The sequence below is a fragment of the Bradyrhizobium sp. 159 genome, assembly GCF_023073795.1.
In the GTDB taxonomy this organism is placed as follows: Bacteria; Pseudomonadota; Alphaproteobacteria; order Rhizobiales; family Xanthobacteraceae; genus Bradyrhizobium.
Map to the genome: position 1 here is coordinate 56,420 of NZ_JADPKE010000055.1, position 56,146 is coordinate 112,565.

The 56,146-nt window shown below is 65.3% G+C and carries 50 protein-coding genes and 2 pseudogenes (1 of these 52 only partly in view); 28 read left to right on the plus strand and 24 right to left on the minus strand.

Annotation, left to right across the window (positions count from 1 at the left end):
- Together IVA96_RS14955 and IVA96_RS14960 are read right to left on the minus strand one after the other, a co-directional pair.
- Positions 1-206, minus strand: the 5' end (the start) of a protein-coding gene (locus tag IVA96_RS14955; protein WP_247418009.1) for an acetate/propionate family kinase. The gene continues 991 nt to the left of window position 1, outside the view; only the first 206 of its 1,197 coding nucleotides appear in the window; the start codon lies at positions 204-206; the stop codon falls past the left edge of the window.
- Between the two features lie 4 nt (positions 207-210).
- Positions 211-2,625, minus strand: coding sequence for a phosphoketolase family protein (locus tag IVA96_RS14960; RefSeq protein ID WP_247418011.1), 2,415 nt, complete (start codon positions 2,623-2,625; stop codon positions 211-213).
- A 209-nt stretch (positions 2,626-2,834) separates the two neighbouring features.
- Here IVA96_RS14960 and IVA96_RS14965 point away from each other — a divergent pair, with 209 nt between their 5' ends.
- From IVA96_RS14965 to IVA96_RS14980, 4 genes are all read left to right on the plus strand, one after another.
- The gene (locus IVA96_RS14965) at positions 2,835-4,010 is read left to right on the plus strand and encodes a PA0069 family radical SAM protein (protein ID WP_247418018.1); all 1,176 of its coding nucleotides are present in this window, start codon (positions 2,835-2,837) and stop codon (positions 4,008-4,010) included.
- A 23-nt stretch (positions 4,011-4,033) separates the two neighbouring features.
- Positions 4,034-4,489 (plus strand): VOC family protein, encoded by a 456-nt coding sequence (locus IVA96_RS14970; RefSeq protein ID WP_247279652.1) that lies wholly within the window; start codon positions 4,034-4,036, stop codon positions 4,487-4,489.
- Positions 4,490-4,566: 77 nt separating this feature from the next.
- Positions 4,567-5,463, plus strand: a complete 897-nt coding sequence (locus IVA96_RS14975; protein WP_247279653.1) for a ribonuclease HII — start codon at positions 4,567-4,569, stop codon at positions 5,461-5,463.
- A gap of 143 nt (positions 5,464-5,606) precedes the next feature.
- Positions 5,607-7,115, plus strand: a complete 1,509-nt coding sequence (locus tag IVA96_RS14980) for a glycosyltransferase family 39 protein (RefSeq protein ID WP_247418020.1) — start codon at positions 5,607-5,609, stop codon at positions 7,113-7,115.
- A 41-nt stretch (positions 7,116-7,156) separates the two neighbouring features.
- Here IVA96_RS14980 and IVA96_RS14985 read toward each other — a convergent pair whose 3' ends face one another.
- On the minus strand, positions 7,157-7,966 hold the full coding sequence (locus tag IVA96_RS14985; RefSeq protein WP_247279655.1) for a uracil-DNA glycosylase: 810 nt from the start codon (positions 7,964-7,966) through the stop codon (positions 7,157-7,159).
- 135 nt (positions 7,967-8,101) lie between these two features.
- On the opposite strand from IVA96_RS14985, the gene IVA96_RS14990 reads away from it, so the two are divergent.
- The 3 genes from IVA96_RS14990 to IVA96_RS15000 all read left to right on the plus strand — a co-directional run bounded on the left by IVA96_RS14990 (position 8,102) and on the right by IVA96_RS15000 (position 12,855).
- Entirely contained in the window at positions 8,102-9,763 is a 1,662-nt protein-coding gene (locus IVA96_RS14990) for an electron transfer flavoprotein-ubiquinone oxidoreductase (RefSeq protein ID WP_247279656.1), read from the plus strand.
- 324 nt (positions 9,764-10,087) lie between these two features.
- Positions 10,088-11,884, plus strand: coding sequence for a tetratricopeptide repeat protein (locus IVA96_RS14995; protein WP_247279657.1), 1,797 nt, complete (start codon positions 10,088-10,090; stop codon positions 11,882-11,884).
- Between the two features lie 86 nt (positions 11,885-11,970).
- Entirely contained in the window at positions 11,971-12,855 is an 885-nt protein-coding gene (locus IVA96_RS15000; protein WP_247279658.1) for a 4-(cytidine 5'-diphospho)-2-C-methyl-D-erythritol kinase, read from the plus strand.
- 103 nt (positions 12,856-12,958) lie between these two features.
- Here IVA96_RS15000 and IVA96_RS15005 read toward each other — a convergent pair whose 3' ends face one another.
- From IVA96_RS15005 to IVA96_RS15025, 5 genes are all read right to left on the minus strand, one after another.
- Complete coding sequence (locus IVA96_RS15005; protein ID WP_247418023.1) at positions 12,959-13,837, minus strand: alpha/beta hydrolase; 879 nt, start codon at positions 13,835-13,837, stop codon at positions 12,959-12,961.
- Positions 13,830-14,462, minus strand: coding sequence for a LysE family translocator (locus IVA96_RS15010; protein WP_247279660.1), 633 nt, complete (start codon positions 14,460-14,462; stop codon positions 13,830-13,832). The genes IVA96_RS15005 and IVA96_RS15010 overlap by 8 nt, the downstream gene beginning before the upstream one ends.
- Positions 14,463-14,506: 44 nt before the next feature.
- A complete protein-coding gene (gene fabF, locus IVA96_RS15015) occupies positions 14,507-15,769 on the minus strand; it encodes a beta-ketoacyl-ACP synthase II (RefSeq protein ID WP_247279661.1) in 1,263 nt (420 codons plus the stop codon).
- 1 nt (position 15,770) lies between these two features.
- Complete coding sequence (locus tag IVA96_RS15020) at positions 15,771-16,286, minus strand: helix-turn-helix domain-containing protein (RefSeq protein WP_247279662.1); 516 nt, start codon at positions 16,284-16,286, stop codon at positions 15,771-15,773.
- 411 nt (positions 16,287-16,697) lie between these two features.
- Positions 16,698-17,705: a polyprenyl synthetase family protein gene (locus IVA96_RS15025; RefSeq protein ID WP_247279663.1), complete on the minus strand. Its 1,008-nt coding sequence runs from the start codon at positions 17,703-17,705 to the stop codon at positions 16,698-16,700.
- A 132-nt stretch (positions 17,706-17,837) separates the two neighbouring features.
- On the opposite strand from IVA96_RS15025, the gene IVA96_RS15030 reads away from it, so the two are divergent.
- From IVA96_RS15030 to glyS, 6 genes are all read left to right on the plus strand, one after another.
- Complete coding sequence (locus tag IVA96_RS15030; protein WP_247279664.1) at positions 17,838-18,065, plus strand: DUF2007 domain-containing protein; 228 nt, start codon at positions 17,838-17,840, stop codon at positions 18,063-18,065.
- Positions 18,058-18,825, plus strand: coding sequence for a methyltransferase (locus tag IVA96_RS15035; RefSeq protein ID WP_247279665.1), 768 nt, complete (start codon positions 18,058-18,060; stop codon positions 18,823-18,825). Before IVA96_RS15030 ends, IVA96_RS15035 begins: the two co-directional genes overlap by 8 nt.
- Before the next feature lie 214 nt (positions 18,826-19,039).
- Positions 19,040-19,948, plus strand: coding sequence for a S49 family peptidase (locus IVA96_RS15040; RefSeq protein WP_247279666.1), 909 nt, complete (start codon positions 19,040-19,042; stop codon positions 19,946-19,948).
- A gap of 105 nt (positions 19,949-20,053) precedes the next feature.
- Complete coding sequence (locus IVA96_RS15045; protein WP_247279667.1) at positions 20,054-20,245, plus strand: hypothetical protein; 192 nt, start codon at positions 20,054-20,056, stop codon at positions 20,243-20,245.
- 199 nt (positions 20,246-20,444) lie between these two features.
- Positions 20,445-21,383: a glycine--tRNA ligase subunit alpha gene (locus IVA96_RS15050; protein ID WP_247279668.1), complete on the plus strand. Its 939-nt coding sequence runs from the start codon at positions 20,445-20,447 to the stop codon at positions 21,381-21,383.
- Entirely contained in the window at positions 21,383-23,482 is a 2,100-nt protein-coding gene (gene glyS / locus IVA96_RS15055; RefSeq protein WP_247279669.1) for a glycine--tRNA ligase subunit beta, read from the plus strand. Before IVA96_RS15050 ends, glyS begins: the two co-directional genes overlap by 1 nt.
- Positions 23,483-23,749: 267 nt before the next feature.
- On the opposite strand, the gene IVA96_RS15060 is transcribed toward glyS, so the two are convergent.
- Positions 23,750-24,103 (minus strand): DUF1236 domain-containing protein, encoded by a 354-nt coding sequence (locus IVA96_RS15060; RefSeq protein WP_247279670.1) that lies wholly within the window; start codon positions 24,101-24,103, stop codon positions 23,750-23,752.
- Between the two features lie 223 nt (positions 24,104-24,326).
- Between IVA96_RS15060 and IVA96_RS15065 the strand changes: the two genes are divergently transcribed.
- From IVA96_RS15065 to IVA96_RS15075, 3 genes are all read left to right on the plus strand, one after another.
- Positions 24,327-24,482 carry a DUF3096 domain-containing protein gene (locus tag IVA96_RS15065; protein ID WP_008562090.1) on the plus strand — a complete coding sequence of 52 codons (156 nt, stop codon included), beginning with the start codon at positions 24,327-24,329 and terminating at the stop codon, positions 24,480-24,482.
- A 96-nt stretch (positions 24,483-24,578) separates the two neighbouring features.
- Positions 24,579-27,518 (plus strand): pyruvate, phosphate dikinase, encoded by a 2,940-nt coding sequence (gene ppdK / locus IVA96_RS15070; RefSeq protein WP_247279671.1) that lies wholly within the window; start codon positions 24,579-24,581, stop codon positions 27,516-27,518.
- Between the two features lie 591 nt (positions 27,519-28,109).
- Positions 28,110-29,558: a cell wall hydrolase gene (locus IVA96_RS15075; protein WP_247280298.1), complete on the plus strand. Its 1,449-nt coding sequence runs from the start codon at positions 28,110-28,112 to the stop codon at positions 29,556-29,558.
- A 40-nt stretch (positions 29,559-29,598) separates the two neighbouring features.
- On the opposite strand, the gene nadC is transcribed toward IVA96_RS15075, so the two are convergent.
- The 3 genes and pseudogenes from nadC to nadA form a co-directional block, all read right to left on the minus strand.
- Positions 29,599-30,477: a carboxylating nicotinate-nucleotide diphosphorylase gene (gene nadC / locus IVA96_RS15080; protein ID WP_247418026.1), complete on the minus strand. Its 879-nt coding sequence runs from the start codon at positions 30,475-30,477 to the stop codon at positions 29,599-29,601.
- 10 nt (positions 30,478-30,487) lie between these two features.
- A pseudogene (locus IVA96_RS15085) lies at positions 30,488-32,100 on the minus strand (L-aspartate oxidase).
- A 153-nt stretch (positions 32,101-32,253) separates the two neighbouring features.
- A complete protein-coding gene (gene nadA, locus IVA96_RS15090) occupies positions 32,254-33,399 on the minus strand; it encodes a quinolinate synthase NadA (RefSeq protein ID WP_247418035.1) in 1,146 nt (381 codons plus the stop codon).
- A gap of 330 nt (positions 33,400-33,729) precedes the next feature.
- Between nadA and IVA96_RS15095 the strand changes: the two genes are divergently transcribed.
- The 6 genes and pseudogenes from IVA96_RS15095 (at position 33,730) to IVA96_RS15120 (ending at position 39,712) form a co-directional block, all read left to right on the plus strand.
- Positions 33,730-34,983 (plus strand): MFS transporter, encoded by a 1,254-nt coding sequence (locus tag IVA96_RS15095; RefSeq protein ID WP_247418045.1) that lies wholly within the window; start codon positions 33,730-33,732, stop codon positions 34,981-34,983.
- A 41-nt stretch (positions 34,984-35,024) separates the two neighbouring features.
- The gene (locus IVA96_RS15100) at positions 35,025-36,011 is read left to right on the plus strand and encodes an MDR family oxidoreductase (RefSeq protein WP_247280303.1); all 987 of its coding nucleotides are present in this window, start codon (positions 35,025-35,027) and stop codon (positions 36,009-36,011) included.
- Positions 36,012-36,126: 115 nt separating this feature from the next.
- A complete protein-coding gene (locus IVA96_RS15105; protein WP_247280304.1) occupies positions 36,127-36,726 on the plus strand; it encodes a hypothetical protein in 600 nt (199 codons plus the stop codon).
- 161 nt (positions 36,727-36,887) lie between these two features.
- Positions 36,888-37,133, plus strand: a complete 246-nt coding sequence (locus IVA96_RS15110) for a hypothetical protein (RefSeq protein ID WP_247280305.1) — start codon at positions 36,888-36,890, stop codon at positions 37,131-37,133.
- Positions 37,134-37,176: 43 nt separating this feature from the next.
- A pseudogene (locus IVA96_RS15115) lies at positions 37,177-37,677 on the plus strand (methyl-accepting chemotaxis protein); the annotation flags it as partial.
- 346 nt (positions 37,678-38,023) lie between these two features.
- A complete protein-coding gene (locus IVA96_RS15120) occupies positions 38,024-39,712 on the plus strand; it encodes a methyl-accepting chemotaxis protein (RefSeq protein ID WP_247280306.1) in 1,689 nt (562 codons plus the stop codon).
- Positions 39,713-39,803: 91 nt separating this feature from the next.
- Here the strand turns inward: IVA96_RS15120 and IVA96_RS15125 are convergent, their stop codons facing one another.
- The 6 genes from IVA96_RS15125 to IVA96_RS15150 all read right to left on the minus strand — a co-directional run bounded on the left by IVA96_RS15125 (position 39,804) and on the right by IVA96_RS15150 (position 46,540).
- Entirely contained in the window at positions 39,804-42,497 is a 2,694-nt protein-coding gene (locus IVA96_RS15125) for a DUF2339 domain-containing protein (protein WP_247418048.1), read from the minus strand.
- Positions 42,498-42,544: 47 nt separating this feature from the next.
- Positions 42,545-43,513: an NAD regulator gene (locus IVA96_RS15130; protein WP_247418049.1), complete on the minus strand. Its 969-nt coding sequence runs from the start codon at positions 43,511-43,513 to the stop codon at positions 42,545-42,547.
- Positions 43,514-43,741: 228 nt separating this feature from the next.
- A complete protein-coding gene (locus IVA96_RS15135; protein WP_247280309.1) occupies positions 43,742-44,248 on the minus strand; it encodes a protein tyrosine phosphatase in 507 nt (168 codons plus the stop codon).
- A gap of 176 nt (positions 44,249-44,424) precedes the next feature.
- Entirely contained in the window at positions 44,425-45,039 is a 615-nt protein-coding gene (locus IVA96_RS15140; RefSeq protein WP_247280310.1) for an HD family hydrolase, read from the minus strand.
- On the minus strand, positions 45,036-45,662 hold the full coding sequence (locus IVA96_RS15145) for a DNA-3-methyladenine glycosylase I (RefSeq protein ID WP_247280311.1): 627 nt from the start codon (positions 45,660-45,662) through the stop codon (positions 45,036-45,038). The genes IVA96_RS15140 and IVA96_RS15145 overlap by 4 nt, the downstream gene beginning before the upstream one ends.
- Positions 45,659-46,540, minus strand: coding sequence for a folate-binding protein (locus tag IVA96_RS15150; protein WP_247280312.1), 882 nt, complete (start codon positions 46,538-46,540; stop codon positions 45,659-45,661). The genes IVA96_RS15145 and IVA96_RS15150 overlap by 4 nt, the downstream gene beginning before the upstream one ends.
- Positions 46,541-46,641: 101 nt before the next feature.
- Between IVA96_RS15150 and IVA96_RS15155 the strand changes: the two genes are divergently transcribed.
- The 5 genes from IVA96_RS15155 (at position 46,642) to IVA96_RS15175 (ending at position 50,771) form a co-directional block, all read left to right on the plus strand.
- The gene (locus IVA96_RS15155) at positions 46,642-47,976 is read left to right on the plus strand and encodes a dihydroorotase (RefSeq protein WP_247280313.1); all 1,335 of its coding nucleotides are present in this window, start codon (positions 46,642-46,644) and stop codon (positions 47,974-47,976) included.
- A 170-nt stretch (positions 47,977-48,146) separates the two neighbouring features.
- Entirely contained in the window at positions 48,147-49,016 is an 870-nt protein-coding gene (locus IVA96_RS15160; protein ID WP_247280314.1) for a sulfurtransferase, read from the plus strand.
- Between the two features lie 107 nt (positions 49,017-49,123).
- Complete coding sequence (locus tag IVA96_RS15165; RefSeq protein WP_247280315.1) at positions 49,124-49,816, plus strand: RNA polymerase sigma factor; 693 nt, start codon at positions 49,124-49,126, stop codon at positions 49,814-49,816.
- Between the two features lie 91 nt (positions 49,817-49,907).
- Positions 49,908-50,441 (plus strand): DUF4142 domain-containing protein, encoded by a 534-nt coding sequence (locus tag IVA96_RS15170; RefSeq protein WP_247280316.1) that lies wholly within the window; start codon positions 49,908-49,910, stop codon positions 50,439-50,441.
- 9 nt (positions 50,442-50,450) lie between these two features.
- The gene (locus tag IVA96_RS15175) at positions 50,451-50,771 is read left to right on the plus strand and encodes a cupredoxin family copper-binding protein (RefSeq protein WP_247280317.1); all 321 of its coding nucleotides are present in this window, start codon (positions 50,451-50,453) and stop codon (positions 50,769-50,771) included.
- A 177-nt stretch (positions 50,772-50,948) separates the two neighbouring features.
- Here the strand turns inward: IVA96_RS15175 and IVA96_RS15180 are convergent, their stop codons facing one another.
- The 4 genes from IVA96_RS15180 to IVA96_RS15195 form a co-directional block, all read right to left on the minus strand.
- The gene (locus IVA96_RS15180; RefSeq protein WP_024341552.1) at positions 50,949-51,215 is read right to left on the minus strand and encodes a hypothetical protein; all 267 of its coding nucleotides are present in this window, start codon (positions 51,213-51,215) and stop codon (positions 50,949-50,951) included.
- A 179-nt stretch (positions 51,216-51,394) separates the two neighbouring features.
- Positions 51,395-51,772, minus strand: coding sequence for a TIGR02301 family protein (locus IVA96_RS15185; RefSeq protein ID WP_247280318.1), 378 nt, complete (start codon positions 51,770-51,772; stop codon positions 51,395-51,397).
- A 46-nt stretch (positions 51,773-51,818) separates the two neighbouring features.
- Complete coding sequence (locus IVA96_RS15190) at positions 51,819-52,253, minus strand: NUDIX hydrolase (RefSeq protein WP_247280319.1); 435 nt, start codon at positions 52,251-52,253, stop codon at positions 51,819-51,821.
- 3 nt (positions 52,254-52,256) lie between these two features.
- Positions 52,257-52,757: a hypothetical protein gene (locus tag IVA96_RS15195; RefSeq protein ID WP_247280320.1), complete on the minus strand. Its 501-nt coding sequence runs from the start codon at positions 52,755-52,757 to the stop codon at positions 52,257-52,259.
- A 63-nt stretch (positions 52,758-52,820) separates the two neighbouring features.
- On the opposite strand from IVA96_RS15195, the gene IVA96_RS15200 reads away from it, so the two are divergent.
- Positions 52,821-53,579: an SOS response-associated peptidase gene (locus IVA96_RS15200; RefSeq protein WP_247280321.1), complete on the plus strand. Its 759-nt coding sequence runs from the start codon at positions 52,821-52,823 to the stop codon at positions 53,577-53,579.
- 125 nt (positions 53,580-53,704) lie between these two features.
- Here the strand turns inward: IVA96_RS15200 and IVA96_RS15205 are convergent, their stop codons facing one another.
- Together IVA96_RS15205 and IVA96_RS15210 are read right to left on the minus strand one after the other, a co-directional pair.
- Complete coding sequence (locus IVA96_RS15205; RefSeq protein ID WP_247280322.1) at positions 53,705-54,895, minus strand: CoA transferase; 1,191 nt, start codon at positions 54,893-54,895, stop codon at positions 53,705-53,707.
- Between the two features lie 39 nt (positions 54,896-54,934).
- The gene (locus tag IVA96_RS15210) at positions 54,935-55,864 is read right to left on the minus strand and encodes a glycine reductase (RefSeq protein ID WP_247418068.1); all 930 of its coding nucleotides are present in this window, start codon (positions 55,862-55,864) and stop codon (positions 54,935-54,937) included.
- Positions 55,865-56,146: the final 282 nt, after the last annotated feature.

The window sequence follows — 56,146 nt, forward strand, 5'->3', positions numbered from 1 at the left end:
AGATGACCGCTGTCCGTATCCGACGCGTCCCTTCGCGTCTCGAACAGCTTCTCGCCCGCCGGGCGCTTCACCACGAGGCGGGGCGTTGCTTCGTGCTCGCCGAGCAAGCCGTTGCAGAGCAGGCCGGGGCCGGACGCCGCCAACTCGAACAGCCCGAACTTGATGCTCGACGATCCGGAGTTGAGCACAAGGACAGTGTCCGACATGGCTTCAGTCGCCGGCTTCGGCTGGCGTGTTGCCGCCGGCGCTGTTCGGCCAGACCCACTCGCGGACCTCAGGCATGTCCTCGCCATGCTCGCGGACGTAGCGGGAATGTTCGATCAGCTTGTCGCGGAACTGTTGCTTGACCTGCGCAGCCCTGGTCGCAAGCCCCGGCACGCGCTCGATCGCCTCGATCGCGAGATGGTAGCGGTCGAGCCCGTTGAGCACGACCATGTCGAACGGCGTCGTCGTGGTGCCTTCCTCGGCAAATCCGCGCACATGCATGCCGGTATGATTGGTGCGGTTATAAGTCAGCCGGTGAATGAGATAAGGATAGCCGTGATAGGCGAAGATCACCGGCTTGTCCGATGTGAACAGGCTGTCGAAGTCGCGGTCGGAGAGGCCGTGCGGATGCTGCGCCCGAGGTTGCAGCGTCATGAGGTCGACGACGTTGACGACGCGGATCTTCAATTCGGGCAGCGCCTTGCGCAGCAGGTCGACGGCGGCGAGCGTCTCCAGTGTCGGCACGTCGCCGGCGCAGGCCATCACGACGTCGGGCTCTGCGTTTGCCTCCTCCGTGCCCGCCCAGGTCCAGATGCCGATGCCGGCGTCGCAATGCGTAGCCGCCTCCTGCATCGACAGCCATTGCGGCGCCGGCTGCTTGCCCGCGACGATGACGTTGATGCGGTTGTAGGTGCGCAGGCAATGATCGACGATCCACAACAGCGTGTTGGTATCAGGCGGGAAATAGATGCGGACGATGTCAGCCTTCTTGTTGGCGACGAGATCGACGAAACCAGGATCCTGATGGCTGAAGCCGTTGTGGTCCTGGCGCCAGACATGCGAGGTCAAGAGATAGTTGAGCGAGGCGATCGGGCGGCGCCATGGCAGATCGCGCGTCACCTTCAGCCATTTGGCGTGCTGGTTGAACATGGAATCGACGATGTGGATGAAGGCCTCGTAGCAGGAGAAGAAGCCGTGCCTGCCGGTGAGCAGATAGCCTTCGAGCCAGCCTTGACAGAGATGCTCGCTCAGGACCTCCATGACGCGGCCGTCCTGCGCGAGATGCACGTCGTAAGATTCGGTTGGCTCCATCCAGACGCGTTCGGTTGCCTCGAACACCGCGTCTAACCGGTTTGATGCCGTCTCGTCCGGGCCCATGATGCGGAAATTGCGCGCCTCGGCGTTGAGGCGAACGACGTCGCGCAGGAATTTGCCGAGCTCGCGTGTGGCTTCCGCCACGACACCGCCGGGCTGCGGTACCTCGACAGCGAAGCTGCGGAAGTCCGGCAGCTTCAGCTCCTTCTTCAACAGTCCGCCATTGGCATGCGGATTGGTCCCCATTCGCCGCTGGCCTTCGGGCGCGAGCGCCTGAAGCTCGGGAATCAGCGCCCCGCTGGGGTCGAACAACTTGTCCGGCTCATAGCTGCGCATCCAGTCTTCGAGCACCTTCAGATGCGCCGGATTCTCGCGGCAACTCGCAACGGGCACCTGATGCGCGCGCCAAAAACCTTCGACCTTCTTGCCGTCAACCTCCTTCGGGCCGGTCCAGCCCTTGGGGCTGCGCAGCACGATCATCGGCCAGCGCGGTCGCTCGACGCTTTTGCGCCCATCGCGGGCGTGCTGCTGGATCGAGCGGATGCTGACGAGCGCGACGTCGAGCGCATCCGCCATGGCCTGGTGCATCAATTTGGGATCGTCGCCTTCGACGAACAGCGGCTCATGGCCGAGCCCGCGGAAGAGGTCGCGGATCTCTTCGTTGCGCATCCGCCCGAGCACGGTGGGGTTGGCGATCTTGTAGCCGTTGAGGTGCAGGATCGGCAGCACCGCGCCGTCATGGGCCGGGTTCAAGAACTTGTTCGAGTGCCACGACGCCGCCAGCGGGCCAGTTTCGGCCTCGCCGTCGCCGACGACGCAGGCGACGATGAGGTCGGGATTGTCGAATGCCGCGCCATAGGCGTGCACCAGCGCATAGCCGAGCTCGCCGCCCTCGTGGATCGAGCCCGGCGTTTCCGGCGCCGCGTGGCTCGGAATGCCGCCGGGGAAGGAGAACTGCCTGAACAGCTTGCGCAATCCCTCAGTATCGCGCGCGATGTCGGGATAGATCTCGCTGTAGCTGCCTTCCAGATAGGTGTTGGCAACCATGCCCGGGCCGCCATGGCCGGGACCGCAGACGTAGATCACGTTGAGGTCGAGCGCACGGATGACGCGGTTGAGGTGAGCATAGATGAAGTTCAGGCCGGGCGTCGTGCCCCAATGGCCGAGCAGGCGCGGCTTGATGTGCTCGGGCCGTAGCGGTTCGCGCAACAGCGGATTGTCGAGGAGATAGATTTGCCCGACCGAGAGATAGTTGGCGGCACGCCAGTAGCGATCGAGGAGATCGAGTTCGCTGCTCGCGGCGCGCAATTGTCGTTGATTTGTCATGTTCTTGCCGACCTTCACCCAGCGATCGTCATCAACATTGTTCCGGCGCGATTGATCCCTTCGCCATGAAACGGGATCGCCGCCCCGCCGGTGTTTCGTGAGGTCAAGGGCGCGCGCCCGAAGTTTGGGCAGCGCTACTGTGCATGGGGTTGTTTTCGCGTTTTTGCTCTTGTTCTTGATTTGTTCTGGGCGCGTGCTATGTTGGGTTCATGAGTCGAGCATCTTCTCGTGCCCTCAAGCACCCGCCGGTTACGGCGCCCTCCGAGCCGGCGGGTGCGCCTTCTGATTTTCCTGTCGATTTTCCCGAGCTTGGCGTCGCCATCGATCGCGCACGCAGGCGAGGGCGGGGCGCCCAGTCCAACGCCAGCGGCCGTTACGAGGCCGAGGCCCGCGTCGCCTTCGACGATGGCTGGCAGAGCCTGGAGGAACTGCCGCCGTTCAAGACCACGGTCGGGATCGACACCTCACGCAAGGTGATCACCCGCAACGATTCCCCCGACATCGGTTTCGACCGCTCGATCAACCCCTATCGCGGCTGCGAGCACGGCTGCGTCTATTGCTTCGCGCGGCCGACGCACGCCTATCTCGGCCTGTCTCCCGGGCTCGACTTCGAGTCCAAACTGTTTGCCAAGCCCGAGGCGGCGGCGCTGCTCGAGAAGGAACTCGCTGCCAGCGGCTACGAGCCGCGGATGATCGCGATCGGCACCAACACCGATCCCTATCAGCCGATCGAGCGCGAGCGAAAGATCATGCGAGGCATCCTAGAGGTGCTGGAGCGCGCCGGGCATCCCGTCGGCATCGTCACCAAATCGGTCCTGGTGGTGCGCGATATCGACATTCTCGCGCGGATGGCCAAGCGCAACCTCGCCAAGGTCGCGATCTCCGTCACCTCGCTCGATCCGAGGCTCGCGCGCACCATGGAGCCGCGGGCGGCGACGCCGCCGAAGCGACTGGAAGCGCTCAAGCAGCTCTCGGAGGCGGGCATTCCGACCACTGTGATGGTCGCGCCCGTGATCCCCGCGCTGAACGATTCCGAGATCGAGCGCATTCTTGATGCCGCAGCCCATGCCGGCGTCAAGGAAGCCTCCTACGTGCTGCTGCGGCTGCCGCTCGAGGTCCGCGATCTGTTTCGCGAATGGCTGATGGCGAACTATCCAGACCGCTACCGCCACGTCTTCACGCTGATCCGCGACATGCGCGGCGGCCGCGACTACGATGCGAAATGGGGCGAGCGGATGAAGGGGACCGGCCCGATGGCCTGGACCATCGGCCGTCGCTTCGAGATCGCCTGCGACAGGCTCGGCCTCAACAAGCGGCGCTCCAAGCTGACCACCGATCACTTCGCGCGGCCGAAGCGGAACGGCGATCAGCTCAGCCTGTTCTGATCGCGAAGTGGACGAGGCGTAACATGAGTGAGGAAACCACCGTGCCGGTGCCGCGGCTGACCGTAGTCACGCTCGGTGTCAGCAACATCCGCGCCAGCATTGCCTTTTACGAGGCGCTCGGTTTCTCGCGCCTGCTCAAGGCGACCGGTGAGGCGGTCGCATTCTACGACACCGGTGGTCCGGTGCTCGCCTTGTATCCCTGGGATCAGCTCGCCGCCGACGCCGGGTTGCCGGACAATCCAAGACCGCCGGCATTTCGCGGGATGACGCTCGCCTGGAACTGCCGGACGCGCGAGGAGGTCGATACGGTGCTGGCTTTCGCTGTCGACAAGGGTGCAGCGCTGCTGAAAGCGGCGCACGAGACTGATTACGGCGGCTATTCCGGCTATTTCACCGATCCCGATGGCCATCCTTGGGAGGTCGTGGTCGCACCCGGGATCGAGGTGGGCGAGGACCGACGGGTGCATTTGGCGGAATAGGGCGGCTCACCTGAATAACGGGAATTGTCTCGGGTTCCAGGTTGCGCTGGCGAAGCCGCTTGCGCACGATCCCCACCATGATTCGGGACAAGTCCGCCAAGAAGCTGGCCAAAGACACGCCAAAAAAAGACGGTGCGAAGAAGGCTGCGCCTGCCAACACGTTGGAAGGCAAGCCGCCGCAAGCCAAGTCGTCGGAAACTAAGGCGTCGGAGGTTCAGGCTTTAACCGGCAAAAGCGCCGGCCGGAAAGGCATCATTGCCGTGGCCCCGCCGAGCTTCCGTCGTGAGCGCGCGCTGATCAAGCGCGGCGTCTGGCCGGTCGCAGGCTGCGACGAGGCCGGTCGCGGACCGCTCGCCGGCCCCGTGGTGGCGGCGGCCGTGATCCTCGATCCCGACCGCATTCCCCGTGGCATCGATGATTCCAAGCGCCTGACCGCCGAAGAGCGCGAAAAACTGTTCGACAAGATCTGCGCCACCGCGCAGGTCTCGGTCGCCGTGGCTTCGCCCGCGCGGATCGACCGCGACAACATCCTGCGTGCTTCGCTATGGGCGCTGAAGCGCGCGGTGGTGGCGCTGCCCGAGGCGCCGCGCCACGTCTTCGTCGACGGCCGCGACCGGCTCGATACGGAATGCGACTGCGAGGCCGTGATCGGCGGTGACGGCATCGTGCTGTCAATCGCGGCCGCCTCCATCGTTGCCAAGGTGACGCGGGACCGGCTGATGTGCGCGCTGGCGCAGGACTGCCCCGGCTACGGCTTCGAGCAGCACAAGGGCTACGCTGTCCCCGAGCATCTCGACGCCCTGGATCGCCTCGGCCCCTCCATCCACCACCGCAGCTTCTTCGCCCCCGTCGCCGCCGCCCGCGCCAAGCACATGCCCTGGACCGTCGAGCCGGCGCAGGATCTGTTCTCTGTCGCGGAGGTCGAGGTGCAGGTGGAAGCCCAAATCGAGATCGACGCGTCTGCGAATCTCTAGGTGTTTCCTCCGCAGCCTCCCCCATCCGTCAAGCCCGGCATGACGACTTGCGGCGGTTGCCACGACGCGCAGCGCCCTTTATCAAAACAGGTGTGAGCGAACAGGGCCGGCTGGACGGGTTGGCTGCATCTTTCGGACGTTGCATGCGGTTTACCTCGCTGGTCATCGAGCTCATTCGCGCCCGGCCGCGGCTGATCGTGTGGATCGCCGTGCTGCTCCAGGCGGCGATGTGGCTGTTCGTGGCGCTGGTGTTCTACCGCAGCCCGCCCGGCAGTCTGGCGACGCTGCTGGCCTTCGGCCGCGAGTACCAGGTCGGCACCGATCTCGGCCCGCCGCTGCCTGTCTGGCTCGCCGACATGGCCTATCGCGCCGCCGGCGGTCACATGTTCGGCGTGTATGTCCTCGCTGAGCTCTGCGAGATCGCGACCTTCATCGCGCTCTTTCATCTGTCTCGTGCCGTCGTCGGCTCACAGCAGGCGGTGCTCGCCGTGCTGCTGACCATGACCGTGCTAGCCTTCTCCTCGTCCGCGCTCGACTTCGGACCCTTGGTGCTGGCACGGCCGCTCTGGGCGCTGCTGCTGCTGCACTCCTGGCAGATCATCGGCCAGCGCCGCGGCAATGCCTGGTTCGTCTGGTCGATCGAGGCCGGCCTGTTGTTGCTCACGACGCCCGCCGCGATCTTCCTCCTCCTCCTGATCGTCGTCTTCGCGATCTCGACGGCGGGAGGCCGCAGGACGCTGCGCGGGCTCGATCCGCTATTCGCGCTGATCGTCGTCGCCGTGCTGGCGCTGCCCTATGCGATTTGGCTGATGCGCGCCGAGACATTGACGATGCCGGTCTTGCCGCAAGTTTCGGAGCTCAACGCCCGCGTCCTGCACGCAGCCTGGCTGCTCGGCGGGCTCGCGCTTGGGGCGGCGGCGATTCCGGCGCTGACCTTCCTGAATACCGGGATGTTCGCCGGCAAGGGCGAGGAGCCGCCGATCATCTATCGCCCGCCGGTCGAGCCGCTCGCGAGCAACTTCGTCTATTTCTTCGCGCTGGCGCCGCCACTCGGCGCGGTGCTGATCTCCGGCCTGCTCGGGCTCGAATCCGTCGTCGGCGGCGCCGCCGTCATGCTGGTCATGTCCGGGCTTGCCGTGGTGGCCGCCGCAGGGGATCTCATCGCGATGCGCCGCGCGCGGATGCTGCGCATGGTCTGGGCCGCCGCAATCATCGCGCCCGCCATCGGCGTCGTGCTCGCCGTCCTGATCACGCCTTGGACCGGCACCGGCGAGATCGCGACCTCGATGCCGGCGCGCGCGATCTCGGATTTCTTCGACGAGAGCTTCGCCCGCCGCACCAATCATCGCCTGCGCGCGGTCGCCGGCGAGACCCAGCTTGCGAGCCTGATCGCGCTGCATTCCGGCCGGCCGCATCTCTTCATCGATGCCGATCCTGCGCGCACGCCGTGGATGAATCAGGCCAAGTTCAGCGAGACCGGCGGCGTCGTGGTCTGGCGCGCCTCCGACACCGCCGGCACCCCGCCGCCGGAGATCCTCAAACGATTTCCCAACATCGTCCCGGAAGTCCCGCGCGCCTTCGAATGGCTGGTAACCGGCCGCCAGCAGCTTTTGCGCATCGGCTGGGCCATCGTGCGGCCGAAGGGGACGTAGCGCTCTCTCCGTTGCAATGACGAAGGAGAGTGTCCCGTCCCTCACGACCCCGCCAGCACCTTCGCAACCGCGCGCAGATCCTGCCAAGCCAGCCGCTTGTAGGACGGCGAGCGCAGCAGGTACGCCGGGTGAAATGTCGGCAGCGCGCGGATGGTGCGCTGGCCGGTGTCGTAGTCGAACCAGCGGCCGCGGGTGCGCATGATGCCTTCGCGCGTTCCGAGCAGCGTCTGCGTCGAGGGATTGCCGAGCGTCACCAGCACATCCGGATTGACCAGTTCGATCTGACGCTGGATGAAGGGCAGGCAGATCTGCGTCTCCTGCGGCGTCGGCGTCCGATTGCCGGGCGGCCGCCAGGGAATGACGTTGGCGATATAGGCGGTGGTGCGGTTGAGCCCGATCGCGCCGATCATGAGATCGAGCAGCTTGCCGCTGCGCCCGACGAAGGGCAGTCCCTCGATGTCCTCGTCGCGCCCGGGCGCCTCACCGACGAACATGATGCGCGCCTTAGGATTGCCGTCGGCGAACACCAGCCGCGTCGCGGTGTGCTTCAGCGCGCAGCCCTCGAAGCTCTGCATCAGTTCGCGCAGTGCATCCAGCGTCGGCGCCGTGCGCGCGGCCTCGCGTGCCGAAGCAATCGCGACGTCGGGGGCAAGGGCTGCCTCGCCGCGCATTAGCGTCGGCGCGGCGACCGGCCGCGATGGCTCGACCGGCGGTGCCACGGGCGGAGCCGGTGGCGGGGCTTCTAATTCCGCCAGGCGGTCGATCGGTTCCTCGGCGAGCGCGCAGTCGACACCGGCCTCCAGATAGAAGGCGAGAAGCTCGCGGATGGTGGGTGCGGGTTCGGGGATCATGGGAAAGTCTGACTTTTATATCAGCTTGGGCGGTCTTGCACCCCGGCGAAACGTATTTCCGAGGTTGTCCTACCCGGAAAAATCGGAAACAAGAGGGCGCAATCGACCAAGGACCGTCTCAAGGGCTGAGATCAGATGAGCACCGAAGAACTCCCTCCTCGCGAATCCATGGAATTCGACGTCGTCATCGTCGGCGCCGGCCCCTCGGGCCTGTCGGCTGCGATCCGGCTGAAGCAGCTCAACGCCGATCTCAACGTCGTCGTGGTGGAGAAGGGCTCCGAGGTCGGCGCGCACATTCTCTCCGGCGCCGTGATCGACCCGGCCGGGCTCGACAAGCTCGTTCCGGACTGGCGCGAGGATTCCGACTGCCCGCTGAAAACCCAGGTGAAGGACGACCGCTTCTACTGGATGACGGCCGGCGGCGCGATCAAGCTGCCGAACTTCATGATGCCGCCGCTGATGGACAATCATCATTGCTACATCGGCTCGCTCGGCAATGTCTGCCGCTGGCTGGCGCGCAAGGCCGAGGCGCTCGGCGTCGAAATCTATCCGGGCTTTGCGGCGGCCGAAGTGCTCTATGACGAGGAGGCCAAGGTTAAGGGCATCGCCACCGGCGACATGGGCATCGGCCGGGACGGCAAGCCGAAGGACTCCTTCACCCGCGGCATGGAATTGCTCGGCAAGTACACGCTGTTCGCCGAAGGCGCGCGCGGCAGCCTGACCAAGCAGCTCATCAACAAATTCGCACTCGACGCCAAGGCCGAACCGCCCAAGTTCGGCATCGGGCTCAAGGAGGTCTGGCAGATCGATCCCGCCAAGCACCAGAAGGGCTTGATCCAGCATTCCTTCGGCTGGCCGCTCGATATGAAGACCGGCGGTGGCTCATTCCTCTATCATTACGACGACAATCTCGTCGCCGTCGGCTTCGTCGTACATTTGAATTACGACGATCCCTATCTGTCCCCATTCGACGAATTCCAGCGCTTCAAGACCCATCCCTCGATCCGCGGCACTTTCGAAGGCGCCAAGCGGCTCGCTTACGGGGCGCGCGCCATCACCGAGGGCGGCTACCAGTCGGTGCCGAAGCTGAGCTTCCCCGGCGGCGCGCTGATCGGCTGCGCGGCCGGTTTCGTCAACGTGCCGCGCATCAAGGGTGTGCACAATGCGATGGGCACCGGCATGCTCGCCGCCGAGCACGTCGCTGCGGCGATCGCCGCCGAGCGCGCCAATGACGAGCTCGTGGAATACGAGAACGCCTGGCGTTCCTCGTCGGTCGGCAAGGATTTGTTCCTGGTCCGCAACGTCAAGCCGCTGTGGTCGAAGTTCGGCACCGTGCTCGGCGTCGCGCTGGGCGGCTTCGACATGTGGTGCAACACGCTGTTCGGGGCCTCGCTGTTCGGCACGCAATCGCATCTCAAGCATGACCGCGCCACGCTCGATCCGGCCAAGCAGCATGCACCGAAGAACTATCCGAAGCCGGATGGCAAGATCACCTTCGACAAGCTGTCCTCGGTGTTCTTGTCCAACACCAATCACGAGGAGGACCAGCCGGTCCATCTCAAGGTCGCTGACATGAACCTCCAGAAGACCTCGGAGCACGACGTGTTCGCCGGTCCCTCGAGCCGCTATTGCCCGGCCGGCGTCTATGAGTGGATTGAGGAGGGGTCTGGCCCGCGTTTCCAGATCAATGCCCAGAATTGCGTCCACTGCAAAACCTGCGACGTGAAGGACCCCAACGGCAACATTACCTGGGTTCCCCCGGAAGGCGGTGGCGGCCCGAATTACGAGGCAATGTAAGCCGGGATCACGTATCCAGGCCCGATGTGGCCGGGGTTACGCCACCCCGGCAATGTGACGCACGTTCGCGTGAGACCGGGGGCCGCCGGAGCGGCTGGCGGCCACGATAAGGCCATAGTAGCGGCGTCTTGGGGCGCTGTTGGCGGATTCACTTGGCCGCGTTGGGACGTGCGGCGGGGATCGCCGGTCCGAATCCTTGCGGCGAGGCGCCAAAAGCGGCATTGTCTGGCCTGACGGTTCCGGGTCCCGATGCCACCGGCCGCGTTCGCATGCGATACGGCCTCTGCTGCAAACCCAGGCACTACCAACTCAAGGCGAGCCCTGATGTTTTCAAATCGTTTCAACCGCTGGACTGCTGCCGCCATCGCCTTCATGGGCACCGCGATCATGGCGGTCCCCGGCGCGGTCCTGGCGCAGACGCCGGATCACCCGGAGAACACGGCGGCGCAGTTTCCGACCCGGAACGATCTGAAGTCGCTCACCGGCGCCGGCAGCTATCTCGCCGCCCGCCACGCCAGCGTCGAGCGCGACGCGACCTCGGCCGCGGCGTTCTACCGCTCGGCCCTGCGCACCGATCCGAAGAACAACGAACTGCTCGACCGTGCCTTCATCTCCTCGGTCGCCGACGGCGACATCGACGAGGCGGTCAAACTCGCCGAGCGCATCCTCACCATCGACAAGACCAACCGCGTCGCGCGGCTCGTCGTCGGCGTTCACGATCTCAAGCTGAAGAAGTACGCGGCGGCGCAAACCAACATCAACCAGTCGATCCGAGGTCCGATCACTGATCTCGTCGCCACGCTGTTGTCGGGCTGGGCCGCCTATGGTGCGGGCGATGCCAAGGGCGGTGTCGCCACCATCGACAAGCTGGCCGGTCCGGAATGGTATCCGCTGTTCAAGGATCTGCACGCCGGCATGATCCTCGAGCTCTCCGGCAAGGAGAAGGACGCCGGCACCCGCTTCGAGCGCGCCTACAAGCTCGACGATTCCATGCTGCGCATCACCGAGGCCTATGCGCGCTGGCTGTCGCGCAACAAGGATTCCGCCGCGGCGACTACCGTCTACCAGGCTTTCGACAAGAAGCTCGCCCGTCATCCGCTGATCTTGGAAGGCCTGCGCGAGACCAAGGCGGGCAAGAAGATGCCGCCGCTCGTCGATTCCGCGCAAGCCGGCGCCGCCGAAGCGCTCTACGGCATCGGCGCCACGCTGACCCGCCGCGGCGGCGAGGATCTGGCGCTGGTCTATCTCCAGCTCTCGCTCTACCTCCAGCCCAGCCATCCGCTGGCGCTGCTCTCGCTCGCCGACCTCTATGAATCGGTGAAGCGGCCGCAGATGGCGATCAAGGTCTATGAGCGCGTGCCCTCGTCCTCGCCGCTCAAGCGCAACGCGCAGATCCAGCTCGCCATCGACCTTGATTCCGCCGACCGCACCGACGAGGCGATCAAGATCCTCAAGGGCGTCACGTCGGAGGATTCCAAGGACCTCGAAGCCATCATGGCGCTCGGCAATATCGAGCGTGGCCGCAAGCGGTTCGGCGACTGCGGCGCGACCTATTCGCAAGGGATCGAGGTGCTGCCGCCCGGCAACGACAAGGCCAACAGCGTCTGGTATTACTATCGCGGCATCTGCGAGGAGCGCTCCAAGCAGTGGGCCAAGGCCGAAGCCGACATGAAGAAGGCGCTAGAGCTCCAGCCCGACCAGCCGCACGTCCTCAACTATCTCGGCTATTCCTGGATTGACCAGGGCGTGAATCTCGACGAAGGCATGAAGATGATCAAGCGCGCCGTCGAGCAGCGTCCCGACGACGGCTATATCGTGGACTCCCTCGGCTGGGCCTATTACCGCATCGGCAATTACGAGGAGGCGGTGAAGAACCTCGAACGCGCGATCGATCTCAAGCCCGAGGATCCCACCATCAACGATCACCTCGGCGACGCCTACTGGCGCGTCGGCCGCACGCTGGAAGCAAAATTCCAGTGGTCGCATGCGCGCGATCTCAAGCCCGAGCCGGAAGAACTGCCGAAGATCGAGGCCAAGATCGCCAACGGTCTGCCGGACGACAATTCGAACTCTTCGGCGGCGCAGGCCGAGAAGAAGAAGGACGACGGCAAGGGCGGCTGAGCTGAGCGCGTGATCCGGAAATCGTGTAGCGCTTTTTCGGCAAGATCATGTGAAGGAAAGACGTAGGTTCTGGGGGCGTGTCGCCGATGTCGGCGTTGATTGAACTGGGGCGGGCGAAGGTCAATCTGAGCCTTCGCGTCGTCGGCCGTCGTGCCGACGGCTATCATGATCTCGAAAGCGTGGTTGCGTTTGCCGACTGCGCCGACCGGCTGACGCTGGAGCCCGGCGGCGAGTTGAAGCTCACAACCACCGGACCGCTGGCCACAGCCTGCGGCGATAACGCCGACAATCTCGTGCTCAAGGCCGCCAAGCTTCTGGCTGAGGCCGTACCGGGCCTGAAGCTGGGCGCCTTCGTGCTCGACAAGGTGCTCCCCGTCGCGGCCGGCATCGGCGGTGGCTCGGCGGATGCCGCGGCGGCGCTTCGGCTCTTGGCCCGTCTCAACGATTTGTCGCTCGATGATCCCCGTCTCCAGAACGTCGCGCTCGCAACTGGCGCCGACGTGCCGGTGTGCCTGCTCTCGCGGGCCTGCGACATGACCGGAGTCGGCGAGCAACTGCTGCCGCTCGCGCTGCCGAACATGCCCTGCGTCATGGTCAATCCGCGGGTGCCGGTCGCGACCAAGGACGTGTTCCAGGCGCTGGGCCTGCGCAATGGCGAGCTCCTGGTCGGCGTCACCGACGTCATCCGCGCTCCGGCCTGGCCGGAGGAGGGGGCCTCGATCGCTGACTGGGTCGACGTTCTCGAAACTGTCCCCAACGACCTCGAAGCGCCCGCAATGCGCATCGAGCCGGTGATCGGCAAGGTCCTGCAAGCCTTGCGTGCCTCTGCCGGCGTCAAGCTCGCCCGCATGTCCGGCTCCGGCGCGACGTGCTTTGCGATCTACGGCGCGCCCACCGACGCCCATGCCGCCGCCGAAAGGATCCGGCGCGATCATCCCGGCTGGTGGGTGCATGCGGGGACGTTGAGCTAGTATTTCCGCGGAGACGCTGCGCAGCCCGGATGAGCGATGCGATCCGGGATTCTTTCTTGCCGCGCCCTGCATGTCGTTGCGCTCATGAAGGCTACGTTGTGAGCTAATCCGCACTTTGCTTGTCGAGCCCGAGAAACCGCCGGATCTTAGCCAGCACCTCTTGCGGCTTGTCATGCTGCAGCCAGTGTCCCGCCCCGGCGATGGTCTCGACGCGCGCGTTCTGGAAATACCTCTCCAGGCCCGCTGCCTTTGCGCCGGCCAGAAAACTTTCGCCGGCATTGAGCAGCAGCGTCGGGCAGGCGATGCGCGCCCAGAGTTCGACGTGGTCGTCTGGCCAGAGCCGGTGCGGCGCACTGGCGCGCTGGTAGGGATCGAACTTCCAGCTATAGGTGCCGTCCTCGTTCTGCCGCGCGCCATGGGTGGCGAGATGCAGCGCGAGGTCGCGGGACAGCCGCTTGTTGTGAAGCATCATCTGCGCGGCTGCGGCCTCGAGCGTCGAATAGCGGCGCGGCGTGCGGTCGTGCAGCTTGTCGAGCTGCGCCACCCATTTGCCGATGCGCTCATGCACCGGCGGCTTCGGCGTGTCCGGCAACATGGTCACGCCGTCAAGGACGACGAGCTTGGAGACCAGCTCGGGGAATGAGCCCGAAAAGATCAGACTGACCATGCCGCCCATCGAATGGCCGATGAGCGTCACCTGCGGCGCAGCAATGATGCGGACAAGCTGGGCAAGATCGTAGACATATTCCGTCAGCGCGTAGCTGCCGCCTCGGGTCCAATCGGAATCGCCGTGTCCGCGCAGGTCGGGTGCGAGCACGTGGAAATGCGGCTGCAGCGATCGAGCGATGACGTCCCAGCTCCGGCAATGATCGCGGCCGCCGTGAACCAGGACGGCGGTGGGCGCGTTTTCGTTGCCCCAATCGGCAAAATGTAGCCGGAGGCCGTGCGATTCATAGAACCGGCTTTGCGGGGCGCTAGCCATTTGCCGGCCGCCGGGCCAGCGCGAGCGACAGGCCGAGGCCGGCGATGAAGACGCCCGAGCCCTGCGTGAGGCGCCGCATCAGATGCGGCCGTCCGATCAGCTGCTTGCGCGTCGCTGCTGCCATCAGCACCACCACCGCATCGGCGAGCGTGTTCAGCGTCACCGAGATTGCGCCGAGGAGGACGAATTGCAGCGCGGGGTTCGATCCCGCGGGATCGAGGAACTGCGGAATGAAGGTGAGGAAGAACGCGGCGGTCTTCGGGTTCAGCGCCTCCACCAGCACGCCGTCGCGAAAGGCGCGATTGTCGCCGATGGGCTCGCTCTCGAGAGACGGTGCCCGGCCGGCGCTGCGAAAAGTCTTGATACCGAGCCAGACCAGATAGAGCGCGCCGATAAATTTCACTGCGGCGAACAGTTCGGCGCTGGCCAGGATGATCGCGGAGATGCCGAGGCTGCCCGCCACCACATGAACCAGTCCGCCCAGCGCCGTGCCCGCAGTCGATGCGAAACCGCTGACGCGTCCCTCCGATAATGTCCGTGCCGCGACATAGAAGATGCCGGGGCCGGGAACGGCGGCAATGAGACAAGCTGCCACCAGGAACAGCCAGAAATTCGTCGTGATCATTGTGTTTTGGTAGCGAAGCCTGACGCGATTGCAAGGCCCCTCGTTTAGCCCATCCGGCGGAAGATCACGCTGGCATTGACCCCGCCAAATCCGAAGCCGTTCGAGATGGCGCTCTGGATCGGCATCGGCCGCGCTGCGCCGGCGACGATGTCGATGCCGTCAGCGCCAGGATCCGGGTTTTCGAGATTAAGCGTCGGCGGCGCGATCTGGTCGCGTAAAGCCAGCACGGTGAAGATCGCCTCCAACCCGCCGGCGGCGCCGAGCAGATGGCCGGTGGCCGATTTGGTCGCGCTCACGGCAATGCCGCGGTCACGGCCGAACAGCGCGGCGATGGCGCCAAGCTCGCTCTCGTCGCCGGCGGGCGTCGATGTCGCATGGGCGTTGAGGTGCTGCACATCCGAGGGCGCAAGGTTCGCCTGCCGAAGCGCGATCTCCATGGCGCGGCGGGCGCCATCACCGTCGGGCGGCCCTGAGGTCATGTGATAGGCATCCGCCGTCGTGCCATAGCCGACGATCTCCGCGATCGGCGCCGCGCCGCGCGCCAGCGCATGCTCCAGTTCCTCGATCACTAGGATGCCGGCGCCTTCGCCCATCACAAAACCGTCGCGGTCGCGATCGAACGGGCGCGAGGCGCGTGCAGGCTCATCGTTGAAGCCGCTCGACAGCGCACGTGCCGCAGCAAAGCCACCGAGGCTGACGATATCGATACAGGCCTCCGCACCGCCGCAGATTGCGACGTCGATCTCGTCGGCGCGAATCATGCGCGCGGCATCGCCGATCGCCTGGACCCCGGCCGCGCAGGCGGTGACGGGCGTGCCCAGCGGTCCCTTGTAGCCGTATCTGATCGAGACGTGGCCAGCGGCGAGATTGGCGAGGAACGAGGGGATCGTGAAGGGCGAGAGCCGGCGCGCGCCGCGCTGCTCCGTGATGCGCACCGCCTCTGCGATCGCCGGAAAGCCGCCGACGCCGGAAGCGATGATCGTCGCAGTCCGCGCCAGCGCCGCGGCGTCCTGCGGCATCCATTTGGCTTGCGACACTGCTTCTGCGGTGGCGAGCAGCGCGAACAGGATGAAGCGGTCCATCTTGCGCTGGTCTTTTGGCGCAGCCGCCTGTGCGGGATCGAAGCCGGCTTCGGCGTCATCGCCCTTGTCGGGCACGAGTCCGGCGATGTGCGCCGGCAGTACCTGCGCCCATTCGGGCAGAGGGCGCAGCCCGCTTTGACTGGCCAGCAGCCGGCGCCAAGACCGCTCGACACCGCAGCCAAGCGGCGACACCGCGCCCATTCCCGTCACGACGATACGACGCATGTCAGTCTCCAGACGGCGCGACGGCCGGGTTCATGGCCTTGAGTGAAGCGAGTCGTTTGCGCATCCCGCGGCTGGCGCGTGGACCTGCGATGACGACTGCATTGGTGAGCGTGATCGGACGCAGGTCGGCGGCATCGACGACGACAGGATCGAACGGGCGGATCTCGTCGCGGCTCGCCAGCCGGATGGCTTCGCCCTCTGGAGCGAGATGCTTGTTGCCCCAGGCGAGCAGCGCCACGATCACGGGAAAGAAATCCCGCGCCTTGTCCGTCAGCGCATATTCGTAGCGCGGCGGCCGCTCATGATAGCGGCGGCGAACAAACATGCCGTTCTCGGTGAGATGGGCGAGCCGCCGCGACAGGATGTTCGGCGCGATCCCGAGGCTTTGCGAAAACTCGTCGAATTTCGTCGCGCCCTGAAAGGCATCGCGCAGGATCAAAATGCTCCACCATTCGCCAACCGTCTGCACGGCGCGGCCGACAGGGCATTCCAGGATGGAGGAAGATTTGGGCTGCATGGCAGGAAGGTAAGTGAGTGACTTGCAAAAAGCAAGTGACTGGAGCGGGCAGCAGCAGGCGCGAGCAGCGTAAGTGATATGATGGTTCGGTGGGGGAGACAGCGCGTCTGGTAGGAATGTGCGGTGGGCACTTGCCGGACCGCGCTCGTGCTTCGGACGCAGCGCAGCGCCTCTTGGCGGTGCGCTGCGGAGCCGGGACCCATCTAGCTGCGCGTGCCGCGTGAGTCCCGGCTCTGCGCGGCGCCGCGAAGAGCGTTGCAGCGCGTCCGGGACACGGGAGGGAGTGCGATGCTGCCTAACGCTCCGTCATTGGGAGCGGAGCGAAGCAATCCAGATCGCCACCGCGGAAGGATTTCGGATTGCTTCGCTGAGTTCGCAATGACGAGTGGAAAGCGCGTCAGGCTGTCACGCTTAATGTGATCGCGCCAGACAGAACGCCACGACCTGTTCCAGCGCGCTCTTCATCGGCGAGGACGGGAACAGTGCCAGCGCGTCCACGGCCATGGCGCCGTAGTGCTGGGCGCGGCTCAGCGTGTCCTCCAGCGCGCGGTGCTTGTTCATCAGGCCGATGGCGTGGTCGAGATCGGAATCGCCGATGTCGCCGCGCTCCAGTGCCCGAATCCAGAAGGCGCGCTCGGTGTCGTTGCCGCGGCGGAAGGCGAGCACCACCGGCAGCGTGATCTTGCCTTCGCGGAAATCGTCGCCGGTGTTCTTGCCGAGCTTGGCGCTCTTGCCGCCATAGTCGAGCACGTCGTCGACGAGCTGGAAGGCGATGCCGAGATTCATGCCGACCGAGCGGCAGGCGGTCTGCTCCGCCTTCGGGCGGTTGGCGATCACGGGGCCGACCTCGCAGGCGGCGGCGAACAGCTCGGCCGTCTTGCCGCGGATCACGGCGAGATATTCGTCCTCGGTGGTCGCGGTGTTCTTGGCCGCGGCGAGCTGCATCACCTCGCCCTCGGCGATGGTCGCGGCGGCCGCAGAGAGGATGTCCAGCGCGCGCAGCGAGCCGACCTCGACCATCATGCGGAAGGCTTGGCCGAGCAGGAAGTCGCCGACCAGCACGCTCGCCTCGTTGCCCCAGAGCATGCGCGCCGACAGCTTGCCTCGGCGCATCTCGCTTTCGTCGACGACGTCGTCGTGGAGCAGGGTCGCGGTATGCATGAACTCGACGGAGGCGGCGAGCTTGATGTGGCCGTCGCCGGTGTAGCCGGCGAGGTTGGCCATGGCGAGCGTCAGCATCGGCCGCAGGCGTTTTCCCCCGGAGGAGATCAAATGATTGGCGACCTCCGGGATCATGGTCACATCCGAACCGGTCCGCGACAGAATCGTGGCGTTGACGCGCTCCATGTCACCGGCGACAAGGGCAACCAGCTCTTCGATCGACGCGCCGGGAGTTTCGAAAGGTACGATGACGGCCACGCCGGTCTCCAATATTTGCCCCGGAAGGGCTATTCTGATGGAAAGACAATAGAAACTGGTGGCGGATGCGGCAAGTGCCGCGGAACCATTGACATTTGCCGCTTCCCTCTTTTTCAGGCAGGAGACCTGCGTTTGCGTGAACTGGTTCGGACCAACGACATGGTGCTGGTGTCAGCGATCGGCGCGCTGCTCGACGGTGCCAATATCCATCATCTGGTGCTTGACCAGAACATGAGCATCATCGAGGGCTCGCTCGGCATTTTGCCGCGGCGGATCCTGGTCCATGAGGATGACGCCCTCGAGGCCCGCCAGCTTCTCACCGCGGCCGGGCTCAGCCACGAATTGCGCGGCGATGATTGAGGCCGCAGCTGATATCACCGAGGACACCTTTCTCGGCGGGCAGTTGCGCCTGAAGCAGAAGCGATCCGGCCATCGCGCCGGACACGACGCCATCCTGCTTGCGGCGGCGACCGCGGCCAAGGCGGGCGATCGCGTGATCGATCTCGGCGCCGGCATCGGTACGGCGGGCCTCGCGCTTGCCAGGCGCGTGGCTGGATTGCGGCTCGGCCTGGTCGAGATCGATCCGGTGCTGGCAGAGCTTGCGCGGTCCAATGCGGCGGCGAATGGAATTGCCGCCGAGACGATCGTGCTCGACGTCACTGCCGATGCACAGGCGTTTGCGGCAAATGGGCTCGTGCCCGACAGCGTCGACGTGGTGCTGATGAACCCGCCTTTCAACGATCCGGTTCGGCATCGCGGCTCGCCGGACCAGGCGCGTCACACCGCCCATGTCGCGAGGGACGAGACACTGAATGCATGGGTGTATGCGGCGCGGCGCATCCTCCGATCGAACGGCGTGCTGACGTTGATCTGGCGTGCAGATGGGATCGCCGACGTCCTGGCAGCGCTGTCACGGGGCTTCGGCAGTCTCTCGATCCTGCCGGTTCACGGCGAGGCGGGACGGCCCGCGATCCGGGTGCTGGTGCGCGCGGTGAAAGGCGGCCGGGCGCCGGCGCGAGTGCTGCCGGGGCTCATGCTCAACGACGAGTCGGGCGTGCCTGAAAAAGAGGTGAAGGAGATTCTGGAGGGGAGGGCGGTCTTGCCGCTGGCGGAGCCGTGATTGCTTATTGCGGAAGCGATTCCGACTGCTGTTCCTGCGGCGTCGTCAGGCGGATCGCCATGAACAGCGCACCGATCAGCAGCATCAGCAAATAGATTTTCATGGCGTTCTCCGCTGCCTCATTGCAGCCTCCCAACGGGAAATCTGCAAAACACGTTCCAGGCACTTCCAATGACAGTCGCGTGATAAAAAATGGTTAAACAGAGGTAACGGCATGGCCGAACATTTGAACGATCGTGAGAGTTCCGGCCTGGCCGACAAGCTCATGCAATATCTGCCGGCGCGTTTCCGGCCCGGCACGCCAATTGTGCCCGTGGTGCGGCTGTCCGGCGTGATCGGCGCAGTGACGCCGCTGCGCCCCGGCATGACGCTCGCGGGCGTAGCGCGCGTGCTGGAGCGGGCGTTTTCACATCGCAACGCCAAGGCGGTGGCCTTGGTGATCAATTCGCCTGGCGGCTCGCCGGTGCAGTCGCGCCAGATCTACCTGCGCATCAAGCAGCTCGCGGCGGAGAAGAAGCTGCCCGTGCTGGTCTTCGTCGAGGACGTCGCCGCCTCAGGCGGCTACATGATCGCCTGTGCCGGCGATGAGATCATCTGCGATCCCTCTTCGATCCTCGGTTCGATCGGCGTGGTCGGTGGCAGTTTTGGTTTCCAGGAGGCTATCAAGCGGCTCGGCGTCGAGCGGCGCCTCTACACCGCCGGGGCCCATAAGGCGATGCTCGATCCGTTCCTCCCGGAAAATCCTGATGACGTGGCGAAGCTGAAGGCGATCCAGCGTGAGATCCACCAGATCTTCATTGCCCTGGTAAAGGACAGCCGCGGCGGACGCCTGAGGGGCACCGACGACACCCTGTTCACGGGCGAATATTGGGCGGGCGAGAGCGCGGTCGCGCTAGGGCTCGCCGACAGCATCGGCGATCTCCGCTCAACTCTTCGTGCCCGCTACGGCGAGAAGGTTCTCACCCCTGTGATCGCGCAGCCGACCGGTCTGTTGTCCGGTCTTCTGGGCCGGAAATCGCCCGGGGCGGGTCAGCTTTCGGCGCTGGAAACAATGGCCGGTCTGCCTGATGAGCTGATCTCGGCGGTCGAGACGCGGGCGATTTGGGCGAAATTCGGGTTCTAGGGCTCGCACTCCCGCGCCATTTGGCCCCTCTGCCCTCCGATTGCGGCGCAGGTCCATCTGCGCAACAATGCGCGTGGGGGCTGAGCACTAGACAAGGATCGACCGATGCCGCCGTTCGTCGCTTTCGCGGGCGTGCTGGGCGGGCTTGCCGTGGTCCGCTGGGCCTACAAGACCGCTGTCCGGATCAACCAGGAGCTGGAGGAGATGCGCTTGTCGCGCGTCACCGAAGCCGCCCATATGGGGGACATCCAGACGCTGAAGCGTGACCCCGTGACCGGAGCTTACCGCCCGGGGTAGTTGCGCCATTCGTCATGCCCGGGCTTCTCCCGGGCATCCACGTTCTTCGTGCCGCGCCAAACATTCGTGGATGGCAGGGACAGCTCGGCTATGACGGAGAACTGGGCTGCTTTCCCGCCCCCTTCGCCTTGATTCCCATCCCCGCCGCCGATACGGTCCCGCGCGATTCAAAACCCCCCCGCGAGAGCCTGATCTGACGATGGACGCCTCCTTGCCCGCCCATATGCGCCCGGAACGCTCGTTCCAGGGCTTCATCCTCGCGCTCCAGCGGTTCTGGGCCGAGCAGGGCTGCGTGATCCTGCAGCCCTACGACATGGAGATGGGCGCGGGCACCTTTCATCCGGCGACCACCCTGCGCGCGCTCGGGCCAAAGCCGTGGAACGCGGCCTATGTGCAGCCCTCGCGCCGGCCCAAGGACGGTCGCTACGGCGAGAACCCGAACCGGATGCAGCACTACTACCAGTTCCAGGTGATCATGAAGCCGTCGCCGCCGAACCTTCAGGAGCTGTACCTGAAGTCGCTCGCCGCGATCGGCATCGATTCCGCCGTGCACGACATCCGCTTCGTCGAGGACGATTGGGAGAGCCCGACGCTGGGCGCCTGGGGCCTCGGGTGGGAATGCTGGTGCGACGGTATGGAAGTCAGCCAGTTCACCTATTTCCAGCAGGTCGCGGGCTTCGAATGCGCGCCGGTGGCGGGCGAGCTCACCTACGGGCTCGAGCGCCTCGCGATGTATGTGCAGGGCGTCGATCGCGTCTACGACCTCAACTTCAACGGCCGCGATGGCGACGCCAGGGTCACCTATGGCGACGTCTTCCTGCAAGCCGAGCAGGAATATTCGCGGCACAACTTTGAACATGCCGACACCGCGATGCTGTTCGAGCAGTTCAGGATGGCCGAAGCGGCCTGCAGGAAATATCTCGACGCCGGCTGGCGCGAAGGCGACAACAGCAGGCAGCATCTGATGGCGCTGCCGGCCTATGACCAGTGCATCAGGGCGAGCCACGTCTTCAATCTGCTCGATGCGCGCGGCGTGATCTCCGTGACCGAGCGGCAGAGCTACATTCTGCGCGTGCGCGAGCTGGCCAAGGCCTGTGGCGAAGCCTGGATCCATACTGAAGCGGGCGGAGCGGCCTGATGCCCGATCTTTTGCTTGAACTGTTCTCGGAAGAAATCCCCGCGCGCATGCAGGCCAAGGCGGCCGACGATCTGCGCCGCATGGTCACCGACAGGCTGGTCGCCGAAGGCCTCGTCTACGAGGGCGCAAGGGCTTTCGCGACGCCGCGCCGCCTCGCGCTCACCGTGCACGGCATCCCTGCGCGCCAGCCTGACCTCAAGACCGAACGCCGCGGACCGAAGATCGGCGCACCCGATGCGGCCGTGCAGGGCTTTCTGAAAGCGACCGGTTTGAATTCGCTCGACGAAGCCAAAATCCAACGGGATCCGAAGGGCGACTTCTATATTGCGCTGATCGAGAAGCCCGGCAGCGCCGCGATCGACGTGCTCGCGGAAATCCTGCCGGTGATCATCCGCACCTTCCCCTGGCCGAAAGCGATGCGCTGGGGCGCGCGCTCCGGCAAACCCGGATCGCTGAACTGGGTGCGTCCGCTGCACGCAATCACCGCGACTTTCGGGCTCGAGACGGAACAGCCCGACGTCGTGAAGTTCTCGGTGGACGGCATCGAGGCCGGCCAAACCACTTACGGCCATCGCTTCCTCGCACCTGCGGCGATTTCCGTGCGTCGTTTCGAGGACTACGAGGCTAAACTTCTCGCCGCAAAAGTCGTGCTCGACCCTGAGCGCCGCAAGGATGCGATCCTCACCGACGCCAAGCAGCTCGCCTTCGCGCAAGGGTTCGAGCTCGTCGAGGACCAGAACCTGCTCGACGAGGTCGCCGGCCTCGTCGAATGGCCGGTCGTGCTGATGGGCTCGTTCGAGCCGGAATTCTTGACGACGCCCGCGGAAGTCATCCGCGCCACGATCCGCAACAACCAGAAGTGCTTCGTGGTGCGCGATCCCAAGACGGGCGAGCTCGCCAATAAGTTCATCCTCGTTGCCAACATCGAGGCGACCGACGGCGGCAAGACCATCATCGCCGGCAACGAGCGGGTCATCCGCGCGCGGCTCAGTGATGCGAAGTTCTTCTATGAAACGGATCTGAAGACCAAGCTCGAGGAGCGGCTGCCGAAATTCGAGCAGATCGTGTTCCACGAGAAGCTCGGCACGCAGGCCGCGCGAATCAAGCGCATCGAGCGCCTGGCGGCCGAGATCGCGCCGCTGGTCGGCGCCGACGTTGGCAAGGCAACGCGCGCCGCGCATCTGGCCAAGGCGGATCTGCTGACCGAAGTCGTCGGCGAATTCCCCGAGGTGCAGGGATTGATGGGCAAGTATTATGCGTTGGCGCAGGGCGAGGACGCTTCGGTCGCGGCCGCCTGCGAGGAGCACTACAAGCCGCAAGGACCTGCCGATCGCGTACCGTCCGATCCGGTCAGCGTTGCTGTGGCGCTCGCCGATAAGCTCGATACGCTCGTTGGCTTTTGGGCCATCGACGAGAAGCCGACGGGGAGCAAGGATCCGTATGCGCTGCGGAGAGCTGCCCTCGGGGTGATCCGGTTGATTGCCGAGAACGCGCTGCGTTTGTCGGTCATGAAGGTGGCGGCGTCCGCACTCGCCGGTTTGTCGGTTAAGCCGGCCGATGCGCAAAAGCTTCCGATAGACCTGCTCGCCTTCTTCGCCGACCGCCTCAAGGTCCAGCTCCGCGAGCAGGGCGCGCGTCACGATCTCGTCGATGCCGTGTTCGCGCTCGGCGGCCAGGACGATCTTCTGATGATCGTGCGCCGAGTCGAGGCGCTGGGCAGGTTTCTCGACACTGACGACGGCAAGAACCTGCTGGCCGGCACCAAGCGCGCCAGCAACATCCTCTCGATCGAGGAGAAGAAGGACAAGCGTACGTTCGACGGCGCGCCGGATGCTGCGCTCTACAGCCTCGATGAAGAGAAGGCGCTGGCGAAAGCGATCGGCGAGGTCAAGGCGGAAGCGAGCGCCGCCGTCGCCAAGGAAGACTTTGCCGCGGCCATGAGCACTCTGGCGAAATTGCGTCCGCCTGTGGATTCGTTCTTCGACAAGGTTCGCGTCAATGACGACGATGCGAAGGTGCGCGAGAATCGGTTGAAGCTGCTGAACGAGATTCGCAGCGCCACACGGGCGGTGGCGGATTTCTCGAAGATTCAGGATTGAGGCTCGTGCCCGGACGCTGCGCAGCGCGCCGCCCTTCGCGGAGTGATGCGCTGCAGAGCCGGCCCCATGTCGCCGCGCGCTTGGGGCTTCCGGGTCCGGGTCGCGCTTCGCTTGCTCGGGACACGAGCGCAACAGGAGCCCGCAAAAAAGTGCCCCGCCCGGCGGGGGGAGGACCGGGCGGGGCCTGATGTCCGATTTAACACTGCTCGCGCCAGCCTGATGTGGCGCGCCGGACATCTAGTCGATCTCAGGTAGTCGATCTCAGTCTCAGTCCAGCACCTCGACGATGCGACGCGAGCGCGGTTCGACCAGCACGGTCTCGCCGTTCACGACGGTGTAGCGATAGGTGGTGGCGCCGAAACGCTGCGGCACGTCATAATACGTGACGCCGCTCTCGGGTAAGGTGGCGCCCACCACCACGCGATCCGGGATGCGGAAGGGCGGCACACGTTGTTCGACGACATAGTCGCGGAAGGCCGGCCGCTGGTCGACGGCAATGCTGGGGGCACTGTCGACCACGGTAGGCGCGCGTCCCACCGTGACATCGCTTTGCGCCTGTGCCGCAAGGGGCGAGCCGATCGCAACGCCCAGCGCTGCAAGGGCAAGAATCCTGTTCCGCATGGGCAACTCCTTCGATGTGATGTTTGGCAAGCGCCAGCGGCGCAACCGGTGGCCAATGCATGCGACTTCGCAATGTTCCGGGAAAAGGCCTGCCGTATCCGCGGCAATTTCGGGCAGTTTTCGAGAAGCCGGGAACTCGCATTGGCTTTCCGCGTCTCTACTCGCGGAACCGGGGCCGCTATGATCCGCCCGCGATTCGTCCACCTCCACAGAAAGATAATTCATGCACATCACCGTCGCCCACATTTCGCCGATCCTGTCGTTGATTGCGGGCGTGCTCATCCTGATCATGCCGCGACTCCTGAATCTTATCGTCGCGATCTTTCTCATCGTGAATGGCGCGATCGGGCTTGGGCTCCTGAAGTGGCTCCGCTTCTAGGCGTTCACTTTTCGGAACTCTCCGACTTGCGCGGGCCCGCCCAAAGTGGTGTAAGGCCCGCGATTTCCCATTCCTCTCGCAGGTTGTGTGCAAGCTATGGCCAAAGCCGCCTCGAAGCCCAAGAAAATGCCAGCGAAAATCCCAGCGAAATCAAAGTCCTCCACTGCCGCAAAGGCCGCGCCGCGGGCCCGCAAGGCGCTGGCCAAGAGCACGCCGAAGCCGGTCGCCAAGCCCGTTGCAAAGCCCGCTGCCAAGCCGGCGGCAAAGGCTGTGACCAAGGCGGCTCTGCCGAAGGTCGCTGCAAAGCCCGCACCCAAGAAGGCTACCTCCGCCAAGGCGGCGCCAGCAGCGGCCAAGGCCGGCAAATGGGTGTTCACATTCGGTGACGGCAAGGCCGAAGGCCGCTCGGAAATGCGTGACCTGCTCGGCGGCAAGGGCGCCAACCTTGCCGAGATGGCCAATCTGGGCCTGCCGGTACCTCCGGGCTTCACCATCCCGACCTCGGTCTGCACCTACTTCTACGCACACGACAAGACCTATCCGAAGGAACTGCAGTCGCAGGTTGAGAAGGCGCTGGAGCATGTCGGCAAGTTGACCGGCAAGGTGTTCGGCGACACCAAGAACCCGCTGCTCGTCTCCGTGCGTTCCGGCGCGCGCGCCTCGATGCCGGGCATGATGGACACCGTGCTCAATCTCGGCCTCAACGACCAGACCGTGGAAGCGCTGGCCGAGTTGTCGGGTGACCGCCGCTTTGCCTATGACAGCTATCGCCGCTTCATCACCATGTATTCGGACGTGGTGCTCGGCTTCGAGCATCATCATTTCGAGGAAATCCTCGACACCTTCAAGGACAGCCAGGGTTACACGCTCGATACCGATCTGTCCGCGGACGACTGGGTCGAGCTGGTCGGCAAGTACAAGGACGCGGTCGCGCGCGAGACTGGCAAGGAATTCCCGCAGGATCCGCACGACCAGCTCTGGGGCGCGATCGGTGCGGTGTTTTCCTCCTGGATGAACGCGCGCGCGGTGACCTACCGCAAGCTGCACGACATTCCGGAATCCTGGGGCACCGCGGTCAACGTGCAGGCCATGGTGTTCGGCAACATGGGCGATACCTCCGCGACCGGCGTTGCCTTCACGCGCAATCCCTCGACCGGCGAAAGCAAGCTCTACGGCGAATTCCTGATCAACGCGCAAGGCGAGGACGTGGTGGCGGGTATCCGCACGCCGCAGGACATCACCGAGGAGGCGCGGAAGGAATCGGGCTCCGACAGGGCGTCGATGGAATCGGCGATGCCGGAGGCCTTCAAGGAGCTGACGCGGATCTACACGCTGCTCGAGAAGCACTACCGCGACATGCAGGACATGGAGTTCACGGTCGAGCAGGGCAAGCTCTGGATGCTCCAGACCCGCAGCGGCAAGCGCACTGCGAAAGCGGCGCTGCGCATCGCGGTCGAGCTGGCCAATGAAGGCCTGATTTCGAAAAAGGAAGCGGTGACCCGGATCGATCCAGCCTCGCTCGATCAGCTGTTGCATCCGACCATCGATCCCAACGCCAAGCGCGACGTGATCGCGACCGGCCTGCCGGCCTCGCCGGGAGCAGCCTCCGGCGAGATCGTGTTCTCCTCGGACGAGGCGGCCAAGCTCCAGGCCGATGGACGCAAGGTGATCCTGGTCCGGATCGAGACCAGCCCGGAAGACATCCACGGCATGCACGCCGCCGAAGGCATCTTGACCACGCGCGGCGGCATGACCTCGCACGCGGCGGTGGTCGCGCGCGGCATGGGCAAGCCCTGCGTCTCCGGCTGCGGCACCATCCGCGTCGATTACGGCCGCGGTACCATGAGCATCGGCTCGCGCACCTTCAAGACCGGCGACGTCATCACCATTGATGGTTCGCTCGGCCAGGTGCTCGCCGGCCGCATGCCGATGATCGAGCCGGAGCTGTCCGGCGAGTTCGGCACGTTGATGAACTGGGCCGACCAGGTCCGCAAGATCGGCGTGCGCGTCAATGCCGATACGCCCGAGGATGCCCGCACCGCGATCAAGTTCGGCGCCGAGGGCATCGGCCTGTGCCGCACCGAGCACATGTTCTTCGAGGAGACGCGCATCCGCACGGTGCGCGAAATGATCCTCTCCGAAGACGAGCAGGCACGCCGTGCCGCGCTCGCCAAGCTGCTGCCGATGCAGCGCGCCGACTTCGTCGAGCTGTTCGAGATCATGAAGGGTCTTCCCGTCACGGTCCGCCTGCTTGATCCGCCGCTGCACGAGTTCCTGCCGCACACCCATGCCGAGGTCGAGGAAGTGGCGCGCGCCATGAACACTGATCCGCGGCGCCTGGCCGACCGCGCCCGCGAGCTCTCGGAGTTCAATCCGATGCTCGGCTTCCGCGGCTGCCGCATCGCGATCGCCTATCCTGAAATCGCCGAGATGCAGGCGCGCGCAATCTTCGAGGCCGCGGTCGAGGCGCAGAAGCGCACCGGCAAGGCCGTCGGTCTCGAGGTGATGGTCCCGCTGATTGCGACAAAGGCCGAGCTCGACCTCGTCAAGGCGCGGATCGATGCGACTGCGCAGGCGGTGATGCGCGAGACCAATACGAAGATCGCCTATCAAGTCGGCACCATGATCGAGCTGCCGCGCGCCTGTCTGCTCGCGGCCGAGATCGCGGAAAGCGCCGAGTTCTTCTCGTTCGGCACCAACGATCTCACGCAGACGACGTACGGCATCAGCCGCGACGACGCGGCGAGCTTCCTCGGTCCCTACGTGGCGAAGGGCATCCTCTCGGTCGATCCGTTCATCGCGCTTGATCAAGAGGGCGTCGGTGAGCTCGTCAAGATCGGCGTCGCGCGCGGCCGCAAGACGCGGGCCTCGCTCAAGGTCGGCATCTGCGGCGAGCACGGCGGCGATCCCGCCTCCGTCGCCTTCTGCCACACGATCGGCCTCGACTACGTCTCCTGCTCGCCCTACCGCGTGCCGATCGCCCGCCTGGCTGCGGCGCAAGCCGCGCTCGGCAAGGCAATCGCGAGCCAGGCGTAAGCAGCATCGATATGCTGGAATGAAAGAGGCGGGGGCCCCAACCCCGCCTCTTTGCGTGATGCTGTATCCCTACCGTCATTGCGAGCGCAGCGAAGCAATCCAGAATCTTTCCCCGGAGGCAGACTGGATTGCTTCGCTGCGCTCGCAATGACGAGCTTGCGGGACGCGTTCGCCGCACTCCCTGTCATCGCCCGGCTTGACCGGGCAATCCAATACGCCGAGACGGTCGTGATGAATCGAGACGACGCGGCGTACTGGATGCCCCGCTTTCGCGAAGCATGACACCCGTGATGGGGGAACGCTTTGCGCAAACGCCAAACAGCATAATGATCGCGCGTCCCGTATTGATACATGTGCGCAAGAGTTCCTTCACCATTCGCGTTGACCGGTTGTTTACCCCCTGACGTGACGACGCATTTACCACCGCGCGCGATCGCCCCGTGAAAACACCCGTGTTTGCTTGAGTGTGCCGTGCGCGCCACGTCGATTAACGCACCGGCAACCTAAATTGGATACTTACAATCAAGATCGAATTGCACGGATGTACTGACGTTCGATCGGAACTGGCGTAAGCGTAGCGTGAGCGTATCGATGTCACTGTTGCGTAACCATCCGAAGGGCGCGCGGTTCGCGTCCTTCGGCATCGGTCTCTGCATCTTCGCATTGATGCCGAGAGAGACCGGCTATCAGGACATTGCCTCGCTGCTGGCGCGCCAACCGGGCGTCGCCGAGCGTTGGCAGAAGCAGGTGTATTCCGCGGCGTCCTCGATCCAGCTCGCCACCTACAGTTTTTCCCGGCCGATCGGCACCTCGGTTCCGCAGAGCGCAATGGTTCGCCTCGCCAGCATCGATGGTCGCGACGTCACGGGTGCGATCAGCCGCAATCCGGCGCTGCAGACGCCGCCGCACTACCAGGCCGCCGATTTTCCAAAGGTCGATCGCTCGATGAAGGGTGATCGCCTCGCGATCATGACCCCGACGACACCTCCCGAGGCCGCTGCGCCGCCGGCAGTGCCCGCGCAGGAAAATCCCGCGACCTCGAACAGCTCGGTATTCGGTGCCAAGACCGCCGCGTTACCGCCGCCGATGTCGCCGGAGTCCGCGGCCGCGCTCGATCCCGAGCTCCAGGAAGCGCTCCGTGCACCGCCGCTGCCGCAATATACCAATGCGCCGCAGGCGAGCGATGCCGCGCGCGCGATCGCGGTGCAGCCGCTGGAAGCGCTGAAGCGGGCCACGGCGCCGGCCGCCCCGGCGCGCGATCCCTTCAGCGTCAAGACGTCGAACCTGTTCTTCGGCAGCTCCTCGCTCGGCGGTAGTCTCGAGAGCATCGAGAGCTGGCAGCCCGGGGCCGAGCCGCTGATCGTAATGCCTGATCCCGATATGAAGGTGACGGCCTCGCTGTCGCCGCCGACAGCCGAGATCGCCAAGGACATCGAGAGCGGCGAGAGCGTCGCCCCGAAGGGCGAGGTCAACGCCGACAACCAGCGCGCCAGATCGCCCGCGGAGCGGCTCGCGCTCGACGACAAGTCGCGCGCCAAGTCCGAGAAGTGTCTCGCCGAAGCGGTCTATTTCGAATCGCGCGGCGAGGCCGTGCGCGGCCAGATGGCGGTCGCGCAGGTCGTGATGAACCGCGTGTTCTCGGGAAAATATCCCGACACCGTGTGCGGCGTGGTCTATCAGAACAAGTACCGCCACCTCGCCTGCCAGTTCACCTTCGCCTGCGACAACAACGCCGACGTGATCCGCGAGCCCGAGATGTGGGAGCGCGCCAAGAAGATTTCGAAGGCGATGCTCGATGGCCAGATCTGGCTGCCCGAGGTCGGCAAGTCCACGCACTACCATGCCTATTGGGTGCGCCCGTCCTGGGTCGCCGAGATGAAGAAGATGTACAAGACCGGCGTGCACACCTTCTACCGTCCGCGCGCCTGGGGCGATGGCAGCGAGGAGCCAAGCTGGGGCACGCCCGCGCAGACCGCAGCGCTTTCCGCCGCGCTTGCGCAGGAAGCCAAGAGTTCCGCGGAGATGGGCGAGCGGCGGTAGTTTTCTTGCCTCGCCCGCTTGCGGGGAGAGGCAAGGACCATCACGCCTCGATATCCAGCGCACAGTCGAAATTCGGCGCCGAGTGCGTCAGCGCGCCGGCCGAGGCGTAGTCGACGCCGGTGGCGGCGATCGCCGCGATCGAGTCCAGTGTGACGCCGCCGGACGCTTCCAGCTTGAGGCGGCCCTCGTTGATCCGCGCCGCCTCGCGCAACGTCGCGGTATCCATGTTGTCGAGCAGCACCGCGTCGGCCATTCCGGTGGCCAGTACCTCGCGCAGTTGCGCAAGCGTGTCCACCTCGATCTCGATCTTGACGAGATGGCCGGCATGAGCGCGGGCGCGCTCCAGCACGGGGCGGATGCCGCCGGCGACCGCGATGTGATTGTCCTTGATCAGGATCGCATCGTCGAGGCCGAAGCGGTGATTGAAACCGCCGCCGCAGCGCACGGCGTACTTTTCCAGCGCCCGCAATCCCGGCGTGGTCTTTCGCGTGCAGCAGATGCGCATCCGCGTGCCTTCGGTGCGCGCGACATAGTCGGCCGTCAGCGTCGCGATACCCGACAGGCGGCCGACGAAGTTCAGTGCGGTCCGCTCCGACGTGAGAATGGCGCGCGCGGGCCCTGAGATCGTCAACACCTGCTGCCCCCGGGCAACCCGTGCCGCGTCGTGGACATGCGCACGCACGTCGATGTCGGGCGAGAGCTTTTGCAGCGTCGCCAGCGCCAGCGGCAATCCGGCGATCACGCCGGACTGGCGGGCGACCAGGATCGCCTGCGCCGTCGTTGCTTCCGGAATCGTTGCCAGCGAGGTGACGTCGCCGGCGCGACCGAGATCTTCGTCGAGTGCGCGCTGCACGGCCTCGTCAATTGCGAGGGGCGAGAGAAAGGCGTCGGGATAGAGCAGCGAGGTTGCGGTGATCATGAGAGCTCCGTCAGGCCATGATGGGTTGCGCGGTGGGTGGCATCGGGCGATCGGCGAGGCCGTCGGCCACTTCGCGCACAGCGTCGAGCGTGGTCATCGTTCGTTGCGCCAGGGCAGGGACATCCGCCGGATGGTCGGCGCGGAAATGCGCGCCGCGGCTCTCGCGCCGGCTCCAGGCAGCAGCGGCTACGAGCAGCGCGGAGGTCGCCATGTTATGTTGCGCAGCGCGATGTTGCCGGCCTCGCGTTCAAGCGCGGCGAAGCTGCGGACGGCCTCCGCCAATCCGTCGGCGTCGCGGATGACGCCGACGCGTGTGTTCATCATGGCTCGCAGCCGCTTCACGGCCGTAGCCTCCGGCGCGCCGCCGCGCGGCATCACCAATGCGTCCGGAAGCCGGGCGGGCGCGGGGACGGCGCAGCCGGCGATGTCCTCGGCGATGCGCGCGGCGTAGACCACGGCCTCCAGCAACGAATTGGAAGCGAGCCGGTTGGCGCCATGCGCGCCGGTGCAGGCCACTTCGCCGCCGGCCCAGAGCCCGTCGATCGAGCTGCGGCCGCGCGCGTCCACCGCGATGCCGCCCATGTGATAGTGCGCGGCCGGCGCGATCGGGATGGCCTCTGCCGCGGGATCAATTCCGGCGGCGAGGCAGCTTGCATGCACGGTCGGAAATTTGTCGGCGAAGGGCGCACCCAGCGCCTGCCGCGCATCGAGGAAGGCACCGCGTCCGGCCGCGATTTCGGCAAAGACGCCGCGGGCGACGATGTCGCGCGGTGCGAGCTCGGCGAGCGGATGGCGCGCCGCCATAAAACGCTCGCCATTGCCGTTGATGAGCGTCGCGCCTTCGCCGCGCAGCGCCTCGGTCGCAAGCGGCGCCGGATCGCGCCCGACCCTGATGGCGGTCGGATGGAATTGCACGAATTCCGGATCGGCGATCACCGCACCGGCGCGAGCGGCGATCGCAAGGCCCGAGCCGCTGGCCTCGAGCGGATTGGTGGTGACGGCATAGAGATGCCCAAGGCCGCCGGTGGCCAGCACGATCGCGCGCGAGGCGAGGGTGATCGGCCGTGCACAGGGATGGCCGGCCTCGCGCAATTGAATGCCCGTGACGGCACCGTGCTCGGTCAACAATGCTTCGGCGACCAGACCTTCGATGATACGGATCGACGGCGTGCGGCGCACAGCTTCGCTCAAGGCCGCGATGATCGCGGCACCGGCTCCGTCGCCGCGCACATGTACGATGCGCCGGGCCGAATGTGCGGCTTCGCGTCCGACGGCGAGCTTTCCTTCCAGGTCGCGATCGAATGGGACACCAAAGGCGAGAAGATCATGGATTCGCGGCGCCGCCTCCCGCGCCATCCCAAGTGCAACGGCTTTATCGACGAGACCGCCCCCGACGGCAATCGTATCCGCGGTATGCGCTTCCGGACTATCGGCTTCGGCCACTGCCGCCGCGATGCCGCCTTGTGCCCACGCGGAGGATGCGCCCTGTCCCAGCGGCGCAGCCGAGATCAGCGTCACGGGCCGCGGCGCGAGCTTCAGCGCGCAGAACAATCCGGCAAGACCGCCGCCGACGATGACCACGTCGTCGGTGGTGCGGGTGAGATTTTCGATTCTGTCTTGCATGGTTTCTTCATTGTCGTCCTGGCCAAAGCCAGAACCCATTGCTGTTGTTGTTGCAGCAGGCCGGGACCACCAGCGTGCCAATACTCGCGTCCTGTCGGTCCCGGATCTGCGCGCGCTTGTCTCAGACGACGGGTGTGTTGCTGCTTCTCGCTCTCAATTCTTCAAATTGATCATCCGCTCGACCGAGCGCCGTGCGCGCTCCGCGAGCGCGGGATCGATCGTCACTTCCTCGCGGAGCGTCAGCAGGCTCTCCAGGATATTGGCAAGCGTGATGCGCTTCATGTGCGGGCAGAGATTGCAGGGGCGCAGCATCTCCACGTCGGGCAGCTCGGCCCGCACATTGTCGGCCATCGAGCATTCCGTGATCATCACCAGCCGCCGCGGCCGCTTGTTGCGCACCCAGCTGATCATCTGCGCGGTCGAGCCGGTGAAGTCGGCCTCCGCCAACACGTCCGGCGGGCATTCGGGATGCGCGATGATCTGCACCGAGGGATCGTCATCGCGAAGACTGCGCAGCTCTTCACCCGTGAAGCGCTCGTGCACTTCGCAGGCGCCCTTCCAGGCAATAATCTTCACGTCGGTCTTCGAGGCCACGTAGGTGGCGAGATAGCGGTCGGGCAGGAAGATCACGCTAGGCGCATTCAGGCTCTCGACCACCTGCACCGCGTTCGACGAGGTGCAGCAAATGTCGACCTCGGCCTTCACCTCGGCCGAGGTGTTGACGTAGGCAACGACCGGCACGCCAGGGAATTTCTCGCGCAGCAGGCGAACGTCTGCGCCGGTGATGCTGGCGGCCAGTGAGCAGCCTGCGCGCGAGTCCGGAATCAGCACCGTCTTGTCCGGGTTGAGCAGTTTTGACGTCTCCGCCATGAAGTGCACGCCGCACTGGACGATGATGCCGGCCTTCACCTTGGTGGCTTCGACCGCGAGCTGGAGCGAATCGCCGCCGATGTCGGCGACGCAGTGAAAGATTTCCGGGGCCTGGTAGTTGTGCGCGAGGATCACCGCGCCCCGCGCCGCCTTCAGCTCGTTGATCGCCTTGATTGTCGGCGCCATCAGCGGCCATTCGATCGGCGGGATCACCTGCTTCACGCGCTCATACAGGGATGCCGTGGCGCGCTCGACCTCCGGCGTCCAGTCCAGCGAGGGCATCGGCAGCGCAAGCCCCGGCCGGCTCGGCGCGGCGGGAGGGGAGCTGACGACATGGTCATGGACTTGATGGCCATTGATTTGGCCATTGATTTGGCCGGGCGGCCGGTTGGCGAAATCGTCGGGGCCGTAAATTCCAATGATCGGCATCGAAGCCTCCCTCGCATTGTTTATACTCAATTTGAGTATATACAGGTCCTGAATAGTCCGGCCGAGTGGCCGGAGCGAATGTCACCCAGCTCTTATATGCTCAAACTGAGTAAATCAAGAATAGCATGCTTTACCGAAGACGCCTAGGCGCTGCCGCACACATTCCCGTCAAGTGCCCGTCAGGCGAGGCCGCGTGAATTGCAATGCTCCGGTGGCAGCTCCCCGTGGAATGCAATCGTTTTTGACTTGGGATTTTCATGCAGGTGCATTAAACCGGGCTCATTCGCGGCTGCCGATTTGCAGAACCGCCAACGACAGACGAGGACCACCATGTCGACACAGATCGGCGAGCTCGCTCCGGCCTCACGTTCCTCGAACTGGCGCACCCCGGCTGTGATCATTCTCTGCGGCTGCGCCATCGGCATGCTCGGCTTCGGTCCGCGCTCGGCGCTTGGCTTCTTCGTGCAGCCGATGAGCCATGAGTTCACCTGGGGCCGCGACGTGTTCGGCCTCGCGATCGCCGTGCAGAATCTGCTGTGGGGCTTGGGTCAGCCTCTCGCCGGGGCGGTGGCGGATCGCTTTGGCCTGTTCCGGGTGATGTGTGTCGGCGCTCTGCTCTATGCCGGCGGCCTGCTCCTGATGCGCTACTCCTCGACGCCGCTGTCACTCAACATCGGCGCCGGCGTGATGGTCGGCTTCGGTCTTGCCGGCTGCTCGTTCAACCTGGTGCTGTCGGCCTTCAGCAAGCTGCTGCCGGCCGAGAAGCGCGGCCTTGCGCTCGGCGCCGGCACCGCGGCGGGATCGTTCGGGCAATTCCTGTTCGCGCCGATCGGCGTCGCGCTGATCGACAATTTCGGCTGGCAGCAGGCGCTCTCCGTGTTCGGCTTCCTGATGCTGCTGATCATCCCGCTGTCGCTGGCGCTCTCGACGCCGCCGGTCGCAAGCACGGCAACCGCGGCGCCTGCGGATGAGCAGACCTTCACCAAGGCGCTGGCGGAAGCCTTCGGTCACCGCTCCTACGTGCTCTTGGTGCTCGGCTTCTTCACCTGCGGTTTCCAGCTCGCCTTCATCACCGTGCATCTGCCGGCCTTCCTGGTCGATCGTGGCATCTCGGCGCAAACCGGCGGCTGGGTCATCGCGGCGATCGGCCTGTTCAACATCGTGGGCTCGCTCAGCGTCGGCTACCTCCAGAACTATCTGCCCAAACGCTACATCCTCTCGACCATCTACTTCACTCGCGCGCTCGCGACCCTTGCCTTCATCTCGTTCCCGATCACGCCGTTCTCGGCGATCGCGTTCGGTGCGATCTCCGGCCTGACCTGGCTGTCGACGGTGCCGCCGACCTCGGCGCTGGTGGCGCTGATGTTCGGCACGCGCTGGCTCGCAACGCTCTATGGCTTTGCCTTCGTCAGCCATCAGGTCGGCGGCTTCCTCGGTGTCTGGCTCGGCGGCATCGTGTTCGAGCGCTTCGGTTCCTATACGCCGATCTGGTGGCTCTCGATCGTGTTCGGCGTGCTTTCTGCACTGATCAATCTTCCGATCGTGGAGAAACCGGTGACACGGGCGGTTGCGCAGCCGGCCTGATCGGCTAAACATCCTCGACAAACAAGTCAGGGAGTTTAGTCGTGGCCACGTTCAAGGCGATCCGGATCGACAAGGCGGACAAGGGCACCACCGCGCAGCTGACGCAGTTCGATGAAGCCGAGCTGATGGACGGCGACGTCACCGTGCGTGTGGAATGGTCGACGCTGAACTACAAGGACGGCCTCGCACTTACCGGCAAGGCGCCGGTGGTGCGGCGCTTCCCAATGATCGCCGGCATCGATTTCGCCGGCACGATCGAAGCGTCCTCGCATCCGCAGTGGAAGGCGGGCGACAAGGTGGTCTGCACCGGCTGGGGCATGGGCGAAACCCATCTCGGCGCCTATGCCGAGAAGGCGCGGGTGAAGGGCGACTGGCTGGTGGCGCTGCCGCAGGGCCTGTCGGCGCGCGACGCCATGGCGATCGGCACCGCCGGCTTCACAGCGATGCTGTCCGTGATCGCCCTGGAGAAACAGGGCCTCTCGCCAAAGAGTGGTCCGGTGGTGGTGACGGGCGCCGCCGGCGGCGTCGGCTCGGTTGCGACCGCCGTGCTGTCGAAGCTCGGCTATCACGTCATCGCCTCGACCGGTCGCGCCGCGGAAGCAGATTATCTGAAGCATCTGGGCGCAGCCGAAGTGATCGACCGCAACGAATTGTCGGCGCCGGCGAAGCCTCTGGCCAAGGAGCGCTGGGCGGGTGGCGTCGACAGCGTCGGCTCGACCACGCTCGCCAACCTCCTGTCGATGACGAAATACGGTGGAGCGATCGCGGCGTGCGGCCTGGCGGCCGGCATGGACCTGCCATCTTCTGTCGCGCCGTTCATTTTGCGCGGAGTGTGCCTTCTCGGCATCGATTCGGTGATGTGCCCGATCGAGCCGCGGAAAGCCGCTTGGCAGCGCCTGGCGTCCGATCTGGACCGGACAAAACTAGCTGAAATCACTCAGGAAATTCCCCTCGCCGAGGTGCCCGACTGGGGCGCGAAAATTCTGGCCGGCGCGGTTCGCGGCCGCATCGTGGTAAAAATTGTCTGACGGCGTTCAGACTTTACCAACCAAGCTGCTCCAATGTTGCCATGGTTGGTATGGTAAGCAGCGGGTAAAGAGAGATAAGGCATCGCCCGCTGCGGGGGTTGGTTCGGAGTTGAGCATGCTTGCGCGTATTGTGTTGGGGGCTGTCACGGCGGCAGCGACGTTTGCGCCGGCCATTGCCGGGAGCATGAATGCTGACGAGGCGCGCCGTTTCGTCGCCGGCAAGGTGTTCGCCTTCACCTGTTTCGACGGCACCCGCGGTGCGGGCCGCATCCTCGACGACCTCGGTGCCGCCGGCGCGGTGCAATTCTCGGGCGCGGGCCCGGTGAAGCATCTTCGTCTGCCCGGCAATACGCTCCAAATCCGCGGCCAGAACGTCTGCGCCTCGATCAAGGGGATTCCGTTCGAGCCCTGCTTCAACCTGGAAAAGACCGATGATCGCAGCTTCCGCGGCTCGGTGTCAGGCATGGGCTTCGCCTATTGCGACTTCCACCATCAGGGCGGCAATCAGATGCTAATGGCGCGCGCCGCCGCGCGTCCGCGCTCGTTGCGCAGCTCGGAGCGGACCGGTTCGATCGCTGCACCCAACACCGAAGTCGCCGCGCGGGTCGAGACGCCGCGTGTCGAGAGCGGTCGCCTCGAGCCGGTGAAGTCGGAAGCCAAGTCGGAACCCGCGAAGGCCGAGGCTCCGCTGGAGCTGCGCCGCTCGACGCAGTGAGTTGGCTGCACAGGACAGCCGCACAGTTTTTCGTTGAAGAATCGATCGAGCACGAAGCCGCCGCGCCGTAGTCATACGGACGGCGGCTTTCATGCCTTGGTAGCTGTTCGCGTCCCAGTTTGCGTACGGCCGGGGGACGCCCCGACGCAAGGGGTTCAACGATGTCGCTGTACTTCTTCCGCATCAGCACCGGTCGCTATTCCGGCGCCGCCGATCAGCCGTACGAGTTCGAGGACCGCGCAGCGGCCTGGACTGAGATGACTGAGGTTTGTGCCAATCTGCTCGGCGGCATCGCCCGCGGCCTGAAGCCGAATGCCGAGTGGCGCATGGAGCTGCTCGACGAGAACAAGCAGCCGGTCTTTCGCGTCAGCCTTGTTGGAGAGACCGTCGGATGCAAAGCTTCCTAGGCTCCGACTTCAGGTTGCAATTTACAACTATGACGAGACCTTCTTGGTCGAACTGATCAATACGATCGCGGGCCAGACCAATCTGCTCGCACTCAACGCCACGATCGAGGCGGCCCGCGCTGGCGAAGCCGGCAAGGGATTTGCAGTGGTTGCCTCCGAGGTCAAGGCGCTCGCCGAGCAGACTGCGAAGGCGACTGGCGAGATCGGGCAGCAGATAGCCAGCATCCAGTCCGCGACCGAACATTCGGTCGGTACCATCAAGGCCATCAGCGATACCATCGAGAAGCTGTCGGAAATCTCCTCGACGATTGCGGCCGCCGTGGAAGAGCAGGGCGCCGCGACGTAGGAAATTTCTCGCAACGTGCAGCAGGCGGCGGCAGGCACTCATCAGGTGTCGTCCAACATCACCGACGTGCAGCGCGCCGCAAGCGAGACCGGCTCGGTGTCTTCTCAGATCCTGTCTGCCGCGCAAATGCTGTCCGGCGACAGCAACCGTCTCAAGCTCGAAGTCGGCAAGTTTCTCGGCTCTGTGCGCGCCGGCTGACGACGTTCAATAGGCATCGCTTGCAGCCGCCGCGCGCGAACCTGCGGCGGTCGCGCGCGTGCGTATTTCGCCCTGCGACCGTTAGCCTTGGAGATGTTGCTCCATCAAGCGCGGTGCAGCGCGAGATCCGTGCAGGTGCAGCGGATGATTGCAGAAAACAACGAATGTCCGCCCGCCCGGTAGTTTTACGTAGGACGATGTTAACGCCTGCTTGCGAGGATAGAGCGCAATCTTACGGGATAAGAACCAGCCAGCATTGTTGAACTGACCTCGGCCCGGTCGTCCGTCGTGACGCCTGTGGCGCAGGTGATGTGCGCGTTGCCAGGCATCGTTGGGATTTGTTGTGATGTCGAAGTTGTCGATCGTCTTCAAGCTGCTGACCGTGTTGTCAGTCCTCGTGCTCTCGCTCGCCGGTGTCGGCGTGACGGCGATCGGCACGATGCAGAACATCAACGCCCACACCGTCGAGATTGCGCAGAGCTGGCTCCCCAGCGTGCGTGCGCTCGGCTCGATGCGCGCCGACATTAACGAGCTGCGCGTCGCACTTCGTTTGCACCTGATGCAGGATAGTGCTGAAGGCAAGGATGCCGCAGAGAAGCGCCTCGCCTCGCTCCGCGAACGCATCGAGAAGACCCGCAAGGTCTACGAGCCGCTGATCACTGCCGCCGAGGAGCGCGCGCTCTACGAACAATGGGCGAAGGCGTGGGCCGAGTATCTGAATGGCGTTCAGGAGGTGATGGCGCTGTCGCGCAAGAGCGTCGGCCGCTTCCCGACCGATGCCAACGAGCTGTTGCAGACCAAGGTCGCGAAAATGGCCCAGGCCGCCGATCCGCTGCTCCAGAAGGGTATCGAGTTGAACAATCAGGGCGCCGAGCTGGAGACCAAGCAGGCGTCCGACAGTTACGCCACGATCTTCCGCGTCCTGGTCGGCATCATTGTGTTTTCGGTCGTGATCGCGATCGGCGCCGCGTATTATCTCGTGCGCGACGTCTCTCGTGGCATTGCTTCGATCATCCGTCCGATGCAGTCGCTCGGCCAGGGCGACCTCTCGGCCGACGTGCCGCATCGCGGCGACAAGACCGAGATCGGCGCCATGGCCGATGCGCTCCAGATCTTCAAGGAGGCGCTGATCGCCAAGAAAGCCGCCGACCAGGCAGCGGCGCGCGATGCCGAAGCCAAGATCGAGCGCGGCCGCCGCGTCGATGCCATCACGCGCAATTTCGAGGCCATGATCGGCGAGGTGGTCGAGACCGTGTCATCAGCCTCGACCGAGCTCGAAGCATCGGCAGCGACGCTGACCGGCACCGCCCAGCGCGGCCAGGAGCTCGCGACCGTCGTCGCCGCCGCCTCGGAGGAAGCCTCCACCAACGTCCAGGCGGTTGCTTCCGCCTCGGAGGAGCTGTCCTCCTCCATCACCGAGATCAGCCGCCGCGTGCAGGACTCGGCGCGGATGGCCGCAGAAGCCGTCGAGCAGGCGGCGCGGACCAACGAGCGCGTCAACGCGCTGTCTCAGGCGGCCTCGCGCATCGGCGACGTCGTCGAGCTCATCAACACCATCGCGGGCCAGACCAACCTGTTGGCGCTGAACGCCACCATCGAGGCCGCACGCGCCGGCGAGGCCGGCCGCGGCTTCGCCGTCGTTGCCTCGGAAGTGAAGGCGCTCGCCGAGCAGACCGCGAAAGCCACCGGCGAGATCGGTGCGCAGGTCGCAGGGATTCAGGCCGCCACGCAGGAATCCGTCAGCGCCATCCAGGAGATCGGCGGCACCATCGAGCGTCTGTCCGAAGTCTCCGCTGCGATCGCCGCCGCGGTCGAAGAACAGGGCGCGGCCACGCAGGAGATATCGCGCAACGTCCAGCAGGCTTCGCTCGGCACCCAGGAAGTATCGTCGAACATCACCAACGTGCAGCGCGGGGCGATCGAAACCGGCTCGGCCTCGACTGAAGTGCTGTCGGCGGCGAAATCACTGGCGACCGACAGCACCCGTCTGAGGGTCGAAGTCGCGCAGTTCCTGGAGTCGGTCCGCGCGGCCTAAAAGCGGCGCAGGCTCTTGGCTCACCTCTCCCGAAGGGAGAGGTCGGATCGCATCGAAGATGCGATCCAGGTGAGGGGACCTCCACTGATCCCTACGCGCTCGTCTGCGGAGCCGGCGGCGTTTGCCGCCGGAATAGGATGCGCTGGTAGAGCCAGCCGATCGCGACCAGCACGACGCCGAGGCACATGAACGACAGCGCGCGGTAGACGCCTGTCAGCGTCGACATATCGATGACGAAGGCCTTCAGGATCGTCAGCGCGATGACGGCGGCAGAGGCGAGCCGCGCCCGCTCCGAATTGACCAGGATGCCGACGCCGAGCAGCACCACGCCGAAGGCGAGCCAGCCGATCGAATAGGTGTATTGCTCCGCGCCCGTGGTGCCGCCATAGAGCAGGACCGGGCCGTGATAGAAGCGGCGGATCTCCAGCGTCACGTAGGTGAGCGCGAACACAAGTGCCCCGCCCGCAATCGTATTGGCATAGGCGGCGGGGCGATGGCCCGCCACCGCATAGGACAACAGCAGCATCAGCACCGCGGGGAGCGCATAGCCGAGCAGCAGCAGGTTGAACACGAGGCCGCCGACATTGACGCTGGAGAGCAGCAGCGGGTTCTCCAGGATCAGCAGGCCGAACACGCTGATGAGCCCGGCGATCGCGGTGAGCGCGACCGCGCCGACATTGTGCACGATGCTGTGGCTGCGCAGCCGCAGGCGCTCCAGCCCGATCGCCATCGCGAGCGTGACGCAGACTTGCAGCGAGAATTCCAGCAGCGAAGGCGGCGAGGTCATGCGGCCGCCGGTCGCAAGGTGCCGGATTTCCATGAAGGCGAGCAGCGCGGTGAACAGGACGGCCGCAGCCTCGACCATGCGCAGCGGCGCATCGTCGGCACGGCGGCGCAGGAACATGCTCGCGCCCCAGAACGACAGCGCCGGCAGGCCATAGCCCCACAACAGCCAGTTCAGAATCGGCGTGGTGCCGACGGCATCGCCGACGATGCAGGGATCATAGACGATGCGTGCCGTGACGATGCCGGCGAAGACGGCGGCGAGCCAGCGCAGGAACGGGATCGACCGCTGCATCGAGATCCAGGCAGTGCCGAGCGACATCAGCGCGAGCGCGATGGTGAGCCAGCCCTTCTCGAGCGCGAAGGTCAGCGCCAGCGCGAGCGCGCCGAGCGTACCGGTCGCGAACAGCGCCGTCGAGATCATGGCGCCCGGCCGGGTCTCGCGCCGCGTCAGCGATTCGGTCGCAGCACCAAAGGCGGCAGCGAGCAGCACGGCGAGGATCGCAAACGGGATCGAGCGGTCGAGATGGGCGATGCGGGCGAAGAGCGCAACCAGGATCGCGATCGGCGTCGCGACCGCACTTGCCGACCACACCACCGGGATGATCGCCGAATTGGACCGGCCCTGCGCGAGGAAGCCTGCGATGCCGAAGCCCGCGGCGAAGATCGCGGCCGTGACCAGATGCAGTGTCACCGAACTATCGGTGGGGACAGGACCGATGCCGGCCATGGGGCCGCCCGGCAGCACCAGCATGTCGGGATTGGCCCGCACCGCCCATTCCGCGAACACGATGAAGACGGTCGCCGCAGCCGCGCCCAGTGCACCCGTTGCCGCCGGCGCGCGCCAGGCGACAAACAGCGTCCCTGCGACCAGCAGGGTGAAGGCAATGAGCGCCAGATCGGCATGCGCGCTCGACAGCACGATGATCATTGCCGCGAACAGATAGGCGCCGAGCGAGCTCGACGACACTGGCTCGATCTCGCCGTCCTCGATGGTCGGGCCGAACATGAAACCGCAGACGACGAGAAGCGCAGCGAGCGTGAAGCCCGCAATGACGTGGAAGGCGTGCGGGGCCACCTGCAGCTCGAGCTCGAGCCCCATGAAGGTCCAGAGCACCGCGAAGACGATCGTAGTCACCGCGAGCCAGCGCCATAGCCGGATGCGGGCAAGGCCGAAGCTCGCTGCGGTGACGATGGCAAGATAGATGTAGAGCGCCCAATAGTCCGGCTTGCCGCTGGAGACGAGGACCGGCGTCACGAACGCGCCGACGACGCCGAGGCCGGCGAGCGCGGGCCCGTGGAGCAGCGCGGCGGCCAGCGTGCCGAGCGCGACGAGGCCGAGCAGCACGAAGGCGGTGGCGGGCACCAGGAAGCCGTAGAGCGCGTAGGCTGCATAGATGGTCGCGAACGCCACCGCCGTGCCGGCCGCGGTGAGGATCGCGGGGATGTTGGCGATCGGCAGCGCCGCGATGCTGGAGATGCTCTCCTTGCGCCGTGTCCATTCGCCGGCACCGAGCAGCGCCAGCGCGAACAGGCCGCCGAGGAACACGCGCACGCCGGGCCCGACGAGGCCGGCCTCGATCGAATAGCGCACCATGAAGAAGCCGCCGAGCGCGAGCGCAAGCCCGCCGATCCACACCACCCAGCGCGTGCCGAGTCGCTCCTCGAAGCCGGGTGCGGGTGCAGGCAGGGGTGGCGGTGCATCGGCCTCGGTGCTCGTTCCGAGCGGCGGCGGCGAAACGGGTTCGGCGAGGGCCGGGGGCGCCTGCTCGGCTTCCGGCGCAAGCGGCGGCGGCTCCGCGGCGGCCGTCGCGGTTGCGGGCGCCTGCTCCCAAGTCGGCGTAAGTGGCGGCGGCTTAACTTGCCGCTGCGCGTCAAACATCTCTTCGAGCGAGCTCAGCCGGCGGCGCAGCTCAGCCGCCTGACTGGAGGCCTTGATCGCGATCAGGAAGGCGGCGATCGCAAGGATCAACGCAAAGACGTCAAACGGGCCGTCGAACATGAAGCCTCCAGGCAACCGGCGGGCAGGGCCGATCGCAAATTCTTAATCTAGCGCCGGGAGCGTACGCGCAAGCCCGGCGCGGGCCGCTCCTGGAGTACTTCGCGGCGGAAGCGATAGAGTGCCGCCGGGCGTCCCCCGGTCTGTGTCGACATCGCCCCGGTCGGTTCGACCAGGGCTTCCATTTCGACGAGGCGGCGGAAATTCTGTTTGTGCAGGTGCCGGCCGGAGATGGCCTCCACCGTATGCTGCAATTCCGTAAGTGTGAATTCGGCGGGCAAAAGTTCAAAAACAACAGGACGATACTTCAGTTTTGCGCGTAGCCGCGCGATGGCTGTGGCGAGGATGCGCCGGTGATCGAACCGCATCGAGGTCCCAAGCGCGGGAAGCCTCTTGCGCGCTAATGCCGCAGGCCTGCCGTCGCGCCGCGCCTCCTCGATCATCCCGGCCTCGTACAGGAGCTCATAGCGATCGAGCACGCGCTCCTCGTCCCAGGGCGCACCGTCGAGACCGAAATAGAACCGCACGCGATCCTTTCGCGGCAGCGCCCGCGTCGTCTGCGGCGTCTCCTCCTCGGCCCATTTCGTCAGCGCCGGGATGATGTCGCGGGCGATGATCTCTGGCGGCTGCTCGCGCCAGTCTTCCCAGGGGAAGAAGCGATACCATGGCTCGAAGCTCGCGCCGGTCGCGGCGAGCTCGCCGCTGGCGGCGCGCGTCAGCGCGAGATAGCCGATCGACACCATATGCGGGCCGGTGTCGCCGGCATCGGCATGACGGCCGCGATCGCCGAAGGTGTAGAGCTGCTCGACATAGCCGAGCCGCAGGCCCGTCTGTTGCTCGACCCAGGCGCGCAGGCCGATCTCGAAGGTGCGATGGGCGAGCGCATCGAACGGCCCGAACGGCAGGCCGGCAAGCCCATCACCGCCGCGCGCGGTGAGGATCAGCGGCTCGTGGTCCTCGATCGCGACGATGGCCGCGGTCAGGCCAATCTCGATCGGCGTCAGGAGCGTCTCGCTCATGCGGCTGATGTCGCGGCTGTTGCGAAAAAGATATGTCGGCTCATTGAACAAATCTCGCCGCGAGCTCGCTGCACCTCTCCCGCTTGCGGGAGAGGTCGAGCCAAAGGCGCGGGTGAGGGCTCTCTCCAAGCCGGGAGAACCCCGATGCGGAAGCACCCTCTCCCCAACCCTCCCCCGCAAGCGGGAGAGGGGGCGCAGTCCCATAGCCGCTGCTATTCGACTCTCGCCTCATTCGAGCTCGATCACGAAGGGACGGCCCTCGACCATCATCGCGCCCGGGCCCATCTCGTCGAGCGCGCGCAGCATGCGGCCGTCGCGTCCCAATGCACGGTCGGCGAGGCCGACGATGCGCCGGTTCGGCGAGGCGATGGGCGAGGCTGCGCGGATCTTCCTGGCGATCTCGATCTCATCGCGGTTCGGATTGAGTGCGCATACCGCTGCAAACGCGCTCGCCGTGGAGCGGCTGATGCCGGCGTAGCAATGCACCACCAGCGGCGCGCTACGGTCCCAGCCGCGCACGAAGGTCAACACCTGCTCGATATGCGTCTCTGACGGTGCGACGAAGCCGTCCATCTCCTCGATGATGTCGTCCATCGACACCTTGAGATGATTGGCCGGCAGCACGGACACGGGCCGCGCCACCTGCTCGACATTGGCCATCACCGTCAGCACGTGGCTGGCGCCGGTGAGGCGGACGGTTTCGGGAAGCGCGGCGAGGGAACAGACGTGGATCATGGCGGACCTTTTTGGCGCCGATTATAGCGAGCGGCCGTAGGGTGGGCAAAGGCACATCGCGCCGTGCCCACCGTTTCGCGCTGCGTACATCTCGCCTTGCTGGTGGGCACGCTCCCGCCTTCGCTCTGCGGGCTACGGCGGACAAGTCGCTTTGCCTACCCTACGAAGGGATGGTGTTACGCAAACACCGCGTTGAACCGCTCCAAAAACTGCTTCTCGGCCCGTGCCGCAGTCCAGGGCGTGAGATAGTCGCGCTGGACGCCGTCGGGCAGGCCCGGATCGCGGCCGAACAGGCGCCTTGCCTCGTTTTCGCTGAAGCCGGCGAGCTCGGTTGCCTCCAGATAGGCCGCGCCGCGATCGGCGGCTTTGATGGCTTGCGTGATTTCCTCTGGCAGCACCGGCGGCAAGCCGAAGCGGATGTGGATGGCGCCGAGCAGGCGCTTTTCGACCGCCTTGTAATGGCCGTCGAGCACAGCCTTGAACGGCGAGATCATGTCGCCGATCACATATTCGGGCGCGTCATGCAGCAACGCGGCCAGCCGTATGCGTTGATCCACGCGCGGCATCTCGTGCCGCATCACCGTCTCCACCAGTAGCGTGTGCTGCGCGACCGAGAAGATATGGGCGCCAACGGTCTGCCCGTTCCAGCGCGCCACCCGCGCCAGTCCATGCGCGATGTCGGCGATCTCGACATCGAGCGGGGAGGGATCGAGCAGGTCGAGCCGCCGTCCCGACAGCATGCGCTGCCAGGCGCGGGACTGCGCATCGCGCGCGGTCTTCTTCGCCGTCATTTGACCTTGAGGCGCGGCTTGCGCTGCGTCTTGCCGCAGCTTGCATGACAATGGCAGTCGACCAGATGGTCGTTGACCATGCCGGTCGCCTGCATGAAGGCATAGACGATGGTCGGGCCGACGAACTTGAAGCCGCGCGCGGACAGCTCCTTGGAGATCTGCACCGACAGCGGCGTTGAGGCCGGTACGCTCGCGGTGGTCTTGAAATGGTTGACCTTGGGCTCTCCGTCCATGAAGTCCCAGAGGAGCTTCGAGAAGCCCGGCCCCTTCTCCATGATCTCGAGATAGGACTTTGCGCTCAGGATCGCTCCGTCGATCTTGGCCTTGTTGCGGACGATTCCGGCGTCGTTCATCAGCGCGTGCACCTTCTTGGGCGTGTAGCGCGCGATCTTCTCCGGCTGGAAATCATCGAAGGCTTTGCGGAAATTGTCGCGCTTGCGCAGGATCGTGATCCAGGAGAGGCCGGCCTGGAAGCCGTCGAGCATCAGCTTTTCGTAGAGTGCGCGGTCGTCATATTCCGGCACGCCCCATTCGGTGTCGTGATAGGCGACATAGAGTGGATCTTCGCCGGGCCAGGGGCAGCGTGTCAGGCCGTCGGGATGCAGGCGAGGGGCGCGGCTCATGCGATGGGTTGTTTCGTTGGAATGCGCACGATGTCGGGTTCGGCGAGTGTCAGCGCGAGGCCGCCCGCGGTGAGGGGCTGGCCCGCATCGAGCGCATCGGCGACTCGGTCGACGCGCACCAGCGCGATGCCTTTGCCGCCGGCGGTCGAGCCGATAGTGCCGACCGGCTTGTCGCCGGCGAGAATGGTGGCGCCAATCTCGGGCGAGGGGCCCTCGAGCAACACTTTTACGCTGCGGGTTCGCGCGGTGCCGCGATGCTGCATGCGCGAGACGACCTCCTGGCCGACGTAGCAGCCCTTGTCGAAATCAATGCCGGCAAGCCGGTCCATGTTGGTCTCGTGTGGGAACGCGTCGCTGTACATGAAGTCCAGCCCGCCGCGCGGCACGCCGAGCGCGATACGGTAGGCGTCGTATTCGCTGGCATCGACGAGCTCGGCGCCGATGAGATCGGACAGCTTCTGCTTGAGATCCTCGGGGATCAGGATGCGATAGCCGAGCTCGCTATGGCGCGGATCGGCGAAGCCGAGGTCGGGCTGAGCGGCAGGCTGGCCGTCCCACGCCGCGAGCACGCCCAGCGCATCGGAGAGGTTTTCCACCGTGACCTTGGCGCGCAGCTTGTAGAATTTCAGCTTGGTGGCGAGGCCTTCGGCCAGCGCTTTAGGGCAATCGATCAGGAACCCGCCGCCATGGCCGGCGGGCACCTCCGTGATCAGGAAATCGACGATGATCTTGCCCTGCGGCGTCAGCAGCGCACCGAATCGCCCCAGGCCCGGCTTGAGCCTGTCGACATCGGTGGTGACGAGGCCGTTGAGGAAGTTGCGCGCATCCTCGCCCGCGACCTTGACCACGCCCCGGTCGGGAAGAAACGCTGATTTCATACGAAAATCTCTTGCGACATGTTGCTGCGGAACGTAAGCCCGCAAGCCACAAACGACAAGACCTCGAGCCCTGCGCTTGGGGATGAGAGAGGCCCTTAGCCATGACCCAGCGTTTCGACGTGATCCTCAAAGGCGGCACCGTCGTCAACCAGGACGGCGAGGGCTTGCGCGACATCGGCATCACGGGCGGCCGCATCGCCGAGATCGGCGCGTTGTCGCAAGGCAGCGCCGCGGAGGTGATCGACTGCCAGGGCCTGCACATCCTGCCCGGCGTGATGGACACGCAGGTGCATTTCCGCGAGCCCGGGCTGACCCACAAGGAAGACCTTGAGACGGGTTCGCGCAGCGCCGTGATGGGCGGCGTCACCGCCGTGTTCGAGATGCCGAACACCTCTCCGTTGACGGTAACGGAAGCCGAATTCACCGACAAGGTGAAGCGGGCCCATCACCGCATGCATTGCGATTTCGCCTTCTTCATCGGCGGCACCCGCGAGAACGTACAGGACCTGCCGGTGCTTGAGCGCGCGCCCGGCTGCGCGGGCGTCAAGGTGTTCATCGGCTCCTCAACCGGCGCGCTGCTGGTGGAGGACGACGAGAGCCTCCGCGGCATCTTTCAGGTCATCCGTCGCCGCGCCGCGTTCCACGCCGAGGACGAGTATCGCCTCAACGACCGCAAGTCGTTGCGCATCGAGGGCGACGCGCGCTCGCATCCGATCTGGCGCGACGAGACCGCGGCGCTGATGGCGACGCAGCGCCTCGTCAAGCTCGCGCACGAGACCGGCAAGCGCATCCACGTGCTGCACATCTCGACCAAGGAAGAGATCGAGTTCCTGCGCGATCACAAGGACGTCGCCTCCTGCGAGGCGACGCCGCATCATCTCACGCTGGTCGCGCCGGAATGCTACGAGCGGCTCGGCACGCTGGCGCAGATGAATCCTCCGGTGCGCGGGGCAGATCACCGCGCGGGCATCTGGCGCGGCATCGAGCAGGGCATCATCGATGTGCTCGGCTCCGACCACGCCCCGCATACGCTGGAAGAGAAGCAGAAGGCTTATCCGGCATCGCCCTCCGGCATGACCGGCGTGCAGACGCTGGTGCCTATTATGCTCGATCACGTCAATGCCGGCCGGCTGTCGCTGGCGAGGTTCGTCGATCTCACCAGCGCCGGTCCCGCGCGGCTCTACAACATGGCCTGCAAGGGCCGCATCGCCGCCGGCTACGATGCCGATTTCACCATCGTCGACTTGAAGCGCAGCGAGACAATCACCAACGAGTGGGTGGCGTCCAAAGCCGGCTGGACCCCCTACGACGGGTTGCGCGTCACCGGCTGGCCCGTCGGCACCTTCATCCGCGGCCGCCGCGTGATGTGGCAAGGCGAGCTGGTGACGGCCTCGCAAGGCGAGCCGGTGCGGTTTCTGGAGACCTTGAGGGCGTAGAGAGCTCGGTCAAGCCTCTCCTTCCGCTGTCATGCCACGCGAAGGCGTGGCATCCAGTACTCCGCGGCGATACTTGGCTGATACGATTGCCGCCTCGGGAATACTGGATTGCCCGCCTTCGCGGCCAATGACAGAGTGCCCGGAAGCGCAAGTTCAATTGGGAGAGAGTAATGTCCCCGCGGACACCCCTCATCACCACCGAGCAACTCGCAGCCATCCTCGACAATCCCAAGCTTCGCCTCTACGACTGCACGACCTACAACGAGCCGGTGCCACCGGGCAGCGACCTGCCTTATCGCGCGGTGCCGGGCGACAAGACGTTTGCGGCCGGCCACATTCCGGGCGCCGATTTCCTCGATCTGCAAGGCGAGTTCTCCGACGCCTCCGCGCAACAGTTTTTCATGATGCCGGATCTGGCCCAGCTGGAGGCCGCCTTCGGCCGCCATGGACTCGACGCGAACAAAACCATCGTGCTCTACAGTATCGGCACGATGATGTGGTCGACGCGGTTCTGGTGGATGCTGCGCTCGCTCGGCGTCGATGCGCTTGTGCTCGACGGCGGTTTCGACAAATGGAAGGACGAGGGGCGGCCGGTCGTATCGGGCGCACCGAAGGGCTATCCGGCCACGACGTTCCAGGCTGCACCTCGCCCAGGCTACTTCGTCGACAAGAACATCGTGAAGGCGCGGATCGGCGATCCCGCGACGGTGATCGTCAACGCGCTCGGTCCGCAGTTTCACCGCGGTCTCGAGCCGAGCCGCTACGGCCGGCCAGGCCGCGTTCCCGGCAGCGTCAACGTTCCCGCCGCGACGCTCACCAATGCCGACAAAACGCTGACGACACTGGCCGATGCCGAGGCCAAATTCACCGCCCAAGGCGTTACGCGCGATAAGAATGTGATCCTGTATTGCGGCGGCGGCATCTCGGCGACGATCGACCTGTTCCTGCTGACCCAGCTCGGCTACGACAAGCTCACGCTCTATGACGCCTCGATGGGCGAATGGGCGAGGGATCCCGCCCTGCCGATCGAGACGGACTAAGGAAGGCGCTTCTTATCTTCTCGCCTCCAGTGGCGCCTAAGAAACTCGGGAACCTTTCCTCAGAGGCTGCATCCAATAGCCAGATCGAACGGAGATGGGTAACCGCAATGCAACCGACCGCAGCCGGCCTATCCGCCGGCGTCAGAACCGCGGAAGCAGAGCTGATCGACCGGGCGAGGGGTCGCGACGAGGCCGCCTTGCGCGAGATCATGCAGGCCAACAACCGCAGGCTCTACCGCCTCGCGCGCGGCATCCTGCGCAGCGACAGCGAGGCCGAGGATGTGGTGCAGGAGACGTATGTCCGTGCCTTCACCCACCTCGACGGTTTTCGGGGCGAGGCCGGGTTGTCGACCTGGCTGTCGCGCATCGCCATCAACGAGGCGCTCGGCCGGGTGCGCAGCCGAAAGCCCGATGTCGAGCTCGGCGCAATACCAGATGATGCCGCGCTGGATGCGCAGATCATCAAGTTTCCCGTTTCTCCCGCAGGCGATCCGGAAAGGACCATGGCCCAACGTGAAATCCAGCGCGTGGTCGAACGCGCAATTGACGAGTTGCCGGATGTCTTCCGCATGGTCTTCGTTGCCCGGGTCATGGAGGGGATGACCATCGAGGAGACCGCCGATTTGCTCGGCGTAAAGCCCGAAACCGTGAAGACGCGACTGCACCGCGCCCGCACCATGCTGCGCGAGAATGTCGAGAAGGAGATCGGGCCAGTGGTGATGAATGCGTTCCCGTTCGCGGGATGGCGATGTGAGCGCTTGACCGTATCAGTGCTGAAGCGGCTCGGCTTCAGCGGCTAAAGTTTTCGGGAACGTTTGCGCGAAATATCCATCCAATTCCTGTGAAGCAACGCGCCGGCCCAAACGTCCGGCACCACAGGAGTATCAAGCCATGTTCTTCCGACCGAGCGCGGCGATCGCCGCAGCCGTTCTGCTGTCCAGTCCTGCGCTGCTGCAAGGCGCGAGTGCAGCCGACAAGCCTACCGATCCGCAGATCGCCCATATTGCCTACACCGCGGGCGTGATCGACATCAACGCAGCGAAGCACGCGATGAAGAAGGCCAAGAACAAGGACGTCAAGGCGTTTGCTGAGGACATGGTGCGCGACCATGAGGCCGTCAACAAGCAGGCGCTCGCGCTGGTCAAGAAGCTGAACGTCACGCCTGAAGACAACGACACCAGCCGCGCGCTGTCCAAGCAGGCGAGCGACAAGCTGGCTGAGCTCGACAAGCTGAGCGGCGCCGCCTTCGACAAGGCCTATGTCCAGAACGAGGTCGCCTACCACAAGGCGGTCAACGGCGCGCTGGAGACCCAGCTCATTCCGTCCGCGAGCAATAACGAGCTGAAGAGCCTGTTGCAGACCGGCCTGAAGATCTTCCAGGGTCATCAACAGCACGCCGAGCACGTCGCGGCCGAGCTAAAATAGGAGAGTGCGATGAAGCCGGGACGCCTCGCTTCGATCGCGCTTGCGGTCATGTTCCTGTCCATGGTCGTCCCGGCGCGTGCGGCGACCATTCAAATCACGATGGATAATCTCGTGATCTCACCGGCCGAAATGTCGGCCAAAGTCGGTGACATCGTTGAGTGGATCAACAAGGACATCTTCGCACACACAGCCACCGCGACCAACGGCGATTTCGACGTCGCTCTGCCGCCGAAGAAGTCCGCGACGTTCGTGGTGAAGAAAGCGGGAACGGTCGATTACTATTGTCGCTATCATCCCAATATGAAGGCGACTCTGAAAGTCGAGCCCTGACGCCAGGAGCGCATTCCCGATCGCATCGGGAATGTCTCACGGTCATCGTCAGACTAAGCTCGTCCGCGCTCAATCGCTTCTGTGCGATAAATCCGCAGCAGACTTCGCGAGCACGTCGCAAAGTCATTCATCCGTCAACTGGCCCCGTCCGTGGCGGGGCCATTTTTGGAACAGGAGTTATTGTCTGGAGATTCCGACCGAGAACTCGCCGTTGCGAATGCGGCCAGGAAAGCCCTCGACGAACTTCGCCACCGCGTCCTCGCCATAGGTGCCGACGAGCTCGGCAAACGCCGCGAACAGGCTCGCCTGCGCCAGGCAATCGCCGTCGACGCCGTCATGGCGCGCCTCGGCCCAGGCCTCGTTGAGATAGCTCAGCGCAGCCTGCTTCTGCTCGTGATCGGGCAGCGGCGCGCGGGCGGGGGCGTAGGAAATCGGCTGGCTCATGAAACTCGGTCAGGGCTGGGGCGCGATCCACGGCGATGCGCTGTGCGAGAGGTGTAGCACGGGCGTTAACGACCGCTAGGCCACATCTTTAAGAACGGTTAACGCCTGTGAACAAAGTCGATGACAGAGTTCCATCCGGGTCATTTCCGGCCGCGCGCAGTGCGAACCGGACGGAGAGCTCAGTTCGCGTAACGCGCCGTGAGATCGCGCGAGATCTTCGAGCCTTCCTCGATATAGCGGCGGATCGCCACCGTCGCCGCGGGCGTGCAGCTCCGGTAGGTCTGCTGAAAGCCGTTATAGCCGCGGTTGAAGGCGGCGATCATGCGGGTGCGGCGCTCGCCGGAGGGGGTTTCGGCATCGATCAGCGCCTGCATCTCGCTGCGCCATTTGTTGCCCTCGTTGGACCCGCAGATGCCGCGCAGATAATGCAGCCCGCCGAGGATCTCCGCCAGCCGCTGCAAATCGCCGTCAAACGGCGCCGCCACGTCCTGAGCCCGGCCGGGCGCAGAGGCGCAAGCGAGAATCAGGGCGAAAATGGCCAGAAGTCGCATGGACATTGGCGGGGTGTATGCCTCCTCGGGGCGTTGCACGCAAGGCGGGGCGTCAGTCTCCGATCAGGCGTGCGGCGGACTGGATGACCTCCTCCAGTCCCCCGGTCAGCTTGAGCTCGCCGAGGCCGGCGATGGCATCCGGGGCGATCCAGCGGTAGTCGTCGAGCTCGTCGTTCAGAGCCGGTTCCTTGGCCACCCAGCGGGCGGCAAAGGACATGATCAGGTAATGACCGGCTCCGGCTGCCGCCGGCAGCACCTCGCGCCAGCCGGCGAGGCCAATGATGTCGATGGCAAGCCCGGTCTCCTCGTCGACTTCGCGCAGCAGGGCCTGGTGCAGCGATTCGCCGAACTCGACCCGACCCCCGGGCAGCGAATAGAACCCCTTTGCGGGCGAACGGGCGCGGCGGGTCAGAAGCACCTTGCCGTCGCGAAAAATCGCGGCACTGACCGCGATCTGGGGATGGGACAGCTGGACCGCGGAAGCCACGGTTCAGTTCGCCATGATGTTGTCGATGTCGGCTTCCGCGCCGCCATTGATGATGCCGCCGCAGGCCGCGATCAGCGGCTTGACCCATGCCGTGGCCTGCTCGGCGAGCCGAACGCGCGTCGTGTCCTTGTCGACCTCGCGCATGGCCGAGCCGACCGCGGTCAGGATCGAGGTCATGGTGTCCGTGATGTGGTCGAACTGGGCCCGCACCTTGGGATCCGCCTTCTCATAAGCCTCGATGGCGAGGTCGCGCGCCTTAAAATTCGACGCCGTGAAATGCTCGGCATAGGACAGCGGCGTCCAGGTCAGAAAATCTTCCGCGCATTCCGGCATGTCAGGGACCATTTCCAGCAGCATCACGGCTTCATTGAAATGGTTGAGATAGTCGGTGGCAAGCCCCGTCCGCGGGTTGATGTTGGCGACGCGCAGCCGCTCGGCCCAGGCGGCGGCCTCGGGGCCCGTCTGTACATGCGTCCGCGCGGGCTGGGAGGCCGTTGAGCTCATTCGCCGCAGTGTTAACGTTCGGGGTTAAAAGGACCTGAACGGACCCTATATAGACCCCCTGGGATGTGTGGACGCTTTGTCATAACTTCGGCCCCCGCGGCTTTGCGGCAATTGTTCGGCTATGTCGAGCAGCCGAATTTTCCGCCCCGGTACAACGTGGCTCCGACGCAGCCGATTCCGGTCGTATGGATCGAGAACGGCGCGCGCCATTTCCGCCTGATGCGTTGGGGGTTTTTGCCGGGCTGGGTCAAGGATCCTCGCGGGTTTACGCTCCTGATCAACGCCCGCTGCGAGACGGTGCTGGAGAAGCCCGCCTTCAGACACGCGATTCGCCGCCGGCGCGGCCTGATCCCGGCGGACGGCTATTTCGAGTGGAAGGTGGAGGGCGGCCGCAAGCAGCCCTTCTTCATCCATCGCGCCGATGGCGCGCCGCTCGGCTTTGCCGCTTTGTTCGAGACCTGGATCGGGCCGAATGGCGAGGAGCTCGACACGGTCGCCATCGTCACGGCAGCGGCCGGCGAAGATCTCGCGGGGCTGCATGACCGCGTGCCCGTCACCATCAGCCCGCGCGATTTCGAGCGCTGGCTCGATTGCCGCAGCGACGAGATCGATGCGATCCTGCCGCTGATGACCGCTCCGCGCATTGGCGAATTCGCCTGGCACCCGGTCTCCACCCGCGTCAACCGCGTCGCCAATGACGACGAGCAGTTGCTGTTGCCGATCAGCGCCGAGGAGATGGAGGCGGACGTCGTGAAGCCGAAGAAGGGAGTGCGGAAGGCGGCGGTTGGGTCGGTGGATGACGGGCAGGGGTCGTTATTCTGATCGCCGATGCCGTAGGGTGGGCGAAGCGAAGCATGCCCACCATCGTGCGCCAAGAAATCGACAGGTGGTGGGCACGGCGCGTTGCGCCTTTGCCCACTCCCTACGGCAGCGGCATATGTCGCGGCTTACACAATCTCCTTCGCCCTCAGCTCCGCGATCTCCGCCGCATCGAACCCCAGCTCGCCCAGCACAGCGTCCGTATCCGCCCCAAGCTCCGGCGCCATGCGGTCCAGCTTGCCGCCGCCATGGGCGAGCTTGAATCCGCTGCCGGCAAAGCGCAGGCGGCCATAAGGCGTGTCCAGCTCCTGGATCGCGCCGCGCGCCTTGATTTGCGGGTGGTCGATCACCTCCTCGACCTTCCAGATGCTGGCGCAGGGTGCGCCGGCATCTTCCAGGATAGTCTCCCATTCGCGCGCCGGCCGTGCCGCCAGCGCGGCCTCGATGATGGCGCGAAGCGCGCCCTCGTTCTCGTTGCGGGAGAACCAGTCGGCGAAGCGCGGATCGCTCATCGTGTCCTCGCGGCCGAGCGCAACCATGAGCGCGCGGTACTGCTTCTCGTTGTTGACGGCGAGCAGGATGTGACCATCGCCGCATTTGAACAGGTTGGCCGTGGTCCTGCGGCTCACCGCCTGGTTGCCCGAGAGCGTTTGACGATGGCTGGCAACGGACCAATCCGCGATCTGGCCCGAGAGGAACGCCAGCGTCGCCTCCAGCATGGAGACGTCGATGAGCTGGCCCTTGCCGGTGCGGTCGCGCTGATACAGTGCGCTCGACACGCCGAACGCCGCGGTCGCGCCCGACAGCACGTCGCATACCGCAAAGCCCGCGCGCGTCGGTCCGGTCTCGGGATGGCCGGTGATCGCCATGATGCCGGACAGCGCCTGCATCTTGCCGTCATAGCCGGGCCGTAGGCGGTCCGGCCCGGTCTGGCCGAAGCCTGACACCGCGCAATAGATCAGCTTCGGATTGATGGCGGATAGAGCCTCGTAGCCGATGCCGAGCTTGTCCATCACGCCGGGACGGAAATTTTCCATGACGACGTCGACCTGGCTCGCGAGCTTCTTCACGATCGCGCTCGCCTCGGGCTTTTGCAGGTCCAGCGTCAGGCTGCGTTTGTTGCCGTTGATGGCCTGGAACGCCGGCGCCAGCCCGCGCTCGGCCCATTCGCGGCTGAGCGGCGTGCGGCGCATGTCCTCGCCCTCGCGCCGCTCGACCTTGATGACGTCGGCGCCAAGTAGCGCGAGCTGATAGCTCGCATAGGGGCCGGCCAGCACTTGCGTGAAGTCCAGGATCTTCACGCCCTCGAACGGTCGCATTACGTCGCTCTCCCTTTTGTCTTCGTTTATTGGAGGATGTCAGGCGGCGCGGTTGCCGCGCGCGATCTCCTTCTGCTTGTCGAATTCGGCGCGGCGGCGCGCCAGCTCTTCCGGCGAAAGCTGCGCCACGTTGTTGTAGTCGAGCTTCCAGGAGGCATCCTCGCTCCAGCGCAGCGGCGATTGCATCGTCGTCTGCGGGCCGCTGGCGGTCTCCAGCAGCCGCAGCGCCAGCTCCAGCGTCTGCGCCTGCGAGGCGATGTCATGCGGCTTGCCGGCGGAATTGCCGAGCGGGAAATCCGAGAAGAGGAAGCGCGGCACGGCGGCGTGCTCGACGATGTCCTTGGCGCAGCCCATGATCACGGTGGCAATGCCGTTCCGCTCCAGGTGCCGCGCCACCAGCGCGGTGGTCTGGTGGCAGACCGGGCAGTTCGGCACCAGCAGCGCGACGTCAACCGCGTCCGCGAGGCAGCGCGCCAGGATCTCCGGCGCGTCGGTCTCGAGCGTGACGCGATGGCTGCGGTTGGTCGGCGCGCCGAAGAAGCGCGGGGCGACCTCGCCGATGCGGCCAGCGGCGCTGGCCTTCAGCAGCTGCGGCAGCGGAAACCAGGTGCCGCTGTCGGTCGCGCTGGTGTGCTTGCGGTCGTAGCCGATGTGCGAGATGCGCAGATCGTGCTGCTTCGACGTATCGCCGTCATAGACCTGGTAAAACTTCGCGCCGCCATTATACGCCGCGCCCGGCCCCTGGTCGCCCTTGCTCGGGTCGAACGGTGCGGCCGTGGTGATGATCGTCACGCGCGACTGCGCCAATGGTTTCTTCAGCGGCTGGAACGGTGCCTCCGTGTAATGCGCCCAGCGATACGGCGTGGTGTAGCCGATCGCCGCGTAATAGTCGCGCGTGCGCTGCATGTAGGGGACGGGAGAATCGTAGTCGGGCGCAAAGCCGAATTCGTCGTCGCGCGGAGCGGACATGGGCGCATCTCCTGGTTCTTGGTTAGGGGCCAGACTAGAGATAGATTTGGGGGCGCTCAACGGGGGCGAGCAGGACGCGGGACAGAATTGCAGGCTCGATAGAGCGAGCCGCGCTCTTCCCTCTCCCCTTGTGGGAGAGGGTGGCTCGCCGCGTCGCGGCGAGACGGATGAGGGGTATCTCTCCGCGAGTCCAACTCCCTCAGGAGTTCGGGGAAGCATACCCCTCATCCGGCGCTTCGCGCCACCTTCTCGCACAAGGGGAGAAGGGAAGAAGCCGGCCGC

Excerpts from the sequence above, each read along its gene's own strand:
- IVA96_RS14960 (WP_247418011.1), bottom strand. The coding sequence starts at position 2,625 with ATGACAAATCAACGACAATTGCGCGCCGCGAGCAGCGAACTCGATCTC.
- IVA96_RS14965 (WP_247418018.1), top strand. The coding sequence starts at position 2,835 with ATGAGTCGAGCATCTTCTCGTGCCCTCAAGCACCCGCCGGTTACGGCG.
- IVA96_RS14970 (WP_247279652.1), top strand. The coding sequence starts at position 4,034 with ATGAGTGAGGAAACCACCGTGCCGGTGCCGCGGCTGACCGTAGTCACG.
- IVA96_RS14975 (WP_247279653.1), top strand. The coding sequence starts at position 4,567 with ATGATTCGGGACAAGTCCGCCAAGAAGCTGGCCAAAGACACGCCAAAA.
- IVA96_RS14980 (WP_247418020.1), top strand. The coding sequence starts at position 5,607 with ATGCGGTTTACCTCGCTGGTCATCGAGCTCATTCGCGCCCGGCCGCGG.
- IVA96_RS14985 (WP_247279655.1), bottom strand. The coding sequence starts at position 7,966 with ATGATCCCCGAACCCGCACCCACCATCCGCGAGCTTCTCGCCTTCTAT.
- IVA96_RS14990 (WP_247279656.1), top strand. The coding sequence starts at position 8,102 with ATGAGCACCGAAGAACTCCCTCCTCGCGAATCCATGGAATTCGACGTC.
- IVA96_RS14995 (WP_247279657.1), top strand. The coding sequence starts at position 10,088 with ATGTTTTCAAATCGTTTCAACCGCTGGACTGCTGCCGCCATCGCCTTC.
- IVA96_RS15000 (WP_247279658.1), top strand. The coding sequence starts at position 11,971 with ATGTCGGCGTTGATTGAACTGGGGCGGGCGAAGGTCAATCTGAGCCTT.
- IVA96_RS15005 (WP_247418023.1), bottom strand. The coding sequence starts at position 13,837 with ATGGCTAGCGCCCCGCAAAGCCGGTTCTATGAATCGCACGGCCTCCGG.
- IVA96_RS15010 (WP_247279660.1), bottom strand. The coding sequence starts at position 14,462 with ATGATCACGACGAATTTCTGGCTGTTCCTGGTGGCAGCTTGTCTCATT.
- fabF (WP_247279661.1), bottom strand. The coding sequence starts at position 15,769 with ATGCGTCGTATCGTCGTGACGGGAATGGGCGCGGTGTCGCCGCTTGGC.
- IVA96_RS15020 (WP_247279662.1), bottom strand. The coding sequence starts at position 16,286 with ATGCAGCCCAAATCTTCCTCCATCCTGGAATGCCCTGTCGGCCGCGCC.
- IVA96_RS15035 (WP_247279665.1), top strand. The coding sequence starts at position 18,058 with ATGATTGAGGCCGCAGCTGATATCACCGAGGACACCTTTCTCGGCGGG.
- IVA96_RS15040 (WP_247279666.1), top strand. The coding sequence starts at position 19,040 with ATGGCCGAACATTTGAACGATCGTGAGAGTTCCGGCCTGGCCGACAAG.
- IVA96_RS15045 (WP_247279667.1), top strand. The coding sequence starts at position 20,054 with ATGCCGCCGTTCGTCGCTTTCGCGGGCGTGCTGGGCGGGCTTGCCGTG.
- IVA96_RS15050 (WP_247279668.1), top strand. The coding sequence starts at position 20,445 with ATGGACGCCTCCTTGCCCGCCCATATGCGCCCGGAACGCTCGTTCCAG.
- glyS (WP_247279669.1), top strand. The coding sequence starts at position 21,383 with ATGCCCGATCTTTTGCTTGAACTGTTCTCGGAAGAAATCCCCGCGCGC.
- IVA96_RS15060 (WP_247279670.1), bottom strand. The coding sequence starts at position 24,103 with ATGCGGAACAGGATTCTTGCCCTTGCAGCGCTGGGCGTTGCGATCGGC.
- IVA96_RS15065 (WP_008562090.1), top strand. The coding sequence starts at position 24,327 with ATGCACATCACCGTCGCCCACATTTCGCCGATCCTGTCGTTGATTGCG.
- ppdK (WP_247279671.1), top strand. The coding sequence starts at position 24,579 with ATGGCCAAAGCCGCCTCGAAGCCCAAGAAAATGCCAGCGAAAATCCCA.
- IVA96_RS15075 (WP_247280298.1), top strand. The coding sequence starts at position 28,110 with ATGTCACTGTTGCGTAACCATCCGAAGGGCGCGCGGTTCGCGTCCTTC.
- nadC (WP_247418026.1), bottom strand. The coding sequence starts at position 30,477 with ATGATCACCGCAACCTCGCTGCTCTATCCCGACGCCTTTCTCTCGCCC.
- nadA (WP_247418035.1), bottom strand. The coding sequence starts at position 33,399 with ATGCCGATCATTGGAATTTACGGCCCCGACGATTTCGCCAACCGGCCG.
- IVA96_RS15095 (WP_247418045.1), top strand. The coding sequence starts at position 33,730 with ATGTCGACACAGATCGGCGAGCTCGCTCCGGCCTCACGTTCCTCGAAC.
- IVA96_RS15105 (WP_247280304.1), top strand. The coding sequence starts at position 36,127 with ATGCTTGCGCGTATTGTGTTGGGGGCTGTCACGGCGGCAGCGACGTTT.
- IVA96_RS15110 (WP_247280305.1), top strand. The coding sequence starts at position 36,888 with ATGTCGCTGTACTTCTTCCGCATCAGCACCGGTCGCTATTCCGGCGCC.
- IVA96_RS15120 (WP_247280306.1), top strand. The coding sequence starts at position 38,024 with ATGTCGAAGTTGTCGATCGTCTTCAAGCTGCTGACCGTGTTGTCAGTC.
- IVA96_RS15125 (WP_247418048.1), bottom strand. The coding sequence starts at position 42,497 with ATGTTCGACGGCCCGTTTGACGTCTTTGCGTTGATCCTTGCGATCGCC.
- IVA96_RS15130 (WP_247418049.1), bottom strand. The coding sequence starts at position 43,513 with ATGAGCGAGACGCTCCTGACGCCGATCGAGATTGGCCTGACCGCGGCC.
- IVA96_RS15135 (WP_247280309.1), bottom strand. The coding sequence starts at position 44,248 with ATGATCCACGTCTGTTCCCTCGCCGCGCTTCCCGAAACCGTCCGCCTC.
- IVA96_RS15140 (WP_247280310.1), bottom strand. The coding sequence starts at position 45,039 with ATGACGGCGAAGAAGACCGCGCGCGATGCGCAGTCCCGCGCCTGGCAG.
- IVA96_RS15145 (WP_247280311.1), bottom strand. The coding sequence starts at position 45,662 with ATGAGCCGCGCCCCTCGCCTGCATCCCGACGGCCTGACACGCTGCCCC.
- IVA96_RS15150 (WP_247280312.1), bottom strand. The coding sequence starts at position 46,540 with ATGAAATCAGCGTTTCTTCCCGACCGGGGCGTGGTCAAGGTCGCGGGC.
- IVA96_RS15155 (WP_247280313.1), top strand. The coding sequence starts at position 46,642 with ATGACCCAGCGTTTCGACGTGATCCTCAAAGGCGGCACCGTCGTCAAC.
- IVA96_RS15160 (WP_247280314.1), top strand. The coding sequence starts at position 48,147 with ATGTCCCCGCGGACACCCCTCATCACCACCGAGCAACTCGCAGCCATC.
- IVA96_RS15165 (WP_247280315.1), top strand. The coding sequence starts at position 49,124 with ATGCAACCGACCGCAGCCGGCCTATCCGCCGGCGTCAGAACCGCGGAA.
- IVA96_RS15170 (WP_247280316.1), top strand. The coding sequence starts at position 49,908 with ATGTTCTTCCGACCGAGCGCGGCGATCGCCGCAGCCGTTCTGCTGTCC.
- IVA96_RS15175 (WP_247280317.1), top strand. The coding sequence starts at position 50,451 with ATGAAGCCGGGACGCCTCGCTTCGATCGCGCTTGCGGTCATGTTCCTG.
- IVA96_RS15180 (WP_024341552.1), bottom strand. The coding sequence starts at position 51,215 with ATGAGCCAGCCGATTTCCTACGCCCCCGCCCGCGCGCCGCTGCCCGAT.
- IVA96_RS15185 (WP_247280318.1), bottom strand. The coding sequence starts at position 51,772 with ATGTCCATGCGACTTCTGGCCATTTTCGCCCTGATTCTCGCTTGCGCC.
- IVA96_RS15195 (WP_247280320.1), bottom strand. The coding sequence starts at position 52,757 with ATGAGCTCAACGGCCTCCCAGCCCGCGCGGACGCATGTACAGACGGGC.
- IVA96_RS15200 (WP_247280321.1), top strand. The coding sequence starts at position 52,821 with ATGTGTGGACGCTTTGTCATAACTTCGGCCCCCGCGGCTTTGCGGCAA.
- IVA96_RS15205 (WP_247280322.1), bottom strand. The coding sequence starts at position 54,895 with ATGCGACCGTTCGAGGGCGTGAAGATCCTGGACTTCACGCAAGTGCTG.
- IVA96_RS15210 (WP_247418068.1), bottom strand. The coding sequence starts at position 55,864 with ATGTCCGCTCCGCGCGACGACGAATTCGGCTTTGCGCCCGACTACGAT.